This window comes from Campylobacter sp. RM9333, from assembly GCF_020137705.1.
In the GTDB taxonomy this organism is placed as follows: Bacteria; Campylobacterota; Campylobacteria; order Campylobacterales; family Campylobacteraceae; genus Campylobacter_E.
In genome coordinates this window covers 1-50,657 of record NZ_JACGAY010000013.1, presented here as the reverse complement: position 1 = coordinate 50,657, position 50,657 = coordinate 1, and the positions used below count along the sequence as shown (strand labels likewise).

The window sequence follows — 50,657 nt, the reverse complement described above, 5'->3', positions numbered from 1 at the left end:
CGTAAAAATCTTCATTAACTAATGCTAATTTGATTTTAGTTATCAATGTTTGCTCTCTAAATATGAAATTACGCCTAAAGCAGCATTAGCACCATCAGCTGCAGCACAAACAACTTGTCTTGGAGCATCTACTCTTAAATCTCCTGCAGCAAACAAGCCTTCAACACTCGTTCTCATTTTTAAATCAACCTTAACAGCATCTCCTATCATTTCGCATAAAAATGAGCCATCAGTTTGTTTTAATACTTCATTTCTTACATCAAGTCCTACGAAAGTAAATATCCCTGGAACTGCTAAATCTTTTTTGCTACCATCATTAAATACTATTTTAACGCCTGTAACTCCAGCATTATCTCCTACAACTTCTTCTACTTTAGCATTTAAAATGAACTCAATTTTTTCATTTTTCTTAGCTCTTTCAACGGTTGATGGAGCTGCACGAAAACCTTCTCTTCTGTGGATTAAATATACTTTAGAGCATAGATTAGCTAGATAAAGTGCTTCTTCAAGTGCAGTATCTCCACCACCTAAAACTGCAACTTCTTTTTTTCTATAAAACGCACCATCGCAAGTTGCACATGTGCTTACTCCACGACCAAAAAATTCATTTTCGCCTATAAAACCAGCTTTTTTAGGAGCTGCTCCTGTGCAAACTATAACAGCTTTAGCATCTTCGCTTGAATTATCAGAGAAAATTATTTTAAAATTCTCGCCATTTTTTTCAACTCTAATTACTTCTTTTTGCTCAATTTTTAGACCAAATCTAGTGCTTTGTTCACTCCAAGGTGCCATAAAGCTAATTCCATCCATTACGGTTGCAACGCCTGGGTAATTCTCCATCTCACTTGAGCTTGTGATTTGTCCGCCTGGCATAAATTTTTCATACATTACAACATTTTTAAGCCCACCACGAGTTGCATACAATCCCGCACTAAGACCAGCAGGGCCACCACCAATAATAGCTAAATCTAACATTTTATCTCCTAATTAATAATTTTTATTATTTAATAATAACTTTATTAAGTTAATCAAGTTTAAAATTTATTATACTTTAATTCGTTACCAAACAATCTAATTTTGTCTTTTTTATAATCACTTCTAAGTGGGCTTAAATAACTTTTATATTCAATAGGATAAATTCCTGTAATATCACAAATTAAATGTATTAAATCATCGCTCATAAAAGGCAAATCTTTAGCTTTATTTAAATCTTTTAATAGTTTTTTATGATTTTCTTCAAAAGAATTTGAATAAAGGATTATAAAAGGTATTTCAGCAGTAATTTTATCTAAAATATGCCCTAAAACAGATTTGCTTTTATCATCATATAAGCTTTCAGCATGGTCGCTTAAATAAATTATCAAACTATCATCATTTTTAAATATATCATAAATATTTTGGATTATATAATCAGTATAAAGTATGGAATTATAATATTCTGCTATGCTTTTTTTATCGCTTATATTAGTTTTAATATCGCTTTCATTAAATTTTGCAAATTCTTTAGGATAGCGTTTTTTGTAATTTCCGTGATTTCCTAAAAGATGAATTACTATGAAATTATTATCACTTAATTTTAGGTTTTTAATAATAGGCAATAAAACCCCATCATATTTTGCATAACTTAAAGTATCGCTAGAGCTCATATATTTATTTGTAAAATAAGAAAAATCACTCATAATACCAACACTAGCAGCATTATTTCCCCATTCGCTAATATAGTCTTGATTAGATATCCAAAAGGTTTTGTAATTTGCTAATTTGAATAAATTAATAATGTCTAAATTCTCATAAAATTTTCTTTCACTTAAATTATCTAAATTAGCAAAATTAAGTAATACACTCATTACTGGATTTGTAGAAGCATAAGGGGCAATAACATCAGAATAAATTATTTTATTTTTTATATTTATTAGATTAGGTGTGGTGTTTAATCCTTGCCCGTAGTCTTGATAAGCACTTCTTCTTGAGCTTTCTCCTATTATTAAAACTATATTTTTTATGTTTTCATTAGCTTTTAATTTTTCGTGATTATTAGCAATTTTTAAATAACTCTTTTGCATTATTTTAGAATTAATCAAAATATCATCTGTATAAATTAATTCTTTATTAAATTTAATAAAAGGAATATTTATATATCTACTAAAATCATATTTAATAGCTCTTCTTAAATCATTCCCAAAGCATACTACAAAGATTAAAATAATAAAAGCTATGTTTAATTTGTTATTTATTTTTATATTTATTTTAATTTTTAATAAAAATAAAGCCACAATCATAAAAATTAAAATTCCAAAGAATTTAAAATTAATATATATTGATACAAACTCAATACTTTCAGCCATATTTGTATTTAAAAATGCTTCTAAGAAACTTGGATTTAAAAAATTATTAAAATTAATTACTAAAAAAGATTGAATAAAGATTACAAAGAAATTATAAATTATTAAAAATCTTAAAATACCCCCCCCCATAAGGGATTTTAGATTTTAGAATATAGATTAGAAAATATACAAACAAGATTATAAAAATTAGCGTAACTGAAGTAGATTTTATATATTTTAAATCTTGAATAATGCCTTGATTTATAATCTTATTAGAAAACAATACTAAGCAAAAAATATTGCTTAGTGTAAAATATAAAAATATTCCAAAATGCTTTAAAACAAATTCAGTAAAATTATTCTTCATCTTTAGCCTTTTTTTGCAAGATATTTAGGGTTGTATTTACTATACTAAATGCTAAAGCAGTATAAATATATGCTTTATTTATATGAATATTTAAACCTTCAACTATTAAAACGCCACCAACTAAGACTAAAAATGTTAAAGCTAGAGTTTTTAATTCTTGGAATTTTTCTACTAAATCTCCAATCCATTTACTAGCAATCATCATAAACATCATAGCAATTATTACAGCTAATATCATAATACTAAGCTCATCAGCAATTCCTACCGCAGTAATTACACTATCTAAAGAAAAAATTATATCAATTAAAGCAATTTCAATTATTACAACAAAGAAATTTGAACTAGCCTTAAAATTACTATTATCACTATGCTCGTTTTTTTGCATTGATATTAGTTCTTTAATTGATTTAATTATTAAAAATATTCCCCCACCAATTAAGACAATATCTCTACCGCTAAAATCTTGACCTAAGATATTAAATAAAGGTTTTGTAAGTTTAACAAGCCAAAAGATACTAAATAAAAGTGCTATACGAGTTAGCATAGCAAAACCAAGTCCTAAAATACGGCCTTTATTTTGAAGGTGTTTTGGTAATTTACTTACTAAAATAGTAAGAAAAATAATATTATCTATACCTAAAACTATCTCAAGTAATACTAAAGTTACGAAAGATAATATGCCTTCTGAAGTGAAAATCCATTCAAACATAATTGTCCTTTTTATTGATTAAAAAATGCTATCCTAACCGAAATTTTTTAAAGGAGATTAAATGAGATTAGAACACGATTTTTTAGGTGAACTTGAAATTGCTGATGATATTTATTATGGAGTTCAGACCTTAAGAGCAGTGCAAAATTTTGACATTTCAGGAAAGCGTTTAAAGGACTTTCCAAGACTAATTATATCTTTTGCGAAAGTAAAAAAAGCAGCAGCTTTAGCTAATTATGAATTAGGCTTAATTAATGAAGAGATTAAAAACGCTATTTGTTTTGCTTGTGATGAATTAATAGCTGGAAAATATAAAGACCAATTCGTTGTAGATATGATACAAGGTGGTGCAGGAACTTCTACAAATATGAATGCAAATGAAGTTATAGCAAATATTGCTTTAGAAAAATTAGGGCATAAAAAAGGTGAGTATGAGTATTGCCATCCAAATGACCATGTGAATTTATCTCAAAGCACAAATGATGCTTATCCAACATCTTTAAGAGTTGCTTTATATGATTATTTAAGCGATTTAATGAAAGCTATGAATTATTTAAAAGCAGCTTATGAAAGAAAAGCAATTGAGTTTAAAGATATTATAAAAATGGGAAGAACCCAACTTCAAGACGCAGTTCCGATGACTTTAGGAAGAGAATTTAAAACTTTTGCTGTAATGCTTGGCGAAGATATACAAAGAGTTAGCGAAGCAAGAAGCTTAATTTTAGAAATTAACTTGGGTGCAACTGCTATTGGAACAGGAATTAATTCTCATCCTGATTATCCACCAATCGTTGCAAAACACCTTCAATACATAACAGGTGCAAATTTTGTAATAGCAGATGATTTAATAGAAGCTACACAAGATACAGGAGCTTTCGTTCAAATTAGTGGAGTTTTAAAAAGAGTTGCAACAAAATTAAGTAAAGTTTGTAATGATTTAAGATTGCTTTCTAGTGGCCCAAAATGTGGTTTAAATGAAATTAACTTACCAAAAATGCAACCAGGCTCATCAATTATGCCAGGTAAGGTAAATCCAGTTATCCCTGAAGTAGTAAATCAAGTGTGTTATTATGTAATTGGTGCTGATGTTAGCGTTACTTTAGCTTGCGAGGGCGGACAATTACAATTAAATGTATTTGAACCACTTGCAGCATATAGTTTATTAAATAGTATTTGTATGCTTGAGCGTTCTATGAAGACTTTAGCTGATAAATGTGTAGATGGTATCACAGCAAATAAACAAATATGCGAAGATTTTGTGATGAATAGTATAGGAATTGTAACCGCACTAAATCCTTATATAGGTTATGAAAATAGTGCAAGTATTGCAAAAGTTGCATTGCAAACGGGTGCAAGAGTTTATGATTTAGTTTTAGAGCGTAAATTAATGGATAAAGAAAAGCTTGATAAGATTTTAAGCCCTGAGTTTATGTTAAAGCCACATATGGGAGAAATTAAATAATATTTTGAAATAGGAATTTTAAATTCCTATTTCTTTAAAAGTAATAGATAATAATTTAATCTAAATAATAAAAATTATTATTTATTGCTTTTGTTTAAATTTAGCTAATTTTTTTTAGTTAAAATTTATCTTTAACAATCACAAGGAATAACAATGTATAAGATGATATCAAGTATGAAATTAAGCATAATTTTGTTTTTGTTGTTTGCTTTTGCTAGTGGTTTAGCAACTTTTATAGAAAGCAAATATGGAACTCCTACAGCTTGGGCTTTAATATATGCTAGCTGGTGGTTTGCTGCTATTCAGGTATTGCTAGGAATTAATTTATTTTTTGCAATATTTAGATATAAAATGTATGAAAAATTACCGCTTTTTATATTCCATCTTAGTTTTTTATTTATGCTACTTGGCTCGGCACTTACTAGGTATTATGGATTTGAAGGATATATTCATATAAGAGAAAATGAAACTTCAAATATAGTAAGCTCAAGAGAAGCATTTTTTAGTATTTCTGCTATGAAAGATAATAAATACTATTCAAGCGATGAGTTTAAATATATAAGCGTAATAGGTCATAATGATGTAGATATTAACTTAGATTTAGATGGCAAAATAGCTAATTTAAAATTAGAAAAAGTTATTTTACACGCAAAACCAGCTTATAAAGAAGAAATAGGCGGAAAACCTTTCGTATTATTAAATGTTTCAGGAGAGCAAGGCTCAAGTGCATTAGCTCTTGATGAAGGTAGATTTGTTGTATTAGGAGAAGTTGTAATAGCAAATAAAAAAGCTATTTCAATGAATGCTAAGCTTTTAGAATTTAACGAAAACAAAATTAAAGCGAATTTTGATTTAGAAATATTTGATGTTAAAAATAAGAAAAATATAAAATTATTAGCTGATAATGAATTTAGCCTTGATGATGGAATGGTAATTTCATTTGAAAATTATAAAATTGGATTTGATAAATTTTACAAAAATGGCGTTAAATACTACGAAGATAGCAAAGATAGCGAGTATCCAAATGCTTATTTAGTAAAAGTAACTTATGATAATGATAGTTTATACGCATATTTATTTGAAGGAGAAGGGCAAAAAATCACTCTAGCAAATCAAACTTTTAGCATATCTTATACTGCTAAATTACTTGAATTACCATTTAGCTTTACTTTAAACAAATTTGAATTAGAGCGTTATATGGCTTCAAATTCTCCGAAATCTTATGCAAGTTATATTAGAATAAATGATGATGAAAGTAAGGATTATAAGATTTATATGAATAATGTATTAGACCATAAAGGTTATAGATTTTATCAAAGCTCATACGATAAAGATGAGCTAGGAACTATTTTAAGTGTAAATCAAGACCCAGGCAAAATACCAACTTATATTGGATATTTATTATTAGGTATAGGATTATTTTTAAACTTGATTTACAAAAACTCACGCTTTATGATTTTAACAAAACGCTTAGCAAAAATGAGTTCATTAGTGCTTTTACTTAGTGCTTTAACTCCGCTTTTACATTCTGATGACATTAATGAAGCTATAGATAATGCTAATAAAAATCTAGCCCCAGTTAGCCTAGAAGAGCATGTAAAAGAATTAAGCGTTTTACCAGTTCAAAAAGACAATGGAAGAATAGCTCCATTTGGCTCATTAGCACTTGATTTAGTAAATAAAATTCATAAAACAAGCACTTATCAAGGCAAAGATGCAACAGAGCTTTTAATATGGATTATGAGTGATTTTAAAGACTTTTCTAAAGAAAAATTTATTTATCTAAGCAATCAAGAAATAAGAGATTTTTTAAATCTTGGCAAGGGTAAATATGCTAGTTTTTACGATTTTTTTCCAAATAATGTATATGCTTTAAAAGATGAAGTAGATAAAGCTTTAAGAACCAATCCAAACAAGCGTGGAACTTATGAAAAAGAATTATTAAAAGTTGATGAGCGTTTAAATCTTTTATATTACGCTTCTTTAGGTGGTTATGTAAGAGCTAGTTTTGAAGATGGTAAAGCTTTAAATGTTTTAGAAACTAGCAAACCTGATTTAAAAGCTTATTTTTTATCATTAATAAATGCAAATAAAGACAATAATTATGCTTTAAGCTCAAAGATTTTAAATGAGATTAAAGCTAGTCAAGGAACTAATATTGATGAAGCAAAATTTAAATTAGAAATTGCTTTTGATAAGGTAGGGATTTTTACAAAATTAAGCCCTGTTTATTTATTAGGTGGTTTGGTGCTATTAATTTTAGTATTTTCAAGAATGATTAGTGGTAAAACAAGTCTAAAAACTGCCTTTAAAATAGTTTATTATCTAAATATTTTAGTTTTCATAGTTCATACAATTGCACTTGCTATTAGGGGATATTTAAGTGGTCATGCACCTTGGTCAAATTCTTATGAAAGTTTATTGTATATTTCTTGGGCATTAAGCTTAAGTGGTATTGTATTTTCTAAAAAAAGTCCTATTTCATTATCACTTACATCAATTCTTGCAGCTATTGTTTTAATGGTAGCTCATCTTAGTTCAATTGACCCACAAATAGGCAATCTCGCACCTGTTTTACAAAGTTATTGGCTAACAATTCATGTTAGTATCATAACTGCTAGTTATGGATTTTTAGGTCTATGTGCTTTACTTGGAATTTTTGTATTAGTTTTATTTATTATGTTAGGAAAAAATAAAAAGCTAAATGAAAGAATAAAATCAAATATAAAAGAAGCTACAATGATTAACGAAATGGCTATGATTTTAGGCTTATCATTGCTTACTTTAGGCAATTTCTTAGGTGGTGTTTGGGCTAATGAATCTTGGGGAAGATATTGGGGCTGGGATAGTAAAGAAACTTGGGCTTTAGTATCTATTTTGGTTTATGCTGCAGTTTTACATATTAGAATGATTAAAGGAATAAATAATCAATTTACATTTGCAGTATGCTCTATGTTTGCATATTTGAGTATTATTATGACTTATTTTGGAGTGAATTACTTTTTAACAGGTATGCACTCATATGCTGCAGGAGAAGCTGCTAGCGTGCCTATTTATGCTTACATTAGCGTAGGAGTTATGGCGTTATTAGCGATTGTTGCAAGTAAAAATAAAAAGGAAGCAGAACTTTTATGAGAGATAATGTATTTATAATTGTCGGTGTAGTAGCTTTTTTAGTAATTATTGCTCTAGTTTTTTATTTTATAATCAAGAGCTCAAAAAATAAAGAAAATCAAATTCTTACACAAGAAAAGCAAGAAGTAGTCAAGAAAGTAAATGCTTTAGATGATTTGATAAAAGCAGCAAAGAGCGCAAAAACTCCAGCTGCTTTAAATAAAGTAGTTTTAGCGTTTTTACAAAGTCAAAGTCTTGAAAATAGAGCAAGTCTTACAACTTTAAGTGAAGATGCTAAAAAAAAATTAGGATTTATTAGTGTTGTTTGTGCTAACAAATGTGCTGAAGCAAAATTAATTGCTTTTTTAAATCACGAATTGGGTAAAAAATATCCAAGTTACAAAAGAGAAATAGATTTATATGAGAATTTAGGACTTGCAAGAAGAAGGATGAAGTAATTGAATAAACTTTATTTTAGGTATCTTGCTAGCCTTTATCTTAAAAATTGTTTAATTTTTATTATTGCTTTTGTAGGATTTTATTTATTTATAGATATTTTAATTAATTATAAAAAGCTGCATTTAAATACCAATATATTCTTATTATATATTGTATATACAATGCTTACAGCTTTTTATTATATATTGCCAATAGCTTTAATACTTGCTATGATTTTTACAAAAATATCTCTTATTAAAAAAAATGAATTTATAGCGTTTTATTCTTTAGGGCTTAGCAAAAACGCAAGTGTTAAGCCTATAATGTTTATAAGTTTAATAATAAGTTTTATCGCAATTTTTTTAAACTATACAAATATTGCTTATGCAGAAAACTATAAAAGCAATATTTTAAAATACGGATATTTAAGCAAAGAACAAATGGATTTGTTTTTTAAATATCAAGATGATTATATCTATATAAAAAGTTATGATAAATCTACAATGAATGATATTAAAATTATCAAAAAAACAAACAATGAAATATCTAAAATCATATTAGCAAAAAGAGCAAATTTTATTGATAATAATTGGGTTTTAGAAGACGCAAAAGTTATGGAATTTAAATTAGGAAATAATTTTGATGATACCTTTATAATTAATCAAAATTTAGAAAAAGAAATGATTTTAAAAGATTTTAACCCAAGTTTGCTTGATAATTTAGGCACTGATGATAGTTCTTTAAAAGACGCATTTTTTTATCTTAATAATTTTGAAGCTAATAAAAACATAGCAAGAGCTAGTATTTATAAGCAAAGTATATTTTTATTATATGCTCCATTTTTTATGCTTATAATTTTTTACAATATTCCTATTATGCCAAGATATAATGATTTAAATATCTATGCTTTAACATATACAAGTTTATCTTTATTAGTTTATGGAATTTTATTTTTACTATTAAGATTTGCTAGTAATGGTAGTATAAATCCTGAACTAGCTATTCTTTTGCCAATAAGCATAATTATTGTATATTCATTAATGAAGTTTAATAAAAATAAGTGATTATAAAAGGAGCAAAAAATGGACTTTTTAAAACTTGCAAATGGTATTAATACACCTTTTTATTTGTATGATTTTAACGAGATTGAAAATAGATTTAATAGTATTAAAAAAGCATTTAGTGGAGCTAAAAATAATATTTTTTACGCGGTTAAGGCTAATTCAAATTTATCTTTATTAAAGTTTTTAGCGAATTTGGATAGTGGATTTGATTGTGTTAGTGCTAATGAGATTAGAAGAGCTTTAAAAGTAGGTGCTAAACCTTATAAAATAATTTTTAGTGGGGTTGGTAAAAGTGCAAGTGAATTAGAATTTGCAATAGAGCAAAAAATACTTTATATAAATGTAGAAAGTAGTGCTGAATTAGAGCTTTTAGAAAGTATTGCAAAGAGCAAAAACCAAGTAGTAAATATAAGTATTCGTGTAAATCCTAATATAGATGCAAAAACTCATCCTTATATTTCAACAGGTCTTAAAGAAAACAAATTCGGAGTTAGCCTAGATAATGCTAGGGCTATGTTTTTAAAAGCACATAAATCAGATTATTTAAATCCTGTAGGAGTTCATTTTCATATAGGTTCAAATATCTTAGAATTAAGTAGTATTATCCAAGCTGCTATTTTGGTAGAAAAATTTATAAAAGAGCTAAATACCGCAGGGCTAAATATTAAGTTTTTTGATATTGGTGGCGGAGTTGGTATTAAATACAAAAATGATGAAATCGAGCCTAATTTAGATGAGTTTGCACATATGATTAAAAATATTGCAAAAGCACAAGATTTGACAATTTGCTGTGAGCCAGGTCGTTATATTGTAGGAAATGCAGGTTATTTAGTAAGCAAGGTTTTATATGAAAAAATTAACGAAGGAAAAAGATTTGTAATATGCGATGCTTCTATGTGTGAACTAATTCGCCCAAGTTTATACGAAGCATATCACGAGATTTTAAGCTTTCCTAGTGTAAATAAGCTAAACGAAAGTAGTAAGGCTGATTTAGTTGGTGGAGTTTGTGAAAGTGGAGATTTCTTAGCAAAAGATATAGTTTTACCACCTTTAATGGCAAATGATTTAGTAGTTATTAAAAGTTCAGGAGCTTACGGATTTGTAATGAGCTCAAATTATAATTCAAGAACAAAGGTTGCTGAATATTCTTTATATAACAATGAGTTAAAATTAATAAATAAAGCTCAAAGTTTTGATGAATTAATAGCTAATGAATTATCTTGTTTGTGAGTATATTATGAATTTAGAAGAAATTAGACAAAATATAAATAAAATTGATGATGAAATAATTAAATTATTAAATCAAAGAATGGAATTTGTAAAGCAAGTTGGTATTTTAAAACATAATGAAGGTAGTCCAATTTATCGTCCTGTAAGAGAAAACGAGATAATAAATAGACTAAGTGAAAATAGCAAAGGCTTATTAGAAAAAGACGCAATTAAAGCAATTTATCAAGAGATTTTTGCAATTTCAAGAAATCTTGAATTACCACAAAGAGTTGCGTTTTTAGGTCCAATTGGCACTTATACTCATCAAGCAGCAAGATTGTGGTTTGGAGCGCTTAGTGAATATATTGAGATTGCTACTATTGAAGATGTTTTTGTTAGTTTAAATAACGATGAAGTATCTTATGCAGTAGTTCCTATAGAAAACAATACAGAAGGTGGAGTTGGAGCTACTCTTGATTGTCTTGCAAAATACGATGATATTTTGATTTTTGCTGAAAATTATTTAGATATTCATCATTCATTCGCAAGCACAACTGATGATATAAGAGATATTAAAGTGATTTTTTCTCATCCACAAGGCTATAATCAGTGTAAAAAATTCTTAGAAGCTCATAATATTTTAGACATTGAGTTTGTCCCTACAAAAAGCACAGCTGCTGCTGCAAAATTAGCAAAAGATACGCCAAACTCAGCTGCAATTTGTTCAAAAATTGCAGCAAAACTAAGTGATTTGCCTTTAATGTTTGAGTGTATTGAAGATAATAAGGCAAATAAAACTAGATTTTTAGTGCTTAGCAAACATTCTTGCGAAAAATCAAGCAATTCTAAAACATCAATTCTAGCAAATACAGCACATAAAGCAGGTGCTTTAGTTGATTTGCTTAATGAGTTTAAAGAAGCAAATATCAACTTAACTAAAATTGAATCAAGACCTTTAAAGAAAAAAGAATTTGAATATAGTTTTTTTATTGATTTTGATGGACATATTGATGATTTGAATGTGCAAAAAATCTTAAAAAATAAAACAAATATAAAATGGCTTGGCTCATATTTAAAGAATGATAAATGATTAAGCAATTTTTACAAGGAATAGGCAAGTTCTATTCAGGTTTAGAAAAAAAACAAAAACTAACTATATTAGCAGCCATCATTGCAACCGTTGCTTTTATAGTTTTTTTACTCGTATATAATTCTGGTAATAATAAAAACTACTCTGGATATTCTGTTTTATTTGATGAATTAGATACTAAAAATTCAGCTGCAGTTGTGTCAATATTAGAAAAAAATCAGATAAATTATATTTTAAAAGATGAAAGCACCATTTTAGTTCCAAGTGCTGATGTTTATAAGCAGCGTTTAGAAGTGGCAAGTGCTGGAATTTTAAAGGATAATAAAGTAGGTTTTGAGATTTTTGATAAACAAGAATTTGGAGCTACTGATGAAGAACAAAAAATCAAGTTTAAAAGAGCTTTAGAAGGCGAATTAGCAAGAACAATTGAGAGCCTAAATCCTATTAATAAAGCTGCAGTTCATATTGCTTTTGGTAAAGAATCTTTATTTGTAAAAGAAAAAGAGCCACCAACAGCTTCAGTAGTTTTAAATATTAAAATGGGTATGAAATTAGGTCAAAAACAAGTTTTAGGGATTAAAAATTTAATAGCATCATCAGTAGCTGGTTTAAGTGTTGAGAATGTTAAAATAATTGACCAAAATGGAGTTAATTTAGGTGCTGATGAAGTAGGGCTTGATGTAGATGAATTAAACGCACAAATAAATTATAAAAAAGAATATGAAAATTCATTAGAGCAAAAGATTATAAATGTTTTAGCACCTGTTCTTGGTGGTTGGGATAGAGTTGTTGCTAGAGTTAATGCTGATTTTAATTTTGATAAGGCAAATAGTCAAAGTGAAGTGTTTGACCCAAATTCAGTCGCTAGAAGTGAGCAAAGTTTAGAAGAGAAAAAAGAAGGCAAAAAAGGCAAAGAAGTAGGCGGAGTGCCAGGAGCAATATCAAATATTGGACCTGTTCAAGGCATTGAAGATGGAGAAAATAAAGAAAGTTATAGCAAAAATCAAAGCACAATTAATTATGAAATATCTAAAAAAATTACAACCATCAAAGGTCAATTTGCAACCTTAAATAGAATTAGTGCAGCAGTAGTAGTAGATGGAAAATACGAAATTGATGAAAATGGCGAAGTAAAATATGTAGCAATTAGCGATGATGAGCTTAAAAAATTACAAGGTTTGGTAAAAAACGCAATAGGATTTAATGATACTAGAGGAGATAGTGTTAGTGTTGATAATATTAGATTTAATAATATTAAAGCTCCAGTTCCACCATCAATTAAAATTACTAATTTCTTAGAAAGCTATATAATGCCGTTTATCCCACCTGCAAAATATATTTTTGCTATGGTGTTAATGTTTATATTTTATAAAAAGGTTATATCTCCGTTTATTAAGAAAATGCTTGAGGATAAGGTATTTACACCTGAAGAATTAGAAGAAATTAGGCGTGAAGAAGGTGCTGATGATGAAGAAGATGCGATAGAAAAATACCAACAAGCTAAGAAAAGAGTTGAAGAACAACTTGGAATTGACGCTGGATTTAGTGAAGATGAATTACAATATGATATTTTACTTGAAAAATTAAAAACTATTAGCACAGAAAAAAGTGATGAGGTTGCTATGCTATTTAAAAGTTTATTAAAAAACGATGCTGAATTTAATCAATCTCAAAAGGAAATGTAATGGCAAATTTAAGCAACGAACAAAAAAGCTTATATAATGATTTAAGTATTTTAGAAAAAATTGCAATATTTTTGGTTCTAATGGGAGAAGAGCCAAGCACACTAATATTTTCAAATCTTGATACAGATATGGTAATTGAAATCACAAAATATATTGCAAGTGCAAAGCAAGTCGATAGAGCAGTAGCTACTGCTGTATTAGAAGAATTTCACGCTTTACTTAAGTCAAATCAGTATATTAAAAATGGTGGTTTGGAATTTGCTAAAGAGATTTTATACAATACTTATGGGATTGAAGAAGCTGAAAAAATCTTATCAAAATTAGCAAAAACTTTAGATGGAAATCAAGCATTTTCTTATCTTAGCAATATTAAACCTCAACAATTAGCTGACTTTATCGTAAATGAATATCCACAAACAATAGCTTTAATTATTGCACATATGGAGCCTACTAGAGCAGCTGAGACTTTAGAGTTTTTTGAAGATAATTTAAGAAGTGAAGTAATCCATAGAATTGCTACTTTAGGTGATATTAGCCCAAGTATTATTAAAAGAGTTTCAACCGTTTTAGAGAGTAAATTACAATCTCTTACATCTTATAAAGTTGAAGTTGGAGGGACTAGAGCAGTTGCTGAAGTGCTTAATCGTCTAGGTCAAAAATCAAGCAAATCAACTATTGCATATTTAGAGCAAACTGATGAAAAACTTGCAACTACTATTAAAGATATGATGTTTACTTTTGATGATATTACTAAATTAGGCACAACAGCAATTAGAGAGATATTAAAAGTAGCTGATAAAAAAGATTTAATGATAGCTTTAAAAGGAAGCACGGAAGATTTAAAAGGTATGTTTTTATCTAATATGAGCCAAAGAGCAGCAGAGAGTTTTAATGAAGAAATGGGATTTTTAGGTGCTGTTAGGGTAAAAGATGTAGAAGAAGCACAAAGAAAAATCGTTGAAGTTGTTCAAAAGCTTAATGAAAGTGGAGTAATACAATTAGGCGAAAGTGATGAGATGATAGAATGATGAAAACTATTATTGATAATAAAGCCAAAGAGCATCATATTCAAAATTATAAATTTAAAATTCTAAGCTCGTTTGATACCGATACAAGTGAAGAGCAGCTTAGTGAAGTTATTGAAACTCCACAAGAAATAAAAGAAGAGCCTGTAATAATTAAAGAAATTACTCCGCCACCACCACCGCCACCAAATCCAATCAATGAAGAAATGCTTAAAAAAATGGAAACTTTAAGCGATAATGTAGTAAAACTTCAAATGAAACTTGAAAAACAAGAAGAAGAATTTGAAAAAAGACTTTTAAATGAGATTGAAATAGCTAAAAAAAACGCTTATGAAGAAGGTTTAAACGCAGGTAAATCTCAAAACGAAGATAAAATAAACGAGCTTAGTATAAATGTATCAAATAGTATTAAAAAGCTTGAAAATAAATGCCAAGAATTAAGTGATTTTTGTGAAAAAACAAAAAGCGATTTAAACGAAGCTGCTTATTTAATAGCTAAAGAAGTAGTAAATAAAGAGCTAGAAACAAGTTCAGCAAAAATTGCTCTAGCTTATGCAAATACGATAATGCAAGGAATTGATAAAAGCATTAAGATTAAAATCAGCGTAAATCCTAAGGATTTTGATTATTTAAATAAAGAATTAAGTTCAAATAGGATTGAAATCTTAGCTGATGATGCTATTAATAAGGGTTGTTTGATTATTAATTCAGATACATTAAATACTCAAATTAACTTAAAAGAAAGATTAGCACAAGCAAGGAGTATGATATTAGATGAAGCGTAAAATTGAAAATATCAAAAGCCTTAATGAAAACGAATTAAAAGAATTATGTAGTGATATAAGAGCTACAATCATTGAGCAAGTTAGCAAAAACGGCGGTCATTTATCGTCTAATTTAGGCGTGGTTGAACTAAGCGTTGTTCTTCATCATTTATTTGATATAAAGGAAAATCCTTTAATTTTTGATGTATCTCATCAATGCTACGCACATAAAATATTAACAAATAGGAATTTAGAAAATCTAAGACAATTTAATGGAATTAGTGGTTATACCGAGCCAAATGAGAGCGAGTATGATTTTTTTATAGCAGGGCATTCATCTACTTCAATATCTCTTGCAACGGGGGTTGCAAAGGCTTTTAGTCTTAATAAAAAAGATGCAATTCCAATTGCTATTATTGGTGATGGGGCGATGGGCTGTGGATTAGCCTATGAAGCTTTAAATGAATTAGGAGATAGAAAATATCCAAGTATTATTATCTTAAATGATAATAAAATGAGTATTAGTAAGCCTATTGGTGCGGTTTCAAGATTTTTATCAAAAAGTTTATCAAGTCCAATTTATCAAAAATTTAAAAAAGGCGTTGAAGCAATGCTTGAATACTTGCCTGAAGGTGCTAGATATACTGCAAAAAGATTTGAAGATGGATTTAAATTAATCACTCCTGCTGGAATGTTTTTTGAAGAATTAGGACTTGAATATATTGGCCCAATTGATGGGCATAATATTGCTGATTTAATAACCGCATTAAATCTAGCAAAAAGTCTTAAAAAGCCTGTATTATTGCATATTCAAACAATCAAAGGCTATGGTTATGAGTATTCTTTAAATGATGAAGGTAGTTGGCACGGAGTTGGGGCTTTTGATATAAAAACAGGTAAGAGTTTAAGTAGCTCAAAAAAACCTAGTGCAACGGCAATTTTTAGTGATATTTTAGATGAACTAGCAAGTAAAAATGAAAAAATAGTAGGTCTTAGTGCAGCTATGCCAAGTGGCACAGGAATTGATAAATTAATAGCAAAATATCCTAATAGATTTTATGATGTAGGAATAGCAGAAGCTCACGCAGTAACTTCAATGGCTGCTATGAGTAAATGTGGTTTTATGCCTGTTGTAGCTATTTATTCAACTTTTTTGCAAAGAGCTTATGATAGTTTAATTCACGATTGTGCAATACTTAATCTTAATATGGTTTTTGCACTTGATCGTGCAGGGATTGTAGGAAATGATGGCAAAACTCATCAAGGAGCTTTTGATATTTCATATATATCTTGCATACCTAATTTTAAAATTTGTGCTCCAACGAATGCTAAAAGTTTTAAATTATTGCTTGAATACGCTACAAGTAAAGTTGGGCTAATTGCTATTCGCTATCCAAGGGGAAGTTTTGCTTTAGATGAGAGCTATGAGCCAAGTTTAAAAACTCATTTTATTAAAAATGTAAATTCTAATATAAGCTTTTTAGGTTTTGGAGAAGGCGTTGCAAAAGCTTTAGCAGTTAGTGAAGAAATCAATGCAAATGTAATTGATTTAGTATTTGCTAAACCACTTGATAAAGAGTTTTTATTAAATCTTGCTAAGAGTTCAAAAGAATGGCATATTTTTAGCGAAAGTGCAAAAATAGGCGGATTAAATTCTATAATTTCTAGCTTTTTAAAAGAATATGATTTAGACATTAAATTAATATCTTATGAATACGAAGATGAGTTTATAACTCACGGAAATACAAATGAAGTTATGCAAAGCTTAGGGCTTGATGCAAAAAGTATTATAAATAAAATTAAAGGCAATAAATGATAGTTAGTGCAGGAATAAGTGAGATTTATGATTACGCAGAGCCTATTGGATTAGGTAGTAATTGCGCTATAAAACTTAGCGAATTAATACTTAAAAAGCAGCCAAAAAGATTGATTTTCATAGGTTCAATGGGGCTTTATACTAAAGAAATTGAGCTTTTTAGCGTAAATGAGTTTAAAAGTGCTGTAAATATTGAATTAGCTATGTTAGATGATTTAGTTTATACCCCTATGAAAACTAATGAAGTTTCTAATTTAAATTCTTCTAATTATATTTGTAAAAATTACGAATACGCTAAGAAAATGAATGAAAAATACGGGATATTAGGCGAAAATATGGAGTGTTTTAGTTTTTTTGCGACTGCTAATTATTATAAAATCCCAGCTAGTGCAATTTTAGTAGCGACTAATTATTGTGATGAATTCGCACACGAAGAATATATAAAAAACATAGCAAAAGCTAATGAAATACTAGAAAATTACTTAGAAAACAAAGGACTTTTATGAAAGAATTATTAGATTTTTTACCAGAAGAATATAACCTTAGTCCAAAATATCTAAATAATGAATTAGCAAAATTTGTATATCAAAAATATATAAATGATTTTAGCAAAGCTACAAGTTTATCAAAAGCTCTAAGAGAGCAATTAAAAAATGAATTTAACATTATGCCACTTAGCTTAAAAATAGCTCAAACAAGCATTGATGGGAGTATTAAATTCTTATTTTCCTTACACGATAATCACACAATAGAAAGCGTTTTGCTACCTATGAAAAAAGAAAGAATAGAAAATGGTGTGAAAAAAAGTGCAAAATACACTATTTGTATAAGTAGCCAAGTAGGTTGCAAAAGTGGTTGTGCCTTTTGTTTAACTGGCAAAAGTGGGCTTATTAGAAATCTTAGCACAGCTGAAATAGTAGCTCAAGTATTATTTATCAAAAAATACGCAAAAATTCCTTATGAGCAAGGTATTAATATAGTTTTTATGGGTATGGGAGAGCCACTTGATAATTTAAAAGCAGTTAGCAAGGCTATTAAAATCTTTTCTCATAACGATACTCTAGCAATATCACCACGCCGTCAAACAATCTCAACAAGTGGTCTTGCAAAGCAAATTGAAGAATTAGGCAAGATGAATTTAGGTGTATTACTTGCAATTTCGCTTCACGCTGTAAATGATACTTTAAGAGATGAATTAATGCCTATTAATAAGGCTTATAATATTGAAAGTGTTTTAAATGCGGTAAGGAATTTCCCAATAGATGCTAGAAAAAGAGTGCTATTTGAATATTTATGTTTAGGTGGGATTAATGATGATTTAAGCCACGCAAAGGCTTTAGTAAAATTACTACACGGAATAAAAGCTAAGATAAATTTAATTTATTTTAACCCACACGAAGGCAGTATCTATAAACGCCCAAGTGAAGAAAAAGTAATTGCTTTTAGAGATTATTTACAAGCACACGGACAAAACGCTACCATTAGACAAAGCAAAGGGCTTGATATTAGTGCAGCGTGCGGGCAATTAAGAAATAACGAGGATGAAAATGCAAAAACCATCATATAGAATAGCTCAAATATTAGTAAGACTTTATAATGAAGAGATATTAAATAAGCACGATTTAGCTGAAGAATTTGGAGTAAATGCTAAGACTATTCAGCGTGATATTAATGAAAGATTATCAAAATTACCAATAATTGCTAGAAGAAATGGGGATTATAGTTTAGATAAAGCTTATATTAAAAGCAATCACGAAGAGATTAGAAAACTTATAAAAATATTTGATATTACTATGCTTCCAACAAGGCTTAGCGATGAGTTTTTAAACAATCTTTTTACTCAAAAAGAACTACCAATTACTAATATTAAAAATAACGAAATTGATGATATTAGTAGTGTTTATGAGAGCTTAACTAATGCGATTTTAAATAAGGTAAAAATTAAAATAACTTATAATGCAAAAGAAAGAATTCTAATGCCTTATAAATTAGTAAATCATCAAGATATTTGGTATTTATTAGCTTGTGAAGAAGCTGAACTTAAAAGCTTTACTTTATATAAAATCAAAAATTTATTAATCACACAAGAAGAATTTATCCCAAATGAAAGCACACAAGAGCTGATTAACAATAATTCAAGTAGTTTTATATCAAATAATATTACAAATGTTATTTTAGAATTAGATTGTGTTGCTAAAGAATATTTTTTAAAAAGAGCAATATTAAAAAATCAAAGAATAATCTCAAGCCATTTAGATAAAATCATAATAGAAACAGAAACAAGCTATGAAGATGAGATTATTAGGCTGGTTTTTAAGTGGATTCCACATATTAAAATTCTTGAGCCAAAAAGCTTAGCAAATGAGTGCAAGGCTAGAATTAAAGAATATTTAAAGAATATATAATGCAAAAGCAAAAGATATTTGAAATAATTTGTAATGAGTGCAAAGAAAAGCAAATTAGCATAGTAAATATTGAAGGATTTAGCATAATAAACGAAGAGATTTTTTGTCTAAAAAGCTCAAATAAGATTTCTTATAATGATTTAAGATATATTGATTTTGCTTATATTTTATTAGAAATTAACACTAAAAATAGTTTAATAAATGCTTTTAGTATAGCTGCAAAATTAGTAAGCGATGATTATGGAGAACATAAAGAATTATTAAAAAAATGCTTTTTGCTCTTAGATGATACAACACATTTTAAAGACCTTGAAAAATGCTTAATAATGTTGCAATTAAAAGAAAGTTACGATAAGTTAGAAGATAAATTCTAGTAAATTATTTACTAGAATTATTGCTTTTTACTATTTGATGAAGGCAAGAGCCATCTTTAACATTTATAAATTCATCATTTTTAGAAATAGCTACAAAGATTTCATCATTATTTTTTAAATAGTGTTTTTCTCCAAAAGGAGTATAAGATAAAGCACCTAAACATATCAATAAATTTGCAGGCTTACTAGCTATTAAAGGTCTTATATCTTCAAGGGTTGCTATGTCTATTTGATTATTTATAGTATCAATTAGCCAAGTGATTAATGTATTTGAATAATAAAAATAATTTTTTATATAATCTTCGTTTGCGTATTTTATTATCTCATTATCTCTTTTTAAATAGCAATGGATTTTATAATCATTTAATTCATCAAGATTATTTAAAGGAACTAAATTCCCAATACCTTTACTAGCAGTTGAGAAGTTCTTTTTAGAAGATATTTTATTTTCATTTACTCTTTTACTAGCGTCATTAAACGCTGCATAAAATTGTGGTTTTAAATCACTTAGTTTATCATTTTCATAAAAAGCTTTAAAAATTACACATAATTCAGGCTCAATTTGAACAAAATCTCCATCTAAAATAAGCTCATTTTCACTAATACAAAATCTCTTTAAATATTCTTTATCACTATCTTTAGAGTAGAATGGAAACACACCTTTAGGTGCAAAATCACTTGTATGTAATTCAGTAAAATCTTTAGCTTCGTTAGCTTGATTTAAATGATTAGGAACATTTCCTATCACACCTAAGCATAAATAGTCTTTAAACATTATTTTTCCTTAAATTGAAATATTTTTATAATTTATAGCATTAATTGATAAGTTTTATGTAAAATAAATATACTTTTTTTATTTTAGGAGAAAATATGAAAAAAACGATATTTCTATCCCTATGTGCGATAAGTGTATTGCACGGAAGTGAAGTAAGTACAAGTGAAGCTATTAAAGGGCTATATTTTGGCAATTTAGATAACTCTGCAGGAGCTAGAAATTCTAAAATAGAATTAATTACTGATTATTATCAATTATACGGAAGAGATAATGCTGTAATTGGTTGTTTTCATGGTAGAGGAACTAGTGATTTGGCAAATTATAATGATTGCACCCAATTAATGCAAGTATATAAATATAGAGATGGCAGTGGAAATCCTAATGCAGATAATGCTAATTTTAGAGATAATGTATGGTGTATAGAAAGTGATAATTCAAATTTAGGTAATGGAATTAAGCCTAGTGCTGATAGTTTTGTAAAATACATCAATATTACAAAAAATAATGTAAATTTATATGCGAGTTCAAGCAATGTAAATCCACGTTATGATTATGATACTACTATATATCAATATAGTTTAGGAAATTATCAAGAATCATATAAAGATTTTGGAGTAAATACTACTGGTAGATTATTAGTAATCGCTAAAAATCAAAACGAATATAATCCGTTTAGTTTTTATATAAGTGATAATTTAAATTTAAATAATCTTTCTAAAGATTTTACAGCTTTTGCAAATAATTATATAGGTATTCAAAATAATAAAATGAGATATTCAAATGATACCAAAAGAAGAGATATGTATGTTGCTTGGAATTTTTTAGTAGGAGAATCTTTAATCGGTGATTTATCTGGTAGAGGTTCTTGGTGTAATGAAGTAGATCCTTACAATAAGGAGAAATTTAAAAATAATAAAGGTTGTGAGAAGTCTTATAAATGGGAAGATTTAAATGATCATACTAGATATGTTAGATTTTTTAATTACCTAAAAGATTTAGGGCTTAATGTTAGATTGTCACAATACGGAGATCACTTTACTACAGCTTATGCTGGAGAATGGGGTGGAGTAAAAAATGAAAATGGTAAAATAATTTATTATGGTGTTTCAGAAAGTACAAAGCCAGATAGTCAATTTAATCAAGATGATAGAGTTATAAAAGAATATGAAAAAGACAGAAATATTTGGGCAAATTATAAATACGATGTCTATTATAGAAATAAAAAGGATATAAAATTTGGAGAAGCTTTAACTGTAAAGAATTTAGCTACTTATGGTCCAAACGAATTTAATAATGCAAGTAGTGCTTTTGAATTTTTCAACTCAGGAATGAGTGATAAGACTTATTATGGTGGCAAGTTTGGTAGTGTAAATAAAATAGGTAAGTGTTATTTTGTTAATTTACAATATTATGCAAGTCGCAATTCTAATAATTATCAAAAATTTATGGCAATGGATGCTAATAAATTTTTATGGAATAGTCCTAACAATATATTTTTACAAAATTATATAAAAAAAATTGATGAAGAATATGCAATTGCTAATTACTCAATAGATAGAAAAAGTGGGGTATATACAAGTTCTGTATCTGGTGAAAAACATAGTTTTACTTTAAATACTAGACCTACTAGTTTTAGAGGTAAAGACGAAAAACAATACGGCAATTCTTCAAATGGCAAAATTGGTGCTAGATATTATTTACATTTTTATCCTGACGCTGATGGAGCTAAAACTACTGAAATTGATAAAAATTTAGTTCCTAGAAAAGCAAAAGTTGAAAATTTACCAAGTAGCTTTAATGATAAAGAATTTTATGTTGTAACAGAGCTTAAATACGGAGTAAATAATAATGCTCAATTATCATTTACATACGAAGGCGTTGATTTAGACCCTAATAGATTAGGCTTTGAAAATAAACAAGAATGCGATATAAGTAGTGGTAAAAACTGCTCTAATATGAAATTTAAATTTAAAGATTTTAAATACAAAACTTATAAATTAAGCAAAACTGATGGTGGCTTTAGAGTAATTAGCGAAGATAGTGAAAAGAATGGCTATTTTTCAAGTGAATACACAACTGATGTTATGGCATTAAGAGTTGATGAAGGGTTATTAGATGCAATTAAGTATAAATCTGGTGAATCAATACTATTAGAACTTACACTTGATAGAGGTTTTTATGCTGATGATAGACCATTTTTTGAAACCAATTCAAATACTATTATTAATGCTAAATCATCAGGTAAGTTCTATGTAATTATTAGTGATATTAATTTTAATGCTAGTAATGTAGATTTTGGTTCTATTTGGAATAAACAAGACCCTGATAAAATGCCTGTATTAAACAGCACTAGCACAGGTTTTAATCCTACGACTGCAAATACTAGAATAGCTGGAAAACCTGTTTATTTAGGTATTCAAAGTGCAAAATCATCAAATAAATTAAATAATATTGATAATTTTGTAACTTTTGATGTAATAGATGCAAATACTAATAAAATAATTAAATCAGCTGACCTTACTTATTATGATAATGGAACAAGTAAAGTTAATATTAGTCACGAAAATGATTATTTAGTAGGTAATCCAATATTTACTCAAACAGGATTTAGTGGTGCTTATCCGTTTTATAATGGCGTTGTTAGAATTGATGATTTAAAAGTAGGTAGATATAAAGTATGCTATACAATATATTCTAAATCTCAAGTTCAAGAAGAAATCAATAAAAATAATAACAATAAAGACGCTAAAAGCCTAATTGAAGTGCCTGTTAAAGCTAGAAATTGCACTAATGATTTTAGTTTAAGACCTGCTTTAGTTGAATACACTACAAGCACTACATTTACAGCTGGAGAAAATGCTCTTGCGGGTGGAAAAGTAGCAGTATTTAATGCAGGATTAAAAGATGCTGATGATAAGCTAATAGTAACAAATGAAGAATTTGCTTTAACAAAAACTACTTTAAGTGTAGAAGATAGTCAAGGTAAAAATTATGATTTTAGTTTAAATGCAACTAATAAAAATACTATATCTGATAGCAATGAAGTTGCGTTTGTAAAAGACAATAATAATACCTATAAAATCAATGATGCAGTTGTAAATTTCCCATTATCAACTGATGCAAAACTTAAATTATATGAAGGTAAATTCACAAAACCAGATAGTATTAAAGGTTTATGTAATGCAAATGCTATCAATAATAAAGTAGATGAATATGGAAAAGTAGGTTGTTTAATTGATAGTAAAAGTGCTATAAGTATTAATTTTGCTAGCACTAAGGAATATGTTTTAAGAACTCCTATAATAAACAATGCCTTTACAGATGAAAAAACATTCTTTAAGAGTGAAGTAGGCGATAATAATAGCTTAAAGATTTATTATGTATTTAATAATTTAGGTGCTAAGGATACAAATAGCTTAAATTATGTATATCATAAATTTAGCAAAGACCATAATCTTGAGTATGAATTAAATTTTGATAATACTGATAAACAAGCTAAAGATAGATATTTAGTAAATATTGATGAAAATTATACAGATAAAAGCTTTAATACCACAATTAATGGTGCAAATCAAATTCTAGTAGATAGAGTTATCATTACAAAAGATAAGTTAAATAAAGATTTTGATAAAAAATTAGAAGATTTATATAATGATACAAAGACAAATAACATTAATGCTGTTATAGCTGGATTTGCTGCACCAAAAGATAAAATATCTGTAGATTTAGAATTAGCTTACACTAAATACAAAAAAACTCCAGATAATAAAACAATAGATACTAATGCAAGTTTAGCTAAGCCAAGTGTTGCTGAGTTTTCATTATTAAAATCATCAAAAGTTTCTTTAGATGGAGCTAGCACTAATTTAGCTAATGAATACTCATTTATCTTTACTAATGTTACTTATAAAGATAATAAAGTAACAAATACTGACAAAATTACTTTAAATCCTACAACAGATTTAGAGCTTTATTATTTAAATAAGAAAAACGAAAGAACAAAAATACCTTTAAAGAGTTCTTTATATGATAAAGACGCTAGTGCTATTATTAATGAATTATCATTTAATGCTGAATATGGTTCAAGCTTTTTTAAAAATCCAAAAACAGGCGAAGTAACTATTACGCTATCACCTGATAATGCTAAAAAGCAATACATTAAAGAAGTAATTGATTTGAATAATACAAATGATTTACATGGTGGTAAGTTCAGTTTAGAATTTACAAATACTAAGTAATTTTAAGAAGGGTTTAAAAACCCTTCTTTTTATTAATGACAAGCTGGAGTGTTTGTCGTTGGTTGAATACTAGAATTATCAGCTTTAGTAGTGTTTAAAAACTCAATTAATTTAAATGCAGCTTCTTCATATCTTTTTGCTACTATTGAATTTGGCTCACACATAGAAATAGGCTTACCACTATCTCCACCCGTTCTAATTGATAAATCAATAGGAATACAAGCTAAAACAGAGCAATCATATTCATGAGCTAAATTAAGCGCTCCACCTTTACCAAAAATCTCATGCTCAACATCGCAATTAGGACAAATAAAACCACTCATATTCTCAATTACACCAGCTACAGGTATATTTAATTTGTTAAACATATCTAAAGCTCTTTTACTATCATCAAGGCTTACTGCTTGTGGGGTGCTAACGCAAACTCCCGCACTAACAGGCACACTTTGAGCTAGAGTAATTTGTGCATCACCTGTTCCTGGAGGCATATCAAGTAATAATACATCAAGCTCACTCCATAACACATCGCATAAAAGTTGCTCAATCGCTTTCATTACCATAGAGCCTCTCCACATTAATCCTTGTCCTTCTTCAATTAAAATTCCCATACTCATAAACTCAATTCCATAAGCTTTAACAGGACGGATTTTATTGCCTACTACTACAGGTTTTTCGTTTTCAGCACCAAGCATTCTTGGCATATTAGGACCATATATATCAGCATCTAGCACTCCTACTTTTTTACCAAGTTTTGCAAGTGATAATGCTAGATTTAGAGTAGTTGTGCTTTTGCCAACTCCACCTTTTCCACTACTAATCATTACAAAATGCTTAATTTGTGGAGCTAGATTTTTGATTTTTGGTCTTTTTACTTCTGGTTCTTCTAATTTTGGTTGAATGATTTTAAGCTCAAGTTTATAATGATTATTTCTAGCTATTGCTTCACATTCATTTCTAATAGCATTTGCTATTTCTACACTTGCAGCTGGAATTTCAATATCCATTAGGATAATATCTCCTGCTAATTCGCACCTTTTTACAAAACCAAAACTTACAATATCCTTTTGAAAATTAGGATATTTGACATTTTTGAATAGTTCAATTATTTCCATTTTTTCTCCTTTTTTTACCTTTTATGCTAACAAAAAAAGTAAAATAATAAGATGAAATTTGTGTTTTTATTAATTATTAGTATTTTTTTAAGAGCAAGTGATATTAGTGTTTGTTATGTAAGTGATAGCTACAAGCGACTTGATACTATGTTTGGGCATATATTTTTAGCTTATAACAATAAAGCGGCTAGTTTTAATCTAAATAGTAATTTAAATATTAAAGATAATTTATCAGCACTTTTTGGAGTAGAAGGCATTATGCAAATTTTGCCTAAGGATAAATTAATTAAGTTTTATGAAGATGATGAAAGGCAAGTAAAATGCTATCCGCTTAATTTAGATGATAGCGAAGAAGCCAATCTATCAGCTTTATTTTACGAAGATGAGATTTATGATACTTATACATTTTTGCATAAAAATTGCTCATCAGCTTTAAGTATATATGCCAAAAACTATGGTGTTAATCTTAAATCAAGCCTAATTCCAATTCGTTTTGTATCACTTAATACTGATTATAAAAAGAACTTTCATAAAGTAGGATTATTTTATGAATATGATAAAAAAAATAGCCTTGATTTTGAGATAAGTATTCTTAGTCTAAATGATAAATTATCTCATAGTTTAAACATATTAAACTTTAATAAAAATTATATAAGCCCTATCAAAATCAGCGAATACGAAAAGATTAGCTATGAATTTGAATTAGGAATTAGATATAAAAAGGCTAGGGTGTTTGCTAATTTTTTCTTAGGGTATTATTATGAAGGTTTTTTTATAGGGGCTAATAATTATGGCTTAAATATAGGTTATTTAAAGGATTTTGATAATTTTGGTATAAAAATTAGTGCTGATAAAAAACATATAAATCTTAATACTTATTTTGATTATAAAAATTATCGTTTAAGTTTAATTGCTAATCAAAATTACGCTAAAATCGGTCTTATATACTCATTTTAAGGATAATAATGAAAAGCGTTGCAGAGAATAAAAAAGCAAGATTTGAATATAGCATAATTGATACTTATGAATGTGGTTTTGCCTTATTAGGTAGCGAAGTTGTAGCTGTAAGACACGGCAAAATCAATTTAAAAGATTCTTTTGTAAGGATAATCAAAGGTGAAGCTTGGCTACTTGATAGCCACATAGGTCATATGAATACGGCGAATAAATACTTCACTCACGAAGATAGAAGAGCTAGGAAATTATTGCTTCATCGTGCAGAAATTGATAAATTAATAGGTAAAATCAGTACAGATGGATTTACTTTAGTAATACTAAATTGTTATTTTAAGCGTGGGATTTTGAAAGGAACTCTAGCTTTAGCAAAAGGAAAAAATCTTCACGATAAGCGTCAAGCAATCAAAGAAAGAGATTTAAAACGAGAAGCAAGAGCGTATTATTAATTAACTCTTAAATATTAAACTAAAATTATTTTATATTAAGGAAAAATATGAGAATTTATTTTGCAAACGACCACGCAGCAACTAAGTTAAAGTTTAGTTTGATTGAATATTTTAGTAAAGAATACGAATGTATAAATCTTGGTTGTGATAGTGATGATAGTGTGGATTATCCTGATTATGCTAATAAATTAGCAAATGAGCTTAAAAACGATACAAATGCAATAGGTGTTATTATTTGCGGAAGTGGTATAGGAATTAGCATAGCTGCAAATCGTCATAAGCATATTCGTGCAGCACTTTGTCATTGCGAAGATTATGCAAGATTAGCAAGAGAACATAATGACGCTAATGTTATATCTTTAGGTGCTAGATTTGTTGATTTTGAACTTGCAAAAAAATTAATCATAACCTTTATAAATACCCCATTTCTTGGTGGAAGACACGAAAATAGAGTAAAAAAATTAGGGCAATAAATGTTATTTATTTGGATGGTTATTACTGCTTTAGTTTGTATATGTATTTATTTTTTAGTGATGACTTATTATTATAAATCATTACTTAATAAAGAAAGAGCCTCAAAAGAGTTTTTAAAAACTAATTTTGATGATACGGAAGTGGTTATGAGAAAGCTACAAACACAACTTCAACGCTCTTTAGGAAATATAGATGTATTAAATGAAGAATTAGATAAGGTAAAAAGTGAATTAACAAGCCTTAGGACAAGAAATTCTCAATATCGCTTAGAAAATAATAAATTAAACACAAAAATCAAAGAATTAGAAGCAAAAATTGAAAGCTTATTATAAGGATTAATATGAATATAGAAAAATTATTAAATGAGAAGATAAAAAGATACCCAAACTACCCAAAAGAAGGAATTGTATTTGCAGATATTACCACGCTTTTAGCAGATAAAGAAGGTTGGCAAGTTTTAATAAATCACTTAAAAGATAAATATAAAGATGAAGAATTTGATTTTTTAGTAGGAGCTGAAAGTCGTGGCTTTATTTTTGCAGCTGCATTAGGAGCTATTTTAAATATCCCTTTTGTTCCAATTAGAAAGAAAAACAAACTCCCAGGAGAGCTATTAAGTATTGAATATGATTTAGAATACGGCAAAGATAAAATAGAGATGAAAAAGGACGCATTTTTAGGCAAAAAAGATGTAAAAGTTCTTTTTATGGATGATTTATTAGCAACGGGTGGCACTAGCATTGCTTGTATGAAATTATTAAAATTAGCAGGTGCTAAAGAGATTAAGAGTTGTTTTTTAATAGATATAAATATCGGTGGATATAAAGCTTTAAAAGAGCATTGTGATGATATTTATTGCATTTTAAAGGATTAGCAATGGATATGATAATTAATTTTATAAATTCCTTTTTTGCTGACCCTGAGGGGGTTTTAACTTCCTTATTTAGAGATAAAATCGTAATTGCTAGTATTATTATATTTTTATGGTGCACGCTAGAAGGCGAAACTGCATTAATACTAGCAGGACTTGCAGCTCACGGAGAACATATTCATATAGGACTTATCACATTTATAGCAGGTTGTGGGGGATTTTTGGGCGATCAGATATATTTTTATATAGGAAGATACTCAAAAAGCTATATTAGAAAAAAGCTAAAAACACAAAGGCGAAAATTTGCAGTAGCACAGATTTTACTTCAAAAATACGGCTGGCCTATAATATTTATTCAACGCTATATGTATGGCTTTAGAACCGTTATTCCTATGAGTATAGGGCTTACTAATTATAGTGCAAAGAAATTTGCGGTAATTAATTTTATTTCAGCTCAAGTATGGGCTGCTATTACTATTTTTATAGTGTATATTTTTGGCGAGCATATATGGGAGATTATTAATTGGGCGAAAGACCATTGGTATTTGGCAGGAATTTTAGTTGTAGGATTTTTATGCTTAATTTTATATGCTTTTAAAAGTTTAGAAAATAAATTATTAAGTAAGAAAGGTAAAAAAAATGAAAGTAGTATTTAATGAAAAAAATACTGATTTTAAAGTTTGTTTGATACAAAACAAATATTTAAGTAGATTTGATGATAAAGAATTTTTTGAAATAAATGATTATAAAGGAGTTGGAGCGATTTGCAACCTAGCTAAAAGAACGCTTTATGTTGGCTTAAACGATGAATTAACTTATGCTAGTTTTATAGCTAGTTTAGGTAGTGCGATTAAGAGCATTAAGAACTTAAATATAAAAAGCATTAGCCTTGAATTTATTAATCTTGGTTGTGAGTTTTATAGTGCTTATGCTCATATTTATGCTGTTATTTCATCTTTATATGAGTTTAATAAATATCATAAAGAGCCTAAGAATTCTAAAATAGAATTAATAAGCCTTGAAACACAACAAAACGATGATATTCAACAAGGCATTGAGCTAGGTAAAGTATTAGCAAATGCTTGTGAAGATGTAAAAAATATAGTAAATGAAATTCCAAGCACTTATAATCAACTTAGTTTTGAAAAAGACGCTTTAAAATTAGCTAAAGAATTTGATTTAGAATGCAATGTTTATAGCGATGATTATTTACAAAAAGAAGGAATGAACGCATTTTTAGCAGTAAATCGTGCAAGTAGTTATCCTGCAAAATTAATCCACTTAGCTTATAAACCACAAAACGCTATTAAAAAAATAGTTTATGTAGGAAAAGGGCTTGTATATGATACAGGTGGGCTAAGTCTTAAACCGGCTGATTATATGCTAACTATGAAAGCTGATAAGAGTGGTGCGGCTGCTGTTTTAGGTATTTTAAAAGCAGCTAGTATGTTAAAACTACCTTATGAAATACACGGAATTATAGGTGCAGCACAAAACTGCATAAGCGAAAAATCATATATGCCTGATGATGTATTGATTTCAAGAGAAGGTGTAAGTATAGAAGTAAGAAATACTGATGCTGAAGGAAGATTGGTTTTAGCAGATTGCTTGAGTTTTGCTCAAGATTTAAAGCCTGATTTATTAATAGATTTAGCTACTTTAACAGGTGCTTGTGTGGTTGGGCTTAGCGAATATACAAGTGGTATTATGGGATATAATGAAGACTTGCAAAACGAGTTTTATAACAATTCAAAAAGAAGTGGCGAATATACTTGCGTTTTACATTTTAATCCACACATTAAAGAGCTTATCAAAAGTAAAATAGCTGATGTTAGCAATACAGGTAGCTCAAGATATGGTGGAGCTATTAGTGCAGGAATGTTCTTAGGCGAGTTTATTAGAAAAGAATATAAAGACAAATGGTTGCATTTAGACATTGCTGGACCTGCTTATGTAGAAAAAGTGTGGGGCGAGAATGCTTATGGAGCAAGTGCAGCTGGAGTTAGAATGAATATTATAAACTTACTTAGAATGGCAAGGAGTGCAAAATGAGCCTTAGTGTAGGTATTGTTGGACTTCCTAATGTTGGTAAAAGCACGACTTTTAATGCTTTAACAAAGGCAGCAAACGCTCAAGCAGCAAATTATCCATTTTGCACCATTGAGCCAAATAAAGCTATTGTTGAAGTGCCTGATGAGAGATTAAAAGTCTTAGCAAATATAGTAAATCCTGAAAGAATAATGCACTCAATGATAGAATTTGTAGATATTGCAGGTCTTGTAAAGGGTGCTAGCAAAGGCGAAGGTTTAGGGAATAAATTCTTAGCAAATATTCGTGAAACTGATTTGATTTTACATATAGTAAGATGTTTTGATGATGAAAATATCACTCATGTTGAAGGTGGGGTTGACCCATTAAGAGATATAGAAATCATAAATCTTGAATTAATCTTAGCTGATATTGAACAACTTAATAAAAAGCTTGATAGACTTAGCAAAGAAGCAAGAGCAAATCTTAAAGGTGCTAAAGAATGCCTTGAATTAGCACAGGATTTATTAAAACACCTAGAAGATGGCAGATTAGCTAGTGAATATGCAAATCGTGATAGTGAAGCTTTTATAACTTTAAATAAAGAATTAAGATTACTTAGTGCTAAAGAAGTAATTTATGGCGTTAATGTAAGCGAAGATGAATTATTAGATGATAATGATTATGTAAAAAAGGTGCGTGAATATGCAGCCAAATCAAATCATAGCGTTTTAAAGTTATGTGCTAAGCTTGAAGAAGATTTGGTTGGAATGGACGAAGCTGAAGCTAATGAGTTTTTAAAAGAATTAGGCGTAAATGAAAGCGGTTTAGCAGCTATTATTAGGACAAGTTTTGCTAAGCTTAATTTGATTTCTTATTTTACTTGCGGGGTTAAAGAAGTTAGGTCTTGGACTATTCATAAAGGTTATAAAGCTCCTAAGGCTGCAAGTGTAATTCATAATGATTTTGAAAAAGGCTTTATCAAGGCTGAAGTAATTAGCTATGATGATTTCGTAAATTGTGGTGGCGAAGCAAAAGCTAAAGAAGCAGGTAAATTACGCTTAGAAGGTAAAGATTACGAAGTAATTGACGGCGATATAATGCACTTTAGATTTAATGTATAAATCTTATTAGCAAGGCTTAAAAGTCTTGCTAATCTTTTAAAAATCCTTTTTATTTATAGAATTTAGAAAAGATAAAAATCTTTATAAGCAAACTTAAAATACTCAAATAAAACATTAAAATACAAGTTAAAAATCTTTATAAGTTAAAAATATTAAAAATATTATTGATTGAAGATAAATCAAATACAATTAAAAGTCTTGCTAATCTTTTAAAAATCTTTTTTATTTATAGAATTTAGAAAAGATAAAAATTTTTATAAGTTAAAAATATTAAAAGCATTGTTGATTGAAGATAAATCAAACAAGACTTAAAAAAGCCTTGCTTGATTTTAGATTAGAAATTATAAGAAAATCCTAAGTTTATATTGTAGTTATTATTAAAGTGATTTGTAATGCTCTTAGCAAAATCTAAATTAATGTTAGTATTAGCACTAGGTTTATAATCAGCTCCGAATTTGATTTTAAATCCTCTATCTTGAACCCTTTCAAAATAATAAGTCATACCATCATTAGCACTATTACTTGGACTTTCGTTTAAGTCTTTAATATAAGCAAATTCAGTATTTAAACCTACTTTATCATTGATTTTAGCACCAGCTTTAATACCTGCTTTTGCAGTATATTGAGCTGCTTGTTCTGTTTGAATTCCTAATACTGCTCCATCAATATTTACTTTTGGATAGCGAGTAGCTATTAATTTAACATTAGGTTCTACATAATAATCAGAGCCAAATCTTTGTCCTACTTTAACTTTTGCTTGCCATAAATTATCATATCTTGTAGTATTTATCATCGCTAAATCGCTCTTATAATTACCTTTTAAAGTCAATAAATTTAAGTCATAATCAACGAAAAATCCCGAATTAAAATTCGTGCTAGCATAAAGTCCAATGCCAGTTATTCCAACATCAGTGCTTAATGCTTTATTAGCTTTTAGTTTTGCTTTAGAAGCTTTTATACCATAAGCTACATCAAGATTTTTTAAAGATACTTTATTATCTACTCCGACATTAACTCTGCTACCTTTTAAATTATTTGAATCTGTTTCAAAATAACCATAATCAGAATTTATCCAAAAACCTTTATTTTTATCATCATTTCTTAAGTAATTAAATCTTAAGTCATTATCATCAATATAATATCTAGCAACATAATATGGTGTATACATTATGTTTTTAATCGCACTTGTAACAGCTGGGTCAAGATATTCTAAAGTCAATAAATCCTTATCATCAGCACTAACCTTACCAAAACCTTTTAAAGCTTCTTTATCTATTTCTAAATTAGACCTAATGCTATCTTTATTAATTATTGGGTCTTTATCTGTTAAACCTAAACTCCATACTCCATCTTTACCTATTTCATCAAAGCTTAAAACCTTAGTATTATAAGTAGCTAAAACGGTTTTATAAGTTACTTTAAAGTAAGCTTTATCTTTTTCATTATCTTCTTTTTTACCATTTACAATAGCAATAGGAACTCTTGTATTTACTAGCTTACTTAAGTTCGTATTGTATAAAACGATTTCGTTATTTTCTCCTAAAGCTTCTTTATTTACTATAATAGGACCACTGAATTTATCTTCTAAACTAGTATCAATTCCACCACCATAAATATAAAACTTAGAATTATTAGCATTTAGAGTATTAGTTACAACTTGTGCTTGAATGTGTGAATTATCCACTATTAAATTATCAGCTCTAATTCCACCTATGCCATTGCTATTTGTATTAGTAGCTCTTATTGTTGAATTTTTGATTGTATAAGTGCTATTTTTTAAATCGCTTGTCTTATCATAAGTATTTGTAGCCAAATCATCAATGCTTGATATAGGTTTAGTTCCTGTAATTTCTATAAAGGCATTATCAGCATTTAGCGTATTTGTTTTAAATGTGTTTGCAGTGAAATTACCTGAAATCTCTGAATGATTATGCACTAAAATATCTTTATTAAAGGTATTATTTAAGTTCGCATTTATATTGCATTGTTCTACATTGTTATTATAAATTCCATTGCTAGTGTTTAAAGTCCCACACTTATTATTGTCATATTTAATAGCAGCATTAATAATAGAATTATTTACATTCAATTCTGAATTATTTGTAATATCTTCGCTTACATTTTTAACATTTGTAAGACTTAAAATACCGCCATCATCATTTGTAATTTTGGTTGCTAATTCGCCTATATTATTAAAGTCTAATTTAGATTTATTTCCATTATTTTTAATACTTGTTCCAGCGATTTTATCAGTATTATTAATGCTTAAATCTCCGCCATTTTGATTTGTAATATTATTAAATGATTTAATATTATCTAATACCACTTTAATAGCTTCATTTACTAAATCTTTCATAGAAGCATTGCTTAATTTAGTATTGCCTTTGCCTTTTAGTGTTAAATCATCATTGAATGTTGAATTGTTTAAATCATTTGTCCCACCATCTATTGTAGTTTTATTGTTAAATTGTGAGCCATTATCTTTTACATTCTTAGCTATAACTTCGCCATCAAATGTAGTTTGATTAGAATCTAGGCAATCTACTTCTACTTTTCCTTTAAGAGTTGTCGTGCTATCTGGTTTAAAACAAGCTTTATTTCCTTTAACGCTTATATCATTTTTTAAAGTTGAATTACTTACTTTAAATTCCCCACTAGCATTTAATTTAGCGTCTAATTTAGACTTATCATCAATATTTTTAATATCCAAATTATTCGCATTAAATGTAACATTTTTGCCTATATTAACACCATTTTTACCATCAATATTGCTTAAGCCTGTGCTAGTGATTGTAACAGGAGTTGTATCATCGCTACAAATACTAGCCCCACTATTTAAATCCAAATCCTTAGTATCAATGCTAGAGCAAACTTTAGCATTATTAGTTAATGTGGTTTTTCCATTATTTGCAGTGATTATTGCGTCTTTTCCTTTAAACTCCCCACCACTAATAGTAATATTCCCAGAATTTGAAGTAGCTTTAATATTATTTGATTTAGTGTTGTTTAAATTAATATCATTATTTGCATTTAAAGTCGTATTATCTTTTATAGTTGCATTAGTTACATTGATATTTTTATCTGCTTTTAAATCAGCATTAACTTGCGTAGGCTCGCTTCCTTTGATTGTGATATTTTCTTGTGAAGTTAGTTTAGAATTAATCTTGCTTGGATTATTCTTATCATCTGAAGTTACAACAATATCTTTTATAGCATTAATTGTCGCATCAATTACGCTATTTGCTATATTTGCCATTCCTTGCAAGATAATATTAGAACTCTTATCATCTTTACCTATTTGAGAATTATTAGCATTAAGATTATTAGCATTTACATTACTTGAGTTCAATGTAGCATTTGTAGCTGTAATATTATTAGCTTTATTAATATCTGCATTTATCGTTGTATCTTTTCCTAAAGTAATATCATTAGCATTTTTTATAGTAGAGTTAATGGTAGTTTTCTTATTAGTTGCAGGTGGTTCTGGACTAATTCCATTATGCTCTCCTAGATTTTGAGCGTCATTGCTTAAGATTATATTACCTGCTACATCAATATTTCCGCCAGAAACTTCAGCCCCATTTGCAATTAGTAGCGTTCCACTAGGATTTTTGCTAGTTAAATCTCCTTTTATAGTAGCGTTATCAATTGTAGCATTGTTAAAATTACTATCTGCATTAATCACTGCACCTCTTCTAGCTACTAATTCATTAGTTTCTATTGCTTTATTAATTGTAGTAGTTGTGTTATTAGCACAAGAGCCACCACCTATTATATCTACTCTACCGCTACTATTAATATTAGAATTAACAATAGAGCCATTTTGCACGGTAACTAAATTAGTTCCTTTAATTAAACCATTATTAGTAGTAGAGCAATCTATTAAGGCTTTATTTGTAAATAATTCTCCTAAAACATTTACAACTGATTGTTTAGTAGCTGAAAAATCACTAGAATTACCATTATTTAAAGTTACGCTAGATGAACTTATATCAGTATTTTTTGCATTTAGAGTATTTGTTGTTATATTTTTAGAATTTGTAATGCTTAATTTCTCATCAGCTTTAACTAAATTAGCATTAATTCCTTTAGCATTTTGTGTATTTAAGATATTAGTATTTTTAGCACTGATAGTATCTCCAGTAAATTTAACATCATCTAAAGTTAAATCATTTAAGCGTTTGCTAGTATCATTACCTATATTTGCATTAGTTAAATCTATATTTTTAAGATTTAATGTATCATCTACATTTGCTGCATTTATATTAGAATTACTAATCGTAGAATTAGCAATTTTTAAATTCCCATCAATTCTAACATCATTATTTTTATTAGCATCTTTATTTTGAATGTTTAATTTTTCTAAAAGCATATCTTGAGCTAATTGTAATAATGTTTTATTAGCTTTGATTGTAGTTTCTTTTGAATTATCTAATTTAGAATTAATAAACTTAACTTCATTAGAAGTTAGATTTCCCGATAAATTAGCGTCTTTTATAGTAGTAGTGCTTTTGATATTTACATTACCACTAAGTGTAGCTTGATTTCTTACTTCTAAATTATCAGTATCTTCAATTGACGCTAATACTTTTGTATCTTTTCCATCTATTATGATTTTACCACCATTAGTATTTGTGCTAAGCTTTGTGCCTTCGTTGATTACGCTTTTGTTTTGTAAGGTTATTGTATTAGCATTTATGGTAGCATTTTCTGTTTTTGAATTATCAATCGTTATATCTTTAGCTTTTAAGCCACCTTGTATAGTTGAGCCATTATTTACTTTTATATCAGTAGCATTGATTTGTGAATTTGTTTTAGTGCTACTATCGTTTAAAGTAACGCTATTAGCATTTACAACACCACTTTCTCCTAAAATAGATTTGCTTTCAAATTCTGCTGTAGTAGTTATTGTAGAATTAGCATTTAATGTAGCACCATCTTTTACAAGCAATTTATTAGCATTAATTGTCCCTTTTATATCGGTTTCTTGAGTGCCAGGTGCAGGGTATTTGCTATCTAGTATTTTATTACTTAAAATAACACTTCCACTATTTGTTATAAACTTAGCATTTTCATCTGATTTAGCTCCGTATCCTAATACAATATCACTATTTTTAGATTCTAATTCTCCGTTTATAGTCCCCCAATATGCTTGGATTTTATTATTAGCTGTAATTTTTGCAGTTTTTTCTACATTTGCATTTAATAAATCCACGCTATCATCTATATCTAAAATACCTTTTATATTTGCAGTTGCTATTCTTGCACCATTTGCTTTGATTGTTTTATCTGCATTCAAGGTAGCATAATTTGATATATCTACAAATCCACTTGCATTTATATTGGCATTGATTGTTGTATCTTTGTCGCTAATAGTAATGTCTTTAACATTTGTAATATCTGCATTAAGCTTACTTCCGTAAGATATTGTTGCGTTACCACCTATATCAAGGGCTGAATTAATTTCGCTGTTGTTATCTATAATTACATCGCCAGTTGATTTGAAACTATTTCCATTATAAGTTGAGTTTATAAAATCAGCCTTTGTTGTGTTGATATTTGCACCACTAACACTTGCATTAGTAGATTTAAAATAATTACTTGTAAATTCTCCACCACTAACATTAGTTTTATCTTTACCTAATTCTCCAATACTAATAGTGTTTGTGCTATTAAACACCCCACCACTTACATTGCTACCTGATTTAATAGCTATATCATTTGCATTTAATTCTCCGCTACTTACATTACCACCAGAATTAATGTTTATAGTGTTATTTGCAGTGATTTTACCACCACTTACATTGCCACCAATGTCGGCTTGATCAGCTGTTAACCCCCCCCCACTAATATTTCCATCTTTATTTAATTTTATATTAGTAGCTGTGTGAGTTCCTTTGCTTACATTTGCACCACTTTCAATGATGATATCATTTCCTGCTGTGGTATTGCCTTGTATATTAGACTTGCCTTTATAAGTAACATTATTAAATTTACTTTCTAAATTAGCGTTTTCGCTTGTATTTGAATTATCTAGCGTAATACTTCCGCTTTCAGCTGTGATTGTGCCTGATTTGATATTTGAGTTATTGTTAATATTTACATTTTCATTAGCTTTAAGTGTTCCAGAAAGTATATTTGAATTGTTAGTAATATTGATATTTTTACCATTTATGTTCTTTGCATTACTATCTGTATTATCTAAAGTTATATTACCTTTAGACGATGTAACTTGTGTTTTTGACATTAGGGCTTTGTCATTTGTGTTATTTTTAATCGTTATATCTCCGGAACTTTTTAAGTTAATTAAATCTAGTGTAGAGTTAGTTACATTTATTTTATTATCGCCTATATTAGCCCAAATACCACCACCTTTAGCATTGCTTGAAGTAAGATTTGAATTGGTGATATTAATTGTTGATGTAACTTTATCTTTACCCATAATAACATCTTTAAAATCAACATTTGAACCATCAATTGTGATATTTGTATTGGTGCTAATATTTCCGCTAGTAGTTACAGAGCTTTTCTCTATTGTAAGATTATCAGCGTTTATTCTATCCCCACTTATATTTGCATTATCTGTGATAGTTAGTTTTTGTATAGTTGCTCCTCCACCACCTTGTCCTAAAATAACATTCTCATAATTACCACCACTTATTGTAAGACCACCGGTAACACTACCTGTAGTCTGTCCAAAATAAGAATTGGTAGCATTAGCATTTTTTAATGTGAGAGTTTTATCTTGACCAATCATTACATTAATGCTTGAAGGATTATCTCCTATGATTTTAGTGCCTGTTATGGTTGTATTGTCTTTTGTGAAATTAGCAACACCACTGCCTTTTGTATTTATCGTGCCATTTGATAAATTAGAATTTATATTAAAGCCAGCTGAATTGATATTAATTGTATTATTAGTGCCGGTAGTTTCGTTAGTTGCGTCACCTAATATTACACTCCCACCATTGTGAGTAATGGTATTGCCACTTGTATTGCCATTAATATTTAAAGCCCCACTATCGCTTATAATAGTTGAATTATTAACTTCTTTTGTAGTTAAAGTCCCACCTTTGCTATTTATGGTTGAGTTATCTTTAATATTATTAACGCTTAATTTTCCATTAGCATTACTATTAATAGTTGAGCCTAGAACATCGCCTGATATAGTTAAATTACCATCTGTATTACTATTAATAGTTGATTTGTTTGTAACATTTTTAACTTGGATTGTAGCACCATCACTATTGATAGTTGAACTATCTATATTGTTTGCTACCTTTAAAGTCCCGCTAGTTCCATCAATTGTAGAACCTACTACATCATTTTTAACATCAATAGTCCCACCATTATTTTTAATAGTTGAATTGTCAATATTATTTGTAACATTAATAGTTGCACCTTTGCTATTGATAGTAGATTTATTTGTGATATTTCCCGCAGTTAAAGTTCCACTATCGCCTTCAATTGTTGAATTGTCAATATTGCTATTTACTTTAATAGTCGCACCTTTACTATTGATAGTAGATTGGTTTTTGATATTTTCAGCAGTAATATTTCCACTTGTGCCATTTATTGTTGAATTATTAATTTCATTTGTAACATTAATAGTTCCACCAGTTTCGCTATTGATGATGGAATTATTATTGATAGTTTTAGAAGTTAGAGTTCCACCTTTACTATTAATAGTTGTAGATGAAATAGTGTCAGCGTTTAGATTACCGGCTTTATTTTCTAGCTTAGAATTAGAAGAGCCATTACCTTCTAAGGTATTTAATGACATTTCTCCCCATTTGTTTTGTAAAAATGTATTTTCTAATTTCGTATTACCTTTTACTGTAAATTTTGCTCCTTTGTCATTTACTAGATAAGTGTTATTACCTATTAGATTGCCTTCTACAAGTAATGTTGCATTTAGATTTTCCATATAAATGCCATCTTTACTTCCTAAATCTTTTTCTTCAGTATTTGAAGGGTTATTTAAATCCCCATTTACGGTTAAATCATTTTTTACTGTCATGGAGCTTTTATAATTCATCCACAAAGTGCTTCTTTGTTCTTTGTTAAACATTGTAGATGAATATCCTTGACTATTTATAGTAAAGTTATAAAAACTTCCGTTAAAACTATCTAAAGGATGAAAGTCCCCACCACCGCTCATAGTAAAGTTAGTGGTTTCAGCATTTGTTCCATTGGTAAAAGAAATTTTGCTTATGTTTGTTTCTTTAATATTATTATATTCGTCGTTTAACTTATCAATAGTCAAAGTTCCACTGCTTACAGTTGCTGCTTGAACTGAACTAATTATCGTAAATGCTAGTAATGACATTCTTATGGTCTTATTCATATAAAATCCTTAAAAAGTTGCTTGATTTTTATTAATGTTAAAAATTGATATAAATCAATAAATTATATTTGTAAAAATAAAAAATTAACCTTAAATTTTTTTGTCTTTTAACATAAAAAAGTAAAAAAATTTATATATTTTTTTATCTTTAAAAATACTTTATTAAATACTTAAAAGCTATTAATTTATATGAATTAAATATCACGATATATAAACAAAATTAGCTTAAATTAATACTTATTAGACTTTAATAAAACAATTTCAAATTCTAATTATTCAAAGAAGACTAAAAATACCTTATAACTTTATGATAATACTTGATATATAAAATGTTTGCTTTACATTTTAAAAAGGAGAAATTATGGCAATTTCAAGAAGAACATTCCTTAAAGGTTCAGCAATTACAGCTAGTGCGATTACTTGTCCTTTAAATGCTGATACAAACTTTTATGATATCAAGCAAATCCCACACGCTACACATTTTGGTGCATTTACAGCCGAAGTAAATAGCGAAGGAAAAATAATCAATCTTATCCCACACGAAAGTGATAAAAACCCAAGCGTAATCACTAAAGCTATCATAGATAGAACATATTCAGATACAAGGGTAAAATATCCAAGTGTTAGAAAAAGTTTTTTAGAAGGTAAAAATCGCCCTGATTTAAGGGGTCGTGAGTCTTTCGTTCATGTTAGTTGGGATGTAGTGCTTGATTTATTATATAAAAAGCTTAAAGCTACAAAACCAGAAAATATCTTTAACGCAAGTTATGGTGGATGGGGTCATGTTGGTTTACTTCATAATTGTAACGCAGTTGCAGGTAGATTTTTTAACACCGTTTTAGGTGGAGCAATAGGCACTGATGGAGAGTATAGTAACGGAGCAGCGGGTAAAGTAAATACTGCTATAGCAGGGGATTTAGAAGTTTATAGTTTGCAAACAAATTACGAGCAAATGATTAAAAACTGCGAAGTTTATGTAATGTGGGGTTGTGATATTTACAAGGATAATCAAATAGATTTTAAGGTAGCTAATCGTGAGAATGATGGTTGGCTTAAAAAATACGCAGCTAGTAATATAAAGTTTATTAACATTGACCCACAATATACAAAAGCAGCGCAAATTACAAAGGCTGAATGGATAAAAATCGTCCCAAATACCGATGTTGCAATGATACTTGGAATGTGCCATTATTTATATACAAGTGGAAAATACGATAAAGAATTTATAGCTAAATATACAGATGGATTTGATAAGTTTTTACCATATTTACTAGGTAAAACTGATGGAGTAGAAAAAACTCCTGAATGGGCGGCTAAGATTTGTGGAATTGATGCGACTAAGATTAAAGAATTATGCGATTTATTCGTTAGTAAAAGGACATTTTTAGCAGGTAACTGGGCAAATCAAAGAGCACATCACGGCGAACAAGCTGACTGGGCTATCATAACTTTAGCTTGTATGATTGGTCAAGTTGGACTGCCTGGTGGTGGATTTGGCTTTTCTATGCATTATTGCTCGGCTGGTGGAGCGTTTAGTGGTGCTTTACTTCCTGTTGGATTGCCACAAGGAAAAAATAGCGTAAATATAAATATCCCTGCAAGTCGTGTAAGCGAAGCTATCCTAAATCCAAATAAAACTATTAACTTTAAAGGCAAAACTTTTACATATCCAGAGATTAAAATGTTTTATGTAGCAGGTGCTAGTGTTTTAGGTCATCATCCAAATACTAATGAATTAATTTATGCTTTAAGACAACTTGAAACCGTAGTTGTTCATGAGCCTTGGTGGACGCCGATGGCAAAAATGGCTGATATAGTAATCCCAGCTACAACAACACTTGAGCGTGATGATATAAGCTTTGGTGGTTCATATTCGCAAGATTGGGTATATGCTATGAAAAAAGTAATCGAGCCTGTGTATGAAAGCCGCAATGATTACGATGTTTTCTATGAATTAGCAAAGAGATTTGGCGAAAGAGAATTAGCTAAGTTTAGCGGTGGCAAGAAAGACCATTTAGAATGGATAAGAAGTTTTTATGAGAAGAGTGATTGTATAAATGAAATGGAATTTGATGAGTTTTGGGAGAAAGGCTCACTTCATTTTGAAATTCCAAAAGAAGCTTATGAATTTGTTCGCCACGCTGATTTTAGAAAAGACCCAGTGAATAATAAATTAGCAACAGAAAGTGGAAAATTCCAAATCTATTCACAAAAATTTGCTGATTATAATTTACCTGATTTTAAAGGTCATATAACTTGGTTTGAACCGGCTGAATATTTAGGAAATCAAGAATTAAGCAAAAAATATCCATTCCATTTATTAAGCCCACACCCAAGATATAGAATTCATTCTCAACTTGATAATACTTGGGTAAGAGAGCTTTACAAAATCCAAGGTCGTGAGCCTGTAGTAATTAATACTGAAGATGCTAAAAAGCTTGGTATTAAGCACGGCGAAGTGGTAGAAGTATATAATAATCGTGGTAGATTATTAGCTGGTGCATTTGTAAGTGATGATATTAGAAGTGGCGTTGTAGCTATTCAAGAAGGTGCTTGGTATGACCCTGAAGATGATAAAGACAATGCAAGATGCAATCAAGGTCATGTAAATGTGCTTACTTCATCTCGCCCAACTTCTCAAATGGCACAAGCAACAAGCGTAAATACTTGCTTAGTAGCGATTAGAAAACTTGATAAAAATGAAGCTGTTAAACCATATAAAAACACAACACCACCAACAATTATAGGAGCGTAAAATGAGAAAAATTATAGGATTATCATTAATTACTTTAAGTGCTTTTGCATATAAGCCTGATTATCAGCAAATATTTTTACCAACTCCTGCAAAAGTTGAGATAAAAAAGCAAGAATTTGCTAAAGATATTAGATTTATCTTAGATGAAAAAGCGACAATGCTAGATGAAAATCAAAAGCAAATCGGAACGATTTATGAAGGAACTATGGTTAAGCTAATTGAAACTAAAGAAGATTTAGCTAAGGTTAGCATTAGTGGAGAAGTTGTAGGAGATAAATTAGCATTTAATAAAAATGCGGAATTTGTCTATTTAGAGAGTAAAGACGCTAAGCCTGAAATGAGCTTTTGGGTAAAATCAAGCTCTTTAACTACTGATAAAGACGCTGCTTTTGAAGGTGTTGAGGTGTTTTATTATGATTCTTGCACGAGTTGTCACGCAGCACACGCTCCAAGCGAACACGCAATTGATGAATGGGACGCTTATTTAGGAGCAATGCAAATGAATGCAAAAATTACTGACGAGCAAAAGGATAGAATATTACGCTATATGCAAGCACATTCTAGCAATGGAGCTTTTAAGTAAATTAAAATAGAATTTGTAATTAGGATTAATTACAAATTCTTTTATTATTTTTCTATTTTTGTTTTACAATCTAAGCACTCTATAAATGTGCCTTTTTTAAGTTCTTTTATAATCATTATTCCGCCACAATTAGCGCATTTTTCTTTAGCTAGTGGGTATGAGCTAATGAAATTACATTTAGGATAAGAACTGCATCCATAAAATGCACCCCTTTTAGAAAATCTTTGCACCAAATCGCTACCACATTTAGGGCAAGGGACATCTAGTTTTACTAATTCTTTTTTAGGTTTTTCTTCTTTGTTTTCGGTTTTTGTATCGTTTAAATTCCTTGAATATTTGCATTTTGGATAACCACTACAAGCTACGAATTTACCGAATTTGCCTTCACGAATTAGCAATTCTTTACCACAATCAGGGCAATTTTCTCCTAGTTTTTCTACTTGTTTTTGACTTTGAATACTTGTTTTTCCATCGTTGATTTTAGTGATAAATGGCTCATAAAATTCATTTAAAACCTCATCTAAGTCACGCCCATGAGTTGCAATCTCATCTAAACGCTCTTCCATATTGCTAGTAAATTTCGCATCTACTATTTGCATAAAATGTTCTTCTAAAAATTCTATGATTTTTTCGCCTTTTTCTGTAGGGATTAGTTGTTTTTTCTCTAACTTCACATAATCTCTATCAATTAAAAGGCTTGTTGTAGGTGCGTAAGTGCTAGGACGACCTATTCCTAATTCTTCAAGTTGTTTAATAAGACTTGCTTCGTTGTATCTTGCAGGTGGCTCTGTGTGTAAGGTCTTTATTTTTGAGCTTTGTAAAGTCATTTTATCGCCTTTATTTAAAGCAGGTAAAATCTTATCTCCACTAGCATCATCATTCAATCTTAAATGCCCATCAAAAAGCACTCTTCTTCCACTTAGTTTAAACTTAGCCTTATTACTTGTGATATAAATTGTATTGTTTTCTATCTTCGCATCAGCCATTTGGGTCATTAAAAATCTATCATAAATTAATTTATACAATTTATATTCATCAGCCTTTAAATATTCTTTAGCAATTTTGGGAGTAAAGCTAACATTAGTTACACGAATAGCTTCGTGAGCTTCTTGAGCGCCTTTGCTTTTAGTCTCATAAACTCTTGCTTTAGTCGGTAAATATTCTTTGCCATAGTCTTTTGCTATTTGCTCTCTTGCTGATTTTATTGCTTCTTCGCTTAAGTTTAAGCTATCAGTTCTCATATAAGTAATTGCACCCATAAATCCTGTGTGAGTTTGAACGCCTTCATATAAAGTCTGTGCTAACATCATAGTTTTTTTAGGAGAAAAACCTAATTTAGAACTAGCAGCTTGTTGTAAAGTAGAAGTCATAAAAGGTGGTTTTGGACTATCTTTACGCTCTTTTATACTGATTTCATCTACGATAAAATCCGAGCTTTTAATGTGTTTTAGGATTTCTTCGGCTAAGGCTTTTTCAGTAATGCTTGTTTTTGATAATTTCTTGTTATCAAATTCTATTAATTCTACTTCTAAATCTGTTTTAAATTTAGTATCAAGCTCATAATACTCAATACTTACGAAATTTCTTATTTCTCGCTCTTTTAAGATAATTAATCTTAAAGCCGCACTTTGAACCCTACCAGCACTAAGCTTGCTTGCTACCTTGCTTGATAATAAGCCACTTAATTTAAAGCCCACAATTCTATCTAGCATACGCCTAGCTTGTTGAGCATTTACACTATTTAAATCTATTTTTCTTGGGTGTTTAATAGCGTTTAAAATAGCGTCTTTTGTAATTTCGTGAAAAACTATTCTATCATAGCCTAAAACATCTCCGCCTAAGATATTTGCTAGATGATATGCAATTGCTTCTCCTTCTCTATCTTCATCGGTTGCTAGTAAGACTTTAGCACCTTTGCTAAGGCTTTTTAATTCTTTTACTATGCTTGAGTGAGTTTTACTGATTTCATAATTAGGTTTAAAATGTCCATCTTCTATATCAATTCCTAATTTATTTTTAGGCAAATCCCTAATATGACCTTTAGACGCAATTACGCTATATTCACTACCTACAAATCTTGAAATTGTTTTAGCTTTGCTTGGTGATTCTACTATTATTAGGGTATTACTCATTCGTTCTCCTTGATTAAAACATTGGCAAATTCATCATATAATTTTCTATATTCATCGCCAAGTTTTACTAAATCTTTATTTGTGCTAATGTATTCTAAATCCTTTAACACTGCATAATCTTTTAAAAAATTATTTGCATTTTCTTTTTTAAGATAAGTTTTTGCAAGTTCGTTATATACATTTAAAAATTCCTTTTGAAAATCTTCAAATTTTTCTAAATCAACGCTTAATAAAGTATCATTTGAAAAGCTTAAAACCTTGCTTTTAAATAATATTGCTAAAAATATCAAACCTTCACAATAATAAGGCTCTATTTCTTTAGTGCTTTTATAAGCCATTAAAGATACTGCTCTACTTGTTATATTTGCTAATAAGGCCTTTTTGTATTTTTCATCAAAATGATTGCAAAAATCATATATCCCACCAGCACTTGCTTTAAATTCTTCAATATTTTTAAATACCCCATTAGTATTCATTAAGCTTTCTGTATCGCTACCTATAAAGAAAATATGTCCTGCTTCGTGTCCAATGGTGCTAATCTCATAAATCTTTTTCCATAAAAACTCATCATTTAATACGCTTTTATTGTAGTCGTTAAAGGCTTTATCAAATACTTTTTGATTTAGCATTGTTCTTGGTTTTGATTTTGTTTTTTTATAGACGAAATCTAAAAATGCAAATATTTTTTTGCCATAATTTGCTGATACAAATTCATCATTTGGCACAACTTGAGCTGAAAATAAGCCATTTAATTCTGCTCCATAATAAAGTATAGGTTTGCTAATATGAAGTTCAATTTTGTCTAAATTAGCTAAGCTTAGATTTAATGCGTTTTGATTAGTTATATTAGCGTTTTTATAAGCTTTATTTAAGCTATTTTTCATCTTATTAACAAAACTTTCACTATTAAAATCATAATTATCATCAATTCTAATATCCCACTCAAGTGCTACTGAATGAGTAAAAGCGTCTTCGTAATATTCTAAAAAATGCCCAACTTGAATGAAGTCTTTTGCCCCCATCCAAGCTATTTCAGCATTTTGCCAAGGCTTTAGGCTAAGCTCTTTACTCATTAAAGCATTTTGCAAGGCTTTAAGATATTTTATATATGCTTCATTTTTATGATTTAATTTAAAAAACTCATTAAAGTATTCATCAATCTTTTTAAATTCTTCTTCAAAATACAAAGAATATGTTAAAAGCTCTGGTTTAGTATCCAAATTAATTGCTATTGCATAAATCCTAGTAGCTATTTCATCATTTTCATCAAGATAATAAAGCTTATTATTTTTTATAAACTCATAAGGATTTTCTAAACTTTTAAAAAATTCATTATTTTTTTCAATTGCCTTATCCCATTTAGGCTGAATACTATTAAAAACAAGACCGATTTTATGCACTAGATTTAATAAATCTACATAAAATTTATCTAAACAAGGGCTTAATTTTTCAATGATTTTTATATGTCTTTGCTCGTAAAATTCTTTTACTCTTTTATATGCTAAATCTTTTGCTTTTGCTAAGTTTATATTATTTTTTTTGCAAGTATTTTCATAATTTGTAGTATTTAGCTCAATAATTCTTAATAAATATGAATTGAAATTCATATCATTTATTTCTAAGCCAAGTTCTTTTAAATCATTATTTATAAGTCTTGCTAAATCGTGATTGCTTGATGAGTTTAATTTGTATAATGAGAATAATTCTTCTTCGTGCTCTTTTATGATTTTTCCTAACATTTTTGCTCCTTTTTTCGCATTTTGCCAAAAAATATTTAAATATGGAACACACTTTGCTATATAAGTAAAAATATTTTTAAACAAGGATAGAAAATGGCAATTTCACCTATGAATAATACTGCTATGAGTGTTAATACAAGTATCGCTGCACAAAATGCTAATACACTTTCTGATAAGCAAAAATCAGAGGGCTTTAGTCTTGATAATACCATTCATACAAGTGATGTAAAAAAGCAAGAAGCAGATGCAAAAGCCTTAAAAGAAGCTGATGGAACTAATCCAAATTCTAAGATTTCTCAAGAAGCTTTTATGAGATTATTGCTTGAAGAATTAAAGCATCAAGACCCAACAAGTCCAATGGATAGTGATAAAATGCTAACTCAAACAAGCCAACTAGCAGCTCTTGAAACTCAAGAAAAAACCAATAAAACTATGGATGAATTAGCTAAGAGAATGGAATTACTTAGCAATAGTGTAGGAATTGGTATGATTAATGCAGTTGGTAAAATGGCTGTACTTAAAAAAGATACCTTTACTCACGATGGTAAGGCTGTTGATTTGCCGTTTAACTTATACTTTCCAAATGGTGCTCCAAATGATGTAGTAATAGGTGTATTTAACTCAAATAAAGAGCAAATTGACGCAATTAAAGTCAATAAAGACATTATTCAAAAAGGTAATAATAATTTTATTTGGGATACTAGATATGAAGATGGAACTATTAGAGAGAAAGGCGATTTTAAATTCGTAGCTCAATATGAAGATGAACATGGAAATATAGTTCAAATTCCTAGTGGTTATTTTAAGGTTGATGGGGTTACTTTTGAAGATGGCAAGGCTTATTTAAACGCTTCTGGTATTAAAATCAGCTTTGATGATATAGCGCAATTTCAGGATGAAAAACTATGATGCGTTCATTTTATAACGGGGTTAGTGGGGTAAAAACTCATAGTTTTGGAATGGATTTATTAGCTAATAACATTTCAAACATAAACACCGTTGGCTACAAGGCTGCTATGCCTGAATTTAAAGACATATTTTATCAAACAGGCAATGATGTTGGTGGTTTAAATAATTTTGGGGCAAATCAAGTTGGACTTGCTGCAAGTGGTTTAAGCTCAACTTTTTCTCAAAAACAAGGAGCTTTAGTTTCTAGTCAAAATACCTTTGATGTAGCACTTGAAGGCAAGGGATTTTATGGCATAAAAGATTACGATGGTAATACTTATTATACTAGAAATGGGGCTTTTAATATTGATAGCGATTTTAATTTGGTTGATAGTTTTGGAAGATTTGTGCTAGGGACTATGAATGCTGGATTTAATGCGAGTGCTATGAGTGAAAATATTAAAGAAATGTTTGGAAAAGTTAGTTCAAATGCTGGTTTTACAATATCTAATAATGATTTAGATATTAAACTAAACGCACCAAACGCACAAACTCCTATAACATTGCCAAGAACACTTTTTATGAATGCAGTAGCAACTACAAATGTAAATATTAAAGCAAATCTTAGCAATGCTTTTCACGAAGAAGATAAGTATATAAATCTTGATAATATTGAATTAGAAATTGATAATAATAAAAGCACTTTTAAAGCAAGTAATCTTGAGCCTAATGCTAGAATTTTATTAGAAGTTGATAGGGGAGATGGAAGCGATACTATAGAAGCATTTGCTGATGAGTTTGGGAATTTAGAAAAGACAATTAGTGGGAATGTAAATAGCTTTAGTGCAAGGCAAGTAAAGACTATTAATGTAGGTGCTAATAATAAATTTGATATAGCAACTTATGATGCGAATGGAAATATTAGAAAAATTGATTTGCAAATACAAGCTATTGATAAGCTTAATTTTAAAGCTACTGCTATTTTAAAAGATACTCAAGGAAATACTATTAGTGAAGCTAGTGGGAATATTATTTTTAATACCGATGGTTCATTAAATACAAATGAATTAAATCAAATAGATGGAATAAATCTAAATCTAGGAAGCCCAAGAGTTGATGGCAAGGGCGGATATGATGGATTAACTTGTATTGATAATGCAAAAATAGAGCGTTATGTAGAAGCAAACGGCTATCCAGCAGGAGTTTTAAAAGATTACGCTATTGATGAAAGGGGCAATATATTAGCTAATTTTACCAATGGTAAATCTCAAGCTGTAGCTAAGTTTGCAGTGTTTAATTTCGTAAATGAGCAAGGCTTACATAAAAATGGAGAAAATGAGTTCAGCACTACTCCTGATAGTGGAAATCCTATATTTTTTACCGACGCAAATGGTAATGTAATAAACTCATATAAAATCAAATCAAATTATTTAGAGCAAAGCAATGTGGATTTAGGCACGGAGCTTACTCAAGTGATTATTTTTCAAAAGGCTTATGAAGCAAACGCTAAGAGTATCACAACAGCCGATCAAATGCTAAAACGCGCAATAGAGATGAAAAAATAATACAAAATAAATTATATTTAGCACAATTTTTCGTGTTAAATATAATTAAAAATATATTTTAAATAAATTATTTAGTATAAAAATATTTAAAAATTGTGTGTTTTATAAGTATTTTAGAATTTAAAATATGTATTGTTGTGTTATTGTCTTTTTAGATAAAGTTAATTTTTATTTTCTTTAGTTTTTAATATATAAATTAATTTTTATTAATATTTTGAAATATTAAGAAAGTATTGTAACTAGGGATTTTAAGAAAAATTTTATGAATAAAATATAATTTAAAAAATCATAATTTATATATGTTTAAGTTTTATTTAATAAATTAAATATATAGTTCTTGTGCAAATTTATTCAAAGGAGACACAATGAAAAAACGTAACAAACCTGTTGCTGGGGGGGGGTATTTTAAAGTTATCTCTTGCAGCTAGTGCATTAATTTTCTCTCAAGGCTTAATTGCTGATGAGCCACAAACTTCAAATCAAAACACACCAATAGTAAAACAGAATGAAGCAAACTCGCAAGGTATAAATTCATCACCTTCAAACCCAACTGGAACTCCAACTGCTGAAAATGGTCAAGATAGTAAAGCTAGTAATCAAGGTGGTGAAAAACAACCTGAATTAGATAATCAAGGTGGTGAAAAACAACCTGCAGAAGATAATAAAGATAGTGAAAAACAACCTGAATTAGATAATCAAGGTGGTGAAAAACAACCTGCAGAAGATAATAAAGATAGTGAAAAACAACCTGCAGAAGATAATAAAGATAGTGGAAAA

General features: G+C 28.8%; 36 protein-coding genes and 1 pseudogene. 28 read left to right on the top strand and 9 right to left on the bottom strand.

Annotation, left to right across the window (positions count from 1 at the left end; genetic code table 11):
- Window positions 1–42: 42 nt before the first annotated feature.
- The 4 genes from trxB to AVBRAN9333_RS05875 all read right to left on the bottom strand — a co-directional run bounded on the left by trxB (window position 43) and on the right by AVBRAN9333_RS05875 (window position 3,400).
- Complete coding sequence (gene trxB, locus AVBRAN9333_RS05890; protein ID WP_336609595.1) at window positions 43–975, bottom strand: thioredoxin-disulfide reductase; 933 nt, start codon at window positions 973–975, stop codon at window positions 43–45.
- 59 nt (window positions 976–1,034) lie between these two features.
- Complete coding sequence (locus AVBRAN9333_RS05885) at window positions 1,035–2,345, bottom strand: phosphoethanolamine transferase (protein ID WP_239803409.1); 1,311 nt, start codon at window positions 2,343–2,345, stop codon at window positions 1,035–1,037.
- A 91-nt stretch (window positions 2,346–2,436) separates the two neighbouring features.
- Window positions 2,437–2,691 (bottom strand): hypothetical protein, encoded by a 255-nt coding sequence (locus AVBRAN9333_RS05880; protein WP_214115806.1) that lies wholly within the window; start codon window positions 2,689–2,691, stop codon window positions 2,437–2,439.
- A complete protein-coding gene (locus AVBRAN9333_RS05875) occupies window positions 2,681–3,400 on the bottom strand; it encodes a TerC family protein (protein WP_214120322.1) in 720 nt (239 codons plus the stop codon). Before AVBRAN9333_RS05875 ends, AVBRAN9333_RS05880 begins: the two co-directional genes overlap by 11 nt.
- A 61-nt stretch (window positions 3,401–3,461) precedes the next feature.
- Between AVBRAN9333_RS05875 and aspA the strand changes: the two genes are divergently transcribed.
- The 14 genes and pseudogenes from aspA (at window position 3,462) to AVBRAN9333_RS05805 (ending at window position 19,846) form a co-directional block, all read left to right on the top strand.
- On the top strand, window positions 3,462–4,862 hold the full coding sequence (gene aspA / locus AVBRAN9333_RS05870) for an aspartate ammonia-lyase (RefSeq protein ID WP_336609594.1): 1,401 nt from the start codon (window positions 3,462–3,464) through the stop codon (window positions 4,860–4,862).
- Between the two features lie 1,086 nt (window positions 4,863–5,948).
- A pseudogene (ccsA, locus tag AVBRAN9333_RS05865) lies at window positions 5,949–7,997 on the top strand (cytochrome c biogenesis protein CcsA); the annotation flags it as partial.
- Window positions 7,994–8,434 (top strand): hypothetical protein, encoded by a 441-nt coding sequence (locus AVBRAN9333_RS05860; RefSeq protein WP_214115802.1) that lies wholly within the window; start codon window positions 7,994–7,996, stop codon window positions 8,432–8,434. The pseudogene ccsA and the gene AVBRAN9333_RS05860, both read left to right, overlap by 4 nt.
- A complete protein-coding gene (locus tag AVBRAN9333_RS05855) occupies window positions 8,435–9,478 on the top strand; it encodes an LptF/LptG family permease (protein ID WP_336608438.1) in 1,044 nt (347 codons plus the stop codon).
- 18 nt (window positions 9,479–9,496) lie between these two features.
- Entirely contained in the window at window positions 9,497–10,708 is a 1,212-nt protein-coding gene (gene lysA, locus AVBRAN9333_RS05850; protein WP_214115800.1) for a diaminopimelate decarboxylase, read from the top strand.
- Between the two features lie 4 nt (window positions 10,709–10,712).
- Window positions 10,713–11,777 carry a prephenate dehydratase gene (gene pheA / locus AVBRAN9333_RS05845; protein WP_214116008.1) on the top strand — a complete coding sequence of 355 codons (1,065 nt, stop codon included), beginning with the start codon at window positions 10,713–10,715 and terminating at the stop codon, window positions 11,775–11,777.
- Window positions 11,774–13,462, top strand: a complete 1,689-nt coding sequence (gene fliF / locus AVBRAN9333_RS05840) for a flagellar basal-body MS-ring/collar protein FliF (protein WP_214115799.1) — start codon at window positions 11,774–11,776, stop codon at window positions 13,460–13,462. Before pheA ends, fliF begins: the two co-directional genes overlap by 4 nt.
- Window positions 13,462–14,490 (top strand): flagellar motor switch protein FliG, encoded by a 1,029-nt coding sequence (gene fliG, locus AVBRAN9333_RS05835; protein ID WP_214115798.1) that lies wholly within the window; start codon window positions 13,462–13,464, stop codon window positions 14,488–14,490. The genes fliF and fliG overlap by 1 nt, the downstream gene beginning before the upstream one ends.
- Window positions 14,490–15,272 (top strand): FliH/SctL family protein, encoded by a 783-nt coding sequence (locus AVBRAN9333_RS05830; protein ID WP_214119882.1) that lies wholly within the window; start codon window positions 14,490–14,492, stop codon window positions 15,270–15,272. The genes fliG and AVBRAN9333_RS05830 overlap by 1 nt, the downstream gene beginning before the upstream one ends.
- Window positions 15,262–17,067 (top strand): 1-deoxy-D-xylulose-5-phosphate synthase, encoded by a 1,806-nt coding sequence (gene dxs / locus AVBRAN9333_RS05825; protein WP_214115796.1) that lies wholly within the window; start codon window positions 15,262–15,264, stop codon window positions 17,065–17,067. Before AVBRAN9333_RS05830 ends, dxs begins: the two co-directional genes overlap by 11 nt.
- On the top strand, window positions 17,064–17,573 hold the full coding sequence (locus AVBRAN9333_RS05820) for a phosphorylase family protein (protein ID WP_214115795.1): 510 nt from the start codon (window positions 17,064–17,066) through the stop codon (window positions 17,571–17,573). Before dxs ends, AVBRAN9333_RS05820 begins: the two co-directional genes overlap by 4 nt.
- A complete protein-coding gene (gene rlmN / locus AVBRAN9333_RS05815) occupies window positions 17,570–18,634 on the top strand; it encodes a 23S rRNA (adenine(2503)-C(2))-methyltransferase RlmN (protein WP_336609593.1) in 1,065 nt (354 codons plus the stop codon). The genes AVBRAN9333_RS05820 and rlmN overlap by 4 nt, the downstream gene beginning before the upstream one ends.
- Complete coding sequence (locus tag AVBRAN9333_RS05810) at window positions 18,615–19,472, top strand: helix-turn-helix transcriptional regulator (protein ID WP_214115793.1); 858 nt, start codon at window positions 18,615–18,617, stop codon at window positions 19,470–19,472. Before rlmN ends, AVBRAN9333_RS05810 begins: the two co-directional genes overlap by 20 nt.
- Window positions 19,472–19,846, top strand: coding sequence for a hypothetical protein (locus AVBRAN9333_RS05805; RefSeq protein WP_336609592.1), 375 nt, complete (start codon window positions 19,472–19,474; stop codon window positions 19,844–19,846). Before AVBRAN9333_RS05810 ends, AVBRAN9333_RS05805 begins: the two co-directional genes overlap by 1 nt.
- Window positions 19,847–19,850: 4 nt before the next feature.
- On the opposite strand, the gene AVBRAN9333_RS05800 is transcribed toward AVBRAN9333_RS05805, so the two are convergent.
- Window positions 19,851–20,621: a DUF5718 family protein gene (locus AVBRAN9333_RS05800; RefSeq protein WP_214115791.1), complete on the bottom strand. Its 771-nt coding sequence runs from the start codon at window positions 20,619–20,621 to the stop codon at window positions 19,851–19,853.
- A 95-nt stretch (window positions 20,622–20,716) separates the two neighbouring features.
- Here AVBRAN9333_RS05800 and AVBRAN9333_RS05795 point away from each other — a divergent pair, with 95 nt between their 5' ends.
- Window positions 20,717–24,859: a hypothetical protein gene (locus AVBRAN9333_RS05795; protein ID WP_336609591.1), complete on the top strand. Its 4,143-nt coding sequence runs from the start codon at window positions 20,717–20,719 to the stop codon at window positions 24,857–24,859.
- A 32-nt stretch (window positions 24,860–24,891) separates the two neighbouring features.
- On the opposite strand, the gene AVBRAN9333_RS05790 is transcribed toward AVBRAN9333_RS05795, so the two are convergent.
- Complete coding sequence (locus AVBRAN9333_RS05790) at window positions 24,892–25,971, bottom strand: Mrp/NBP35 family ATP-binding protein (protein ID WP_214119878.1); 1,080 nt, start codon at window positions 25,969–25,971, stop codon at window positions 24,892–24,894.
- Between the two features lie 51 nt (window positions 25,972–26,022).
- Between AVBRAN9333_RS05790 and AVBRAN9333_RS05785 the strand changes: the two genes are divergently transcribed.
- From AVBRAN9333_RS05785 to ychF, 8 genes are read left to right on the top strand one after another with little or no spacing between them, the layout of a single operon-like run.
- A complete protein-coding gene (locus tag AVBRAN9333_RS05785; protein ID WP_336609590.1) occupies window positions 26,023–26,928 on the top strand; it encodes a lipoprotein N-acyltransferase Lnb domain-containing protein in 906 nt (301 codons plus the stop codon).
- Between the two features lie 8 nt (window positions 26,929–26,936).
- Window positions 26,937–27,374 carry an SsrA-binding protein SmpB gene (gene smpB, locus AVBRAN9333_RS05780; RefSeq protein ID WP_214115787.1) on the top strand — a complete coding sequence of 146 codons (438 nt, stop codon included), beginning with the start codon at window positions 26,937–26,939 and terminating at the stop codon, window positions 27,372–27,374.
- A 32-nt stretch (window positions 27,375–27,406) separates the two neighbouring features.
- On the top strand, window positions 27,407–27,847 hold the full coding sequence (locus tag AVBRAN9333_RS05775) for an RpiB/LacA/LacB family sugar-phosphate isomerase (protein ID WP_214119885.1): 441 nt from the start codon (window positions 27,407–27,409) through the stop codon (window positions 27,845–27,847).
- Window positions 27,848–28,180, top strand: a complete 333-nt coding sequence (locus AVBRAN9333_RS05770) for a hypothetical protein (RefSeq protein ID WP_214115786.1) — start codon at window positions 27,848–27,850, stop codon at window positions 28,178–28,180. It abuts the gene before it with no gap.
- Window positions 28,174–28,722, top strand: a complete 549-nt coding sequence (apt, locus tag AVBRAN9333_RS05765; protein WP_442862231.1) for an adenine phosphoribosyltransferase — start codon at window positions 28,174–28,176, stop codon at window positions 28,720–28,722. Before AVBRAN9333_RS05770 ends, apt begins: the two co-directional genes overlap by 7 nt.
- A 2-nt stretch (window positions 28,723–28,724) precedes the next feature.
- A complete protein-coding gene (locus AVBRAN9333_RS05760) occupies window positions 28,725–29,375 on the top strand; it encodes a DedA family protein (protein ID WP_239803471.1) in 651 nt (216 codons plus the stop codon).
- The gene (locus tag AVBRAN9333_RS05755) at window positions 29,359–30,771 is read left to right on the top strand and encodes a leucyl aminopeptidase (RefSeq protein WP_336609589.1); all 1,413 of its coding nucleotides are present in this window, start codon (window positions 29,359–29,361) and stop codon (window positions 30,769–30,771) included. The genes AVBRAN9333_RS05760 and AVBRAN9333_RS05755 overlap by 17 nt, the downstream gene beginning before the upstream one ends.
- Window positions 30,768–31,871 carry a redox-regulated ATPase YchF gene (gene ychF, locus AVBRAN9333_RS05750; RefSeq protein WP_336607805.1) on the top strand — a complete coding sequence of 368 codons (1,104 nt, stop codon included), beginning with the start codon at window positions 30,768–30,770 and terminating at the stop codon, window positions 31,869–31,871. The genes AVBRAN9333_RS05755 and ychF overlap by 4 nt, the downstream gene beginning before the upstream one ends.
- Before the next feature lie 334 nt (window positions 31,872–32,205).
- On the opposite strand, the gene AVBRAN9333_RS05745 is transcribed toward ychF, so the two are convergent.
- Window positions 32,206–40,218 (bottom strand): hypothetical protein, encoded by an 8,013-nt coding sequence (locus AVBRAN9333_RS05745; protein WP_336609588.1) that lies wholly within the window; start codon window positions 40,216–40,218, stop codon window positions 32,206–32,208.
- A 361-nt stretch (window positions 40,219–40,579) separates the two neighbouring features.
- Between AVBRAN9333_RS05745 and AVBRAN9333_RS05740 the strand changes: the two genes are divergently transcribed.
- Window positions 40,580–42,973, top strand: a complete 2,394-nt coding sequence (locus AVBRAN9333_RS05740) for a molybdopterin-dependent oxidoreductase (protein ID WP_336609587.1) — start codon at window positions 40,580–40,582, stop codon at window positions 42,971–42,973.
- 1 nt (window position 42,974) lies between these two features.
- Window positions 42,975–43,556: a hypothetical protein gene (locus AVBRAN9333_RS05735; RefSeq protein WP_214115780.1), complete on the top strand. Its 582-nt coding sequence runs from the start codon at window positions 42,975–42,977 to the stop codon at window positions 43,554–43,556.
- A gap of 44 nt (window positions 43,557–43,600) precedes the next feature.
- On the opposite strand, the gene topA is transcribed toward AVBRAN9333_RS05735, so the two are convergent.
- A complete protein-coding gene (gene topA, locus AVBRAN9333_RS05730; protein ID WP_336609586.1) occupies window positions 43,601–45,688 on the bottom strand; it encodes a type I DNA topoisomerase in 2,088 nt (695 codons plus the stop codon).
- The gene (gene ciaB, locus AVBRAN9333_RS05725; protein ID WP_336609585.1) at window positions 45,685–47,427 is read right to left on the bottom strand and encodes an invasion protein CiaB; all 1,743 of its coding nucleotides are present in this window, start codon (window positions 47,425–47,427) and stop codon (window positions 45,685–45,687) included. Before ciaB ends, topA begins: the two co-directional genes overlap by 4 nt.
- A gap of 93 nt (window positions 47,428–47,520) precedes the next feature.
- Here ciaB and AVBRAN9333_RS05720 point away from each other — a divergent pair, with 93 nt between their 5' ends.
- From AVBRAN9333_RS05720 to AVBRAN9333_RS05710, 3 genes are all read left to right on the top strand, one after another.
- The gene (locus tag AVBRAN9333_RS05720) at window positions 47,521–48,336 is read left to right on the top strand and encodes a flagellar hook capping FlgD N-terminal domain-containing protein (protein ID WP_214115777.1); all 816 of its coding nucleotides are present in this window, start codon (window positions 47,521–47,523) and stop codon (window positions 48,334–48,336) included.
- Window positions 48,333–49,880, top strand: coding sequence for a flagellar hook-basal body complex protein (locus AVBRAN9333_RS05715; RefSeq protein WP_214115776.1), 1,548 nt, complete (start codon window positions 48,333–48,335; stop codon window positions 49,878–49,880). Before AVBRAN9333_RS05720 ends, AVBRAN9333_RS05715 begins: the two co-directional genes overlap by 4 nt.
- A gap of 387 nt (window positions 49,881–50,267) precedes the next feature.
- A partial coding sequence (locus tag AVBRAN9333_RS05710; protein WP_336609584.1) for a hypothetical protein occupies window positions 50,268–50,657 on the top strand: 390 nt, incomplete at its 3' end.

Bases quoted from the DNA above. Each gene is read 5' to 3' on its own strand.
- AVBRAN9333_RS05885 (WP_239803409.1), bottom strand. From the start codon at position 2,345: ATGGCTGAAAGTATTGAGTTTGTATCAATATATATTAATTTTAAATTC.
- AVBRAN9333_RS05720 (WP_214115777.1), top strand. From the start codon at position 47,521: ATGGCAATTTCACCTATGAATAATACTGCTATGAGTGTTAATACAAGT.
- AVBRAN9333_RS05740 (WP_336609587.1), top strand. From the start codon at position 40,580: ATGGCAATTTCAAGAAGAACATTCCTTAAAGGTTCAGCAATTACAGCT.
- smpB (WP_214115787.1), top strand. From the start codon at position 26,937: ATGAAAAGCGTTGCAGAGAATAAAAAAGCAAGATTTGAATATAGCATA.
- ychF (WP_336607805.1), top strand. From the start codon at position 30,768: ATGAGCCTTAGTGTAGGTATTGTTGGACTTCCTAATGTTGGTAAAAGC.
- AVBRAN9333_RS05875 (WP_214120322.1), bottom strand. From the start codon at position 3,400: ATGTTTGAATGGATTTTCACTTCAGAAGGCATATTATCTTTCGTAACT.
- AVBRAN9333_RS05715 (WP_214115776.1), top strand. From the start codon at position 48,333: ATGATGCGTTCATTTTATAACGGGGTTAGTGGGGTAAAAACTCATAGT.
- aspA (WP_336609594.1), top strand. From the start codon at position 3,462: ATGAGATTAGAACACGATTTTTTAGGTGAACTTGAAATTGCTGATGAT.
- AVBRAN9333_RS05790 (WP_214119878.1), bottom strand. From the start codon at position 25,971: ATGGAAATAATTGAACTATTCAAAAATGTCAAATATCCTAATTTTCAA.
- AVBRAN9333_RS05810 (WP_214115793.1), top strand. From the start codon at position 18,615: ATGCAAAAACCATCATATAGAATAGCTCAAATATTAGTAAGACTTTAT.
- AVBRAN9333_RS05755 (WP_336609589.1), top strand. From the start codon at position 29,359: ATGAAAGTAGTATTTAATGAAAAAAATACTGATTTTAAAGTTTGTTTG.
- AVBRAN9333_RS05805 (WP_336609592.1), top strand. From the start codon at position 19,472: ATGCAAAAGCAAAAGATATTTGAAATAATTTGTAATGAGTGCAAAGAA.
- AVBRAN9333_RS05800 (WP_214115791.1), bottom strand. From the start codon at position 20,621: ATGTTTAAAGACTATTTATGCTTAGGTGTGATAGGAAATGTTCCTAAT.
- AVBRAN9333_RS05860 (WP_214115802.1), top strand. From the start codon at position 7,994: ATGAGAGATAATGTATTTATAATTGTCGGTGTAGTAGCTTTTTTAGTA.
- fliG (WP_214115798.1), top strand. From the start codon at position 13,462: ATGGCAAATTTAAGCAACGAACAAAAAAGCTTATATAATGATTTAAGT.
- AVBRAN9333_RS05880 (WP_214115806.1), bottom strand. From the start codon at position 2,691: ATGAAGAATAATTTTACTGAATTTGTTTTAAAGCATTTTGGAATATTT.
- lysA (WP_214115800.1), top strand. From the start codon at position 9,497: ATGGACTTTTTAAAACTTGCAAATGGTATTAATACACCTTTTTATTTG.
- AVBRAN9333_RS05795 (WP_336609591.1), top strand. From the start codon at position 20,717: ATGAAAAAAACGATATTTCTATCCCTATGTGCGATAAGTGTATTGCAC.
- AVBRAN9333_RS05745 (WP_336609588.1), bottom strand. From the start codon at position 40,218: ATGAATAAGACCATAAGAATGTCATTACTAGCATTTACGATAATTAGT.
- fliF (WP_214115799.1), top strand. From the start codon at position 11,774: ATGATTAAGCAATTTTTACAAGGAATAGGCAAGTTCTATTCAGGTTTA.
- AVBRAN9333_RS05785 (WP_336609590.1), top strand. From the start codon at position 26,023: ATGAAATTTGTGTTTTTATTAATTATTAGTATTTTTTTAAGAGCAAGT.
- AVBRAN9333_RS05770 (WP_214115786.1), top strand. From the start codon at position 27,848: ATGTTATTTATTTGGATGGTTATTACTGCTTTAGTTTGTATATGTATT.
- dxs (WP_214115796.1), top strand. From the start codon at position 15,262: ATGAAGCGTAAAATTGAAAATATCAAAAGCCTTAATGAAAACGAATTA.
- AVBRAN9333_RS05820 (WP_214115795.1), top strand. From the start codon at position 17,064: ATGATAGTTAGTGCAGGAATAAGTGAGATTTATGATTACGCAGAGCCT.
- ciaB (WP_336609585.1), bottom strand. From the start codon at position 47,427: ATGTTAGGAAAAATCATAAAAGAGCACGAAGAAGAATTATTCTCATTA.
- AVBRAN9333_RS05735 (WP_214115780.1), top strand. From the start codon at position 42,975: ATGAGAAAAATTATAGGATTATCATTAATTACTTTAAGTGCTTTTGCA.
- topA (WP_336609586.1), bottom strand. From the start codon at position 45,688: ATGAGTAATACCCTAATAATAGTAGAATCACCAAGCAAAGCTAAAACA.
- trxB (WP_336609595.1), bottom strand. From the start codon at position 975: ATGTTAGATTTAGCTATTATTGGTGGTGGCCCTGCTGGTCTTAGTGCG.
- AVBRAN9333_RS05760 (WP_239803471.1), top strand. From the start codon at position 28,725: ATGGATATGATAATTAATTTTATAAATTCCTTTTTTGCTGACCCTGAG.
- AVBRAN9333_RS05830 (WP_214119882.1), top strand. From the start codon at position 14,490: ATGAAAACTATTATTGATAATAAAGCCAAAGAGCATCATATTCAAAAT.
- rlmN (WP_336609593.1), top strand. From the start codon at position 17,570: ATGAAAGAATTATTAGATTTTTTACCAGAAGAATATAACCTTAGTCCA.